Raw genomic sequence first — 57,671 nt, forward strand, 5'->3', positions numbered from 1 at the left:
TGCGGCTGGCCACCAGCAGGCGTGATGTTCGCGAGGGCGGCGAAGCCGGGCGATGGGGGCGCCACCCGCCTGCGGGGGACGGGTCATCACCTTCCGGCCCGCTCAGCTTCCGAACGCCTTCGGTAGCGCTGGGCCGTCGGGAAGCACGCCCGGGTAGGGCAGGGCCAGCGCTTCCCGCTGGGCGGCGAACAGCTTGTCGCAGGCACCCAGTGCCATGTCGAGCAGCTTGTCCAGGGTGGATCGCGGAAAGGTCGCGCCCTCACCGGTGCCCTGCACCTCGACCAGGGTGCCGGTGTCGGTGGCGACGACGTTCATGTCGACCTCGGCGCGCGAGTCCTCCTCATAGGGCAGGTCGACGCGCACCCGGCCGTCGACCACGCCGACGCTGACCGCCGCGATAGCGCAGGACAGTGGTCTGGGGTCGGAGAGCTTGCCGGCCGCCGACAGGTAGGTGACGGCGTCGGCCAGCGCCACGTATGCGCCGGTGATCGCCGCCGTCCGGGTACCGCCGTCGGCCTGCAGCACATCACAGTCGACGGCGATGGTGTTCTCGCCCAGCGCGGCGAGGTCGATGCACGCCCGCAGGGATCGGCCGACGAGTCGGCTGATCTCCTGAGTACGGCCGCCGACGCGGCCTTTGACCGATTCCCGGTCGGAACGGGTGTGGGTGGCCGAGGGCAACATCGCATACTCGGCGGTGAGCCATCCCAACCCGGTTCCCTTGCGCCACCGGGGTACTCCTTCGGTGACGCTGGCCGTGCACATGACCTTCGTGCCGCCGAATTCAATGAGCACCGAACCCGCCGGATGGTCGGTGAATCCCCGGGTGATGGTTACCGGGCGAAGCTCGTCGTCGAGGCGACCGTCTTCTCGTTTGGACACCAGTCAACCCTAGCGGCCCATCGGGCGCTATCGGGCTCGACCGACCTCAATGGTCTCGCCGGGCACCACGGCATGCACGGGTCCGTCGAATTCGGCTTTGGCCTCGCTGATGACGTCCTCGCGCGACGTCCACGGCGGAATATGGGTCAGCAGCAACTCGCGCACCCCGGCGCGCGCGGCCGTCCGCCCCGCCTCGGTGCCGGACAGATGCAGAGCGGGGGGATGCTTCGGCGAGTGCGTCCACGAAGCCTCGCACAGGAAGACATCGGCGCCGCGGGCCAGCTCGACGAGCTGATCACATTCGCCGGTGTCGCCGCTGTACACCAGCGAAACCCCGCTCGGGTCGGTGAACCGCAACCCGAACGACTCGGTCGGGTGCGCCACAACGCGTGGCAGCACGCTCAGCGCGCCGATGGTCACGGCCTCGCCGTCGACCCAGTGGCGCACGTCGAAGATGTCCGAGCAATCGTCGATCTCACCACCGTATGGCGAGGATGCCGCCCCGAGCCGCGACCATGTGTCGCTCGGGCCGTACAGCAGCGCCTTGCCGGTCGGCTTGGCCGTCGGATGATAGCGGCGCCACACGAACAGGCCCGGCACATCCAGGCAGTGGTCAGCGTGCAGATGCGACAGCAACACATGAACCGATCCGGGATCGGCATGCCTTTGCAGCGCGCCCAGCACACCCCCGCCGAAGTCAACGACAAGCGGCGGAGTGTCCGGTGCCCGGAGTAGATAACCCGACGCGGGCGAATCCGGACCCACGACGCTGCCAGAGCATCCGAGCACGGTTAATCGCACGGACACCACTGTGCCATGCCCGTTAACACGATGGGGAAAACATCGCCGCATTGGGCCATCAGAATCGTCGGCATATCACGAGACGTGAGCCCGGGGCGCGGGCCCGACGCCGACCACGGCGGGCCCGAGGAATCGGGACGCGAGCTTGGTGAAGGCTTCGGGGTCTCCGGTGGCCTCGAAGACCCGGGAAGCCGGCGGGGCGTCGTGCGGTCGCAGCAGGTCGCGTTCGGTGAGCACGCGGACCACTTGCTTGGCGGTTTCCTCGGCGCTGGAGACCAGCGTGACGTTCTCCCCCATCACGAGTTGAATCAGTCCCGACAGCAACGGATAGTGCGTGCAGCCCAACACCAGCGTGTCGACTTCCGCGCGCTGCAGCGGCTCCAGATACCCCTCGGCCAAACCCAGCACCTGGCGTCCACTCGTCACGCCGCGCTCGACGAAGTCGACGAACCGGGGACAGGCCACCGCGGTGATCTCGGTGTCGCGGGCTGCCGCGAACGCGTCCTGGTACGCGTGCGAGGTGATGGTGGCCCGCGTGCCGATGACCCCGATGCGGCCGTTGCGGGTGGCGGCCACCGCACGCCGCACGGAAGGCAGGATCACTTCGACGACGGGTACGTCATAGCGTTCGCGCGCGTCCCGCAGGCAGGCGGCCGACGCGGAGTTGCAGGCGATCACCAGGGCCTTGACGCCGCGGCTGACCAGGTCGTCGCCGATGGCCAGCGCATGCGCGCGGATCTCGGAGATGGCCAGCGGCCCGTATGGGCCGTTGCCGGTGTCGCCCACGTAGACGATGTCCTCGTCGGGTAGTTGGTCGATGATCGCCCGCGCGACGGTGAGCCCTCCGACGCCGGAGTCGAAGACTCCGACGGGGGCCAGCGGCGAACTCATGTCTTGAGGTGCGGCGCGCGGAGAGCCTTCTTCCGCTCGCGGGCCCTGCGTTCGGGCGCGGACAACAGATACGCCGCCACCACCCCGGCAATCGCGCCGCACAAGTGGCCCTGCCATGACACGCCGCCGCAGACACCGAGCACAGGTAGGGCGCCGAGCAGCACGCCGCCGTAGGCGAACAGTACGACCAGGCCGATGATGATGTCCCAGATCTGGCGGACGAAGATCCCGAACACCAGCAGGAAGGCCAGCCAGCCGAAGATCAGGCCGGAGGCGCCGATGTGGTCGGTGGGGCCGCAGCTGCTACCGACGTTGCCGATCAGCCAGGTGCCGAAGCCGCCCAGGATCCAGATGATCGCGGTGGCCCAGACGAATCGGGACAACCCGGCCAGCGTCATCAGGAAGCCCAGCACCAGCATCGGCACTGTGTTGGCGATCAGATGCTGCCAGTTGGCGTGCAGCAGCGGCGCTAACGCGATGCCCCACAAGCCGTCGGTGGTCAGCGGCCTGATGCCGTTACGGTCCAGCCGGCCACCGCTGAGCTGGTCGATCAGCTCGACGACATACAGCAGGGCGACGAAGGTGATGACCGTCGTCGCACCGATCACCCATCCCGGCTTCTTGTTCGACTGTGTCGCCGGCGCGCGCTTGGTCATATGCGCCCGCTCCTTCTCGTGCGTTCCTGCCCGAGCGTCCAGGTTACCGGGCTAGGCGCCGGTAGGTGGATTCTGACACCACCCCGGCTACCCGCCCGCCACCGCGGGCAGGATGGTGACCGAGTCGCCGTCGGCGACAGCGGTGTCCAAACCTCCGGAGAACCGCACATCCTCGTCGTTCACATAAATGTTCACGAACCGGTGCAGTCGGCCGTTATCGATGAGGCGGTCGGAGATGCCCGCGTAGTTGGCCTCCAGGTCTTTGATGACCGCTCCCAGCGTGTCCCCGCTGGCACAGACGCGCTTCTCGCCACCGGTGTGCGGTCGCAGGATAGTCGGGATGGACACGGTGACGGTCATGCTGGCCTTTCCGTTGCTCGGCTCAGTACTGCTCGACGATGTCAACAGATTCCTCGCTCGCGACGCCGTTGACAATGCGGTAGCTGCGCATCTCGTGCCGGTGCGGGTCGCGGGTGGACACCAACACGTAGTGGGCGTCCGGCTCGGCCGCCAGCTCGATGTCCGTGCGACTCGGATACGCCTCGGTGTCCGGGTGTGAGTGGTAGATGACGACGGGAACCTCGTCCGCCGCTTCCAAAGCCCGCCACACCCGGAGCTGCTCGCCGGAGTCGAATCGGTAGAACGTCGGCGAGCGTTCGGCATTGACCATCGGGATGTGCCGCTCCGGCCGGTCGGAGCCGTCCGGGCCGGCCAGGAGACCGCAGGCTTCGTCCGGGTGATCGCGGCGGGCGTGGGCGACCATCGCCTCGACCAGGTCGGCGCGGATCACCAGCACGGACACATTTTCATCGCCCGAACGCCGCCGGCAGGACGTCGCGGTAAGCGGGTATCGAGGCCACCGACTCCGCGGCGATCACACCGTCCAGCACGGCGCGGGCCAGGCAGTCGGCCGCGGCGGCGCCCACCGCAGCGACCAGGGCCGTCTCCGGGGACAGCGCCGCCGGGGTGTCGGCCGAAGGTGGCACCTCGACGGCGCCGGTGGCCAAGCCGAATACCGTGTCGCCGTCCAGCGGGGTATGCGCGGGCCGCAGTGCGCGGGCGAGACCGTCGTGCGCGGCGATCGCGAAGCGACGGCACGCCGCCGGGCTCAACGCCGCGTCCGTCGCCACCACGGCGATCGTGGTATTGAGCTGGCTCAGCGGGGACGGCAATTGCGCGAGGGCGTCGATCTGTTCGGGCGGTGGCGGTTGCAGGGTGAACTCGCGGCTCAACTGGGCCATCCACGGCAATCCCGTGCCAGGGTCGACGGCTTCGCCGGCGGCATTCACCACCGCCAGCGCGCCGACTGTCACACCGGAGGGCAAGGTGACCGACGCCGTCCCCACGCCCCCTTTCAGCCCTCCCACCCGGGCCCCGACACCGGCACCCACCGTCCCGACGGCCACCGCCGCCCCGTCACCGGAGCCGTCGGCCGCCACACACGCCGCATAGCCGAATTCGGCCGTCGGCCGGCAATCCCAGCCCCCCACGGGGAGATCGAAGATCACCGCGCCCGGCACAATCGGTACCACGCCGCCACCCATCACCACACCCCGCTGCCGCTCCTCCAGCCAGCGCATGACGCCGTCGGCGGCGGCAAGGCCGAAAGCACTGCCGCCGGCCAACAACACGGCGTCGACGTAGCGCACGCTGTTGACCGGGTCGAGCAGATCGGTCTCCCGGGTGCCCGGCGCGCCGCCACGACAATCGACGGCACCGACCGTCCCCGGCGGCGGCAGCAACACGGTGACCCCGCAGGCCCACCCGGCGCCCAACGACGCGTCGGGATCCAGCCGATGATGGTGGCCGACGCGGATCCCGCCGACGTCGGTAATGGCGTTCATCCCGCCGGCTTCCCTTTTTCGTCGGGGGTCATCGTGGCCCCATCAGCACCAGCACCAGATACTCCTGCAGCACCGTCAGCCACTGATAGACGTCGAAGTGCGCGGCCAGCGGATGGTCGGCGGGCAGCCGTTCGGGGCCCTGCGGGCCGATCTCGAGCATGACGCCCAACGTAAGGCGGAGATCGTTGACGGCCGACACCCAGGCATTGGCGGCCTCCTCGGTCAGCTCGAACCGGCCGCCGTTGGTCGGCAGTGTGTCCAGCAACTGTTGCGCCGCACGACGTTTGGCGTCGATGATGTCCGGCTCGTGCAGACTTCGCAGTGCGGAGTTGAGGGCTTCGGACGCATCGAGGGTCAACGGATCACCATCGTCGCGGCGGTAGAAATCCGGCAACAGACGCCCGAGCGTCGCGTCAGCCGGCCGCTGCGAGTGGCCGGTCTTGATGCCGGTTATCTCTTCGAGTTCGTCCGACGGCGACGTGGACTGGCGCTCGTCCAGCAAGCCGGCCATGGCGCTCACCAGGTTCTTGAGCAGGGCCGACTCATGCGGGGCCAGCGATGACCGAAAACGGGGACCGTTGCGGGTCTCGACGCGCTTCCATTTGCGCACTATCGGGAACTCAGCGGTCCTGCTGCATGGTCGCCCACAATCCGGCGGCATGAAGCTTGGACACGTCGACTTCCATGGATTCCCGGCTGCCCGACGAGACCACGGCCTTTCCTTCGTTGTGCACCTGCAGCATCAACTTGGTGGCGTGCGGCTCGCTGTAACCGAACAGCTTCTGGAACACGTATGTCACGTACGTCATCAAGTTGACCGGGTCGTCCCAGACGATGGTCACCCACGGACTCGTCGTAGCTTCGACCGGAGCGGATTCGCGTTGCCCGGTGCCGCCGGGTTTGGCCGGCGCTATCGCTACAACCATGGCGCCAAGGATACCGAGCCGGCGCCGTATTGCAGCCGGCCGATACCTTTGCGATGTGAACGACTCGGTATTGGCTGGGCTGCTGACCGACAAATACGAGTTGACCATGCTGTCCGCCGCCCTGCGTGACGGCACCGCCCATCGGCGCACCAGCTGGGAAGTGTTCGCCCGCCGGTTGCCCGTGGGCCGCCGCTACGGCGTGGTCGCGGGGACCGGCCGGCTGCTGGAAACGTTGCCGCAGTTCAGATTCGACGACGATGCCTGCGAAATGCTGGCGGGATTCCTCGACGCCGACACCGTCGGCTATCTGCGGGAGTTCCGCTTCCGCGGTGACATCGACGGCTACGCCGAGGGCGAGCTGTACTTTCCGCTTTCGCCGGTGTTGTCGGTGCACGGCAGCTTCGCCGAGTGCGTGCTGATCGAGACGCTGGTGCTGTCGATCTTCAACCACGACACCGCGATCGCGTCCGCCGCCGCACGCATGATCAGCGCCGCCGGCGATCGCCCGGTGATCGATATGGGTTCGCGGCGCACCCATGAACAAGCCGCCGTCGCGGCCGCGCGAGCCGCCTACATCGCAGGTTTCGCCGGCACATCCAACCTCGAGGCGCAGCGCCGGTACGGCGTGCCGACGGTGGGAACCGCCGCGCACGCGTTCACCATGGTGCACACCACCGATGACGGGCCCGACGAGTTGGCGGCGTTCCGCGCCCAGGTCCAGGCGCTGGGTACGGACACCACGCTGCTGGTGGACACCTACGACGTGACCACCGGAGTCCGCAACGCGGTGGCCGCCGCCGGTCCGGGGCTGGGCGCCGTCCGGATCGATTCCGGCGACCTCGCGGTACTGGCCCATCAGGTGCGCGGCCAACTCGACGAGCTGGGCGCGGCGAAAACGCGCATCATGTTGTCCGGCGACCTGGACGAGTTCTCCATCGCCGCCTTGCTCGCTGCACCGGTGGACAGTTACGGGGTCGGTACCTCGTTGGTCACCGGCTCGGGTGCGCCGACGGCGAACATGGTCTACAAGCTGGTGGAGGTGGACGGCATCCCGGTGGAAAAGCGAAGCAGCTTGAAGCAGTCACACGGCAGTCGAAAAGCGGCGCTGCGGATGTCTCGGCCGACAGGCACCGCCACCGAGGAGATCGTGCATCCCTTCGGGCATCCACCGTCGATCGGCGATCCGCATCGGGTGCTGACGATGCCACTGATGCGCGCCGGTGAGATCGTCGTCGAGAACGACCTGCCCGCGGCGCGGGCATTGGTCGCTTCCGGGCTGCGCAGCCTGCCGTGGGAGGGGCTCAGACTGTCGCCGGGCGAGCCGGCGATTCCGACGCAGACCGTTCCGGCCTGACGAGCATCCGCCCGTGACTGAGTCCGTCCCGGCGCTACTCGCCATCGCGGTGGCGGCGCTCGGTGGCAGCGAGCGCCGCGGCCAACTGGAGATGGCCAACGCGGTCGCACATGCCTTCGACACCGGCGAGCACCTGGTCGTGCAGGCGGGGACCGGCACCGGGAAATCGCTGGCGTACCTGATTCCCTCGATTGTCCGGGCGGTCAGTGACGACGGACCGGTCGTGGTCTCGACCGCCACCATCGCGTTGCAGCGCCAACTCGTCGACCGCGATCTGCCGCGGCTGGCCGACTCGCTGGTCGGCGCGCTACCCCGCCGGCCGAATTTCGCGCTGCTCAAAGGTCGTCGAAATTATCTGTGCCTGAACAAGATTCACAACGGCGGCGGAGCCGATGATTCCGATGACCGACCGCAGGAGGAGCTGTTCAACCCGATGGCGGTCACCGCGCTGGGCCGCGATGTGCAACGCCTCACCGAGTGGTCGGCGCAGACCGATACCGGCGACCGTGACGACCTCAAGCCCGGCGTGCCCGACCGGTCCTGGTCCCAGGTCAGCGTTTCCGCGCGCGAATGCATCGGGGTGGCGCGTTGCTCGTTCGGCTCGGAGTGTTTCTCCGAACGGGCCCGCGCGCGTGCCGGCACCGCCGATGTCGTGGTCACCAATCACGCCCTGCTGGCGATCGACGCCGTGTCCGACTCCGCGGTGCTGCCCGAGCACAGCTTGCTGGTGGTCGACGAAGCGCACGAACTGACCGACCGGGTGACGTCGGTGGCCACCGCGGAACTGACGTCGGCGAGTCTCGGGGTCGCCGCACGGCGGATCGCCCGACTGGTGAGCCCCGAACTGGTCGATCGGCTGGAAGCGGCCTCGGCCACCTTCTCCTCGGCTATCCATGACGCCCAGCCCGGCCGTATCGACCACCTCGATGACGACCTGGCGACATACCTCACCGCGTTGCGCGACGCCGCCAATGCGGCCCGGTCGGCGATCGAGGGCACCAGCGACGCGCGGGCCGCGGCGACGCGAGCGGAAGCGGCCGCGGCATTGATCGAAATTTCCGACACGGCGGCGCGGGTGCTGGATTCGTTCGGGCCTGCCCTTACTGATCGCACCGACATCGTCTGGCTGGACCACGAGGAAAATCGCGGTTCACCGCGCGCCGTGCTGCGCGTGGCGCCGCTGTCGGTGGCCGGGCTTCTGGCCGCCAAGGTGTTCTCCCGCGCCACGACGGTGCTGACGTCGGCGACGTTGACCATCGGCGGGACCTTCGATGCGATGGCCGAGGCGTGGGGCCTGACCGGCTCCGAAACCCCCTGGCGAGGAGTCGATGTGGGGTCGCCGTTCAGCCACGCCAAGTCTGGAATCCTCTACGTTGCAGCCCATTTGCCGCCACCCGGTCGAGACGGCACCGGTTCGGCGGAGCAACTCGCCGAGATCGCCGAACTGATCACCGCCGCCGGCGGGCGCACGCTGGGCCTCTTCTCGTCGATGCGCGCGGCCCGGGCAGCCGCCGAGGCCATGCGCGAGCGCCTGTCCACCCCGGTGTTGTGTCAAGGCGACGACAGCACCTCGGCGCTGGTCGAGCAGTTCGCCGACGATCCCGAGACCTCGTTGTTCGGGACGCTGTCGCTGTGGCAGGGCGTCGACGTGCCGGGGCCCTCTCTGTCGTTGGTGATCATTGACCGCATCCCGTTCCCCCGCCCCGATGATCCGCTGCTGAGCGCGCGACAGCGGGCGGTGGCCGCCCGCGGCGGCAACGGGTTCATGTCCGTCGCGGCCGGCCACGCGGCGCTGTTGCTGGCACAGGGGTCGGGTCGGCTGCTGCGTCGCGTCACCGACCGCGGCGTGGTGGCGGTGCTGGACTCGCGGATGGTGACGGCACGGTACGGCGACTACCTGCGCGCCTCGCTGCCGCCGTTCTGGCAGACCACCGACACCGAGCAGGTCCGCGCCGCACTGGCGCGATTGCGCGACTCCCCTCCTCTGCGCGAGCAGTCGTGAAATCGCACGATTCTCCTTGAAATCGTGCGATTTCACGACTGCTCGCGCAGGAAAGACTCAGGCCAGCGTGACGAGGCCGAGTTCGTTGCTGTCAGCCAGCATCGGATGGCGCGGCAGCACCCGCACCGTGTATCCCAGCGCCCCGGCCAGCGGCAGCGGCGTCGTCGTCGAGAAGACCTGGCTGCCTCCCTCAGCGCTGCCGGTATAGGTCATCTCGACGGTCTGCGGGTCCAGCAGCTCGTCGCCGCTGTCCACTCTGCCCAGCACCGCCTGCACCGTCACCTCCTCGGGGGCCAGCCCGGCCAGCTGCACGGTCGCGGTCAAGGTCAGCTTCGACCCGAGTAACGGCGTGTCCGGCAGCCCGGTGCTGTCGACGTCGGTCACGACGATCCTGGGCCAGGCTAGTTCGGCGCGCCGCCGGTACGCGGCCAGTTCGCGAGCCGGTTCGAACGCGCCGCCGGCCACGGTGCTGCGCAGTGACTGCGCCGCCGGGGTGTAGTACCGCTCGACGTAGTTGGTGACCATCCGGGAGGCCAGCACTTTGGGCCCGAGCGTCTGCAGGGTGTGCCGCACCATCTCAATCCACCGCGAGGGCACCCCGTGCTCATCGCGTTCGTAGAAATTGGGCGCCACGGCCTGCTCCAGCAGGTTGTAGAGTGCGTTGGCCTCCAGATCGTCGCGCCGCACCTCGTCGGCGACGCCGTCGGCAGACGGTATTTCCCAGCCGTTTGCACCGTCGTACCACTCATCCCACCAACCGTCGCGAATCGAGAGGTTCAGCCCACCGTTGAGCGCGCTCTTCATCCCCGAGGTGCCGCAGGCCTCCAGCGGGCGCAGGGGATTGTTCAGCCACACGTCGCAACCCCAATAGAGCAGCCGCGCCATCGACATGTCGTAGTTGGGCAGGAAGGCGATCCGGTGCCGCACCTCCGGCCGGTCGGCGAACCGCACCACCTGCTGGATCAGCGCCTTGCCGCCGTCGTCGGCGGGGTGTGACTTACCGGCGACGATCAACTGAATCGGCCGTTCCTGGTCGAGCAGCAGGCGTTCCAGCCGCTCGGGATCGCGCAGCATCAGGGTCAGCCGCTTGTAGGTCGGAACCCGCCGGGCGAATCCGATGGTAAGCACATTCGGGTCGAAAGCCTTTGCTATCCAACCTAATTCGGCTTCGGATGCGCCGCGCTCGAGCCAGGATTGACGCAGCCTGGCCCGTACGTCCTCGACCAGCAGCGCGCGCAGCTGGGAGCGGATCCCCCACAGGTGGCCGGCGTCGACCTGTTGCAGCCGCAGCCACACGGCAGGTTCGCTGAACGAGTCGGATCCGGCCAGCTCGCGGCCCAGTTGCAGCCACTGGGGAGCCGCCCAGGTGCGCGCGTGCACGCCGTTGGTGATCGACCCGATGGGTACCTCACCGGGGTCGAACCCGGGCCAGAGCTCGTTGAACATCACCCGGCTCACCTGGCCGTGCAGCAACGAGACACCGTTGGCCCGCTGCGCCAACCGCAGCCCCATATGGGCCATGTTGAACTTGGCCGGGTCGTCTTCGGCGCCCAGGGCGAGGATCCGCTGAGTGGGCACACCCGGCAACAGGGTGGTCACGCTGTTGCCGGCATCGTCGAAATAGCGCTGCACCATCTCCACCGGGAACCGGTCGATGCCGGCGGGTACCGGGGTGTGGGTGGTGAAGACGGTGCTGGACCGCACCACCGTCAACGCGGTGTCAAAGTCCAGTCCTGGGCCCGAATCCGTCCCGGTGACCAACTCACGGATGCGTTCGGCGCCCAGGAACCCGGCGTGACCCTCGTTCATGTGGAACACCTCGGGCGCGGGCAGTCCCTCGACGGCGGTGAAGGCGCGTATCGCCCGGACGCCGCCGATGCCGGCCAGGATCTCCTGTTTGATGCGATGTTCCTGGTCGCCGCCATACAGGCGATCGGTGACGCTGCGCAGCTCGTGCTCGTTCTCCGGCACGTCGGAATCGAGCAACAGCAGCGGCACCCGACCGACCTGGGCCACCCACACCCGCGCCCGCAGCCGCGCAGCGTCCGGCATCGCCAACTCGACCAGCACCGGAGCACCGGCACCGTCGGTGAGCAAACGCAATGGCAGTCCCTGCGGATCCAGCGACGGATAGGTTTCCTGCTGCCAGCCGTCGGCGGTCAATGACTGCCGGAAGTAGCCCGAGCGGTAGTACAGGCCCACGGCTATCAGCGGCAGCCCCAGATCAGACGCCGCCTTCAAATGATCACCGGCCAGGATCCCGAGGCCACCGGAGTAGTTGGGCAACACCTCGGCGACGCCGAATTCCATCGAGAAGTAGGCGATTCCGGCCGGCATCTTTACGCCGGCGGCTTCCTGCTGCTGATACCACAGCGGACGGCTGAGGTAATCGTTCAAATCGGCCGCGAGCTCGTCCAGCCGGAGCAGGAATTCCTCATCTGCCGCCAGTTGGTCCAGCCGTGCGGGCTTGACCGCACCAAGCAGCGCGACCGGATCCTTTCCGCACTTGGACCACAACTGCGGGTCGATGGTCGCAAACAGGTCCTGAGTGGGCTTCTCCCACGACCAGCGCAGGTTGGTGGAGAGCTGGTCCAGCGCGGCCAGACGGTCGGGGAGGTGGGCACGGACGGTAAAGCGGCGGAGGGCTTTCACGCATCACAACCTTAGTGCGGTTTTCGCTGCGTGCAGCGATCCACAGCGACCACTTATGGAGTGTGCTTCAGCACCCGTCGGTGTAGCCGGACACTAGGGTGGGTATGGGGCGCAAAGAGGCGACAGACATCGAGCTGACGAATGACACCCCGACGCCGACCGGTGCGGCCGCCCGGGGTGAGGAATCCGGAACGCCCCGGCGACGGTGCGGCGCAACGAAGGGCCGAGCGGAAGCCGGGCAATCGAATGGAGTGATTGGTGCCCGGTCGTATCGAGATCGACGACGTTCAGCCCGTGGTCTCGTGTGGTACGTATCCCGCCAAGGCAGTAGTCGGTGAGGTGATACCGGTCAGCGCCGCGGTATGGCGCGAGGGGCACGAGGCCGTAGCGGCGACATTGGTCGTGCGGTACCTGGGTACGCGGTACCCACAGGTCGCCGAGGTCCGCGGAACGAAGGCGGGGCTGACCACCGAGCAGGAAGCGGCGGTCGCCGAACGGGTGAAACCGCGGCACTTCCCGATGGCCACCGGGCTGGAGCCGTTTGTGTTCCACGGACAATTCGCACCCGATCGGGTGGGATTGTGGACTTTCCGGGTAGACGGGTGGGGTGACCCGATCCATTCCTGGCGTCATGGCCTGGTCGCCAAACTCGATGCGGGCCAGGGCGAGAAGGAACTCAACAACGACCTGCTGGTGGGCGCCGCGCTTTTCGAGCGCGCCGCCACCGGCGTGCCACGCCAGCAGCGTCGCCCGTTGCTCGACGCCGCCGCCGCCTTGCGTGAGCCCGGCGATCCGTTGACCCGCACCGCGTTGGCTCTAGCGCCCGAAATCGAAGAACTGCTGGATCAGTTCCCGTTGCGCGAACTCGTGACGCGCGGCCAGCAGCACGGCGTCTGGGTGGACCGGCCGTTGGCCCGCTTCGGCTCGTGGTACGAGTTCTTTCCTCGTTCCACCGGCGGCTGGGACGCCGACGGCCACCCGGTGCACGGCACCTTTGCCACCGCCGCGAAGACACTCCCCCGGATCGCCCAGATGGGCTTCGACGTGGTGTACCTGCCGCCCATCCACCCGATCGGCAAGGTGCACCGCAAAGGCCGCAACAACAACCCCACCGCGACGCCCGGCGATGTGGGTTCGCCGTGGGCAATCGGCAGCGACGAGGGCGGCCATGATGCCGTCCATCCCGCGCTGGGCACGATCGATGACTTCGATGACTTCGTCTCGGCAACAAAAGAATTAGGCATGGAAGTGGCGCTGGACCTGGCGTTGCAGTGCGCCCCGGACCATCCTTGGGCACGTGCGCACCGGCACTGGTTCACCGAGCTGCCCGACGGCACCATCGCCTATGCGGAGAATCCGCCGAAGAAGTACCAGGACATCTACCCGCTCAACTTCGACAACGATCCCGCCGGGCTCTACAACGAGGTACTGCGCGTAGTCCGGCATTGGATTGACCACGGCGTCAAGGTTTTTCGGGTCGACAACCCGCACACCAAGCCGCCGGACTTCTGGGCCTGGCTGATCGGCCAGGTCAAGGCCGCCGACCCGGATGTGTTGTTCCTGTCCGAGGCTTTCACCCCGCCGGCCCGCCAGTACGGACTGGCGAAGCTCGGCTTCACCCAGTCCTACAGTTACTTCACCTGGCGCACGGCGAAGTGGGAGCTGACCGAGTTCGGCAACGACATCGCCAGACTCGCCGACTTCCGCACTCCCAACCTGTTCGTGAACACCCCGGACATCCTGCACGAGGTGCTCCAGCACCACGGCCCGGGCATGTTCGCCATCCGCGCAGTGCTGGCGGCGACGATGAGTCCGGCCTGGGGGGTGTACTCAGGTTACGAGCTTTTCGAGCACCGGGCGGTGCGGGAAGGCAGCGAGGAATACCTGGACTCGGAGAAGTACGAACTGCGCCCCCGCGACTTCGCGGGCGCGCTGGCCGAAGGTCGGTCACTGGAGCCGTTCATCACTCGGCTCAACGAAATTCGCCGGCTGCATCCGGCGCTGCAGCAGTTGCGCACCATCCACTTCCACACCATCGAGAACGACGCACTGCTGGCCTACAGCAAGTTCGACGCGCAGACCGGTGACTGCGTCTTGGTGGTGGTGACGCTCAATGCGTTCGGGCCGGAGGAAGCGACGTTGTGGTTGGACATGGCGGCGTTGGGCATGGAGCCCTACGACCGGTTCTGGGTGCGCGACGAGGTCACCGGCGAGGAATACCAATGGGGGCAATCCAATTACATCCGCATCGACCCGGGCCGAGCAGTCGCCCACATCATCAACATGCCGCTCATACCCGAAGAATCCCGAATCACGCTGCTGCGCAGGAGGTGAGCGCAAGTGAATCGCACCGATGAACTCGCTGGAACGCATCTGGCACCCGATCCTGCCGAACTGGCCAGCCTGACGGCGGGTACGCAGCACAACCCGCACGGCCTCCTGGGCGCCCACGAATACGGTGACCACACCGTCGTCAGGGCCTTCCGCCCACACGCGGTCAGCGTCGTCGCACTGGTCGGCGAGAACCGATTCCCGCTGCAGCACATCGACTCCGGCCTGTTCGCCGTCGTGTTGCCGTTCGCCGACCTCATCGACTACCGACTCGAAGTGACCTACGACGGGTCCGAACCCCACACCGTCGCCGACGCCTACCGGTTTCTGCCGACGCTGGGCGAAGTCGACCTGCACCTGTTCGCCGAGGGACGCCACGAGCGCCTCTGGGAGGTGCTCGGGGCCCACCCCCGGGTTTTCACCACGCCCGACGGTGTGGTTTCCGGGGTCTCGTTTGCGGTGTGGGCCCCGAACGCCAAGGGCGTCAGCCTGATCGGTGACTTCAACGGCTGGACCGGTAACGACGCACCGATGCGGGTGCTGGGTTCCTCCGGGGTCTGGGAATTGTTCTGGCCCGACTTTCCGGTCGGCGGGCTCTACAAGTTCCGCGTACACGGCGCCGACGGTGTGGTTTCCGATCGTGCCGATCCGTTCGCCTTCGGTACCGAAGTGCCGCCGCAGACCGCGTCGCGGGTGACGGTCAGCGACTACACCTGGAACGACGAGGAATGGCTCGAGCGGCGCGCCCAACTCAACCCGGTGTTCGCGCCGATGAGCACCTACGAGGTGCACCTCGGATCGTGGCGTCCCGGGCTCAGCTACCGGCAGCTCGCCGAACAACTGACCGAATACGTTGTGGAACACGGTTTCACGCACGTCGAGTTGCTGCCCGCCGCCGAGCATCCCTTCGGCGGATCGTGGGGCTATCAGGTCACGTCGTACTATGCGCCCTCGTCCCGCTTCGGCACCCCCGACGAATTCCGGGCACTGGTCGACGCGCTGCACCAGGCCGGCATCGGCGTAATCGTGGACTGGGTACCGGCACACTTCCCCAAGGACGCCTGGGCGTTGGGGCGGTTCGACGGGACTCCGCTCTACGAACACTCCGACCCCAAGCGCGGTGAGCAATTGGACTGGGGCACCTACGTTTTCGATTTCGGTCGCCCAGAAGTGCGTAACTTCCTGGTGGCCAACGCGTTGTACTGGCTGCAGGAGTTTCACATGGACGGCCTGCGGGTGGACGCCGTCGCATCGATGCTCTACCTCGACTACTCGCGCCCGGAGGGCGGCTGGACCCCCAACATCTACGGTGGACGAGAAAACCTCGAAGCGGTGCAATTCCTGCAGGAGATGAACGCCACCGCGCATAAAGCGGCACCCGGGATCGTCACCATCGCCGAGGAGTCCACCTCGTGGCCCGGTGTCACTCGGCCGACCAGCCTTGGTGGCCTTGGCTTTTCGATGAAGTGGAACATGGGCTGGATGCACGACACGCTCGACTACTTCAGCCGCGACCCGATCCATCGCGCCTATCACCACCATGAGATGACGTTCTCGATGCTCTACGCGTTCAGCGAGAACTATGTACTGCCGCTCAGTCACGACGAGGTGGTGCACGGCAAGGGCACGCTGTGGGGGCGAATGCCGGGCGACAACCACGCCAAGGCGGCCGGGCTGCGCAGCCTGCTGGCGTATCAGTGGGCGCACCCGGGCAAACAACTGCTGTTCATGGGCCAGGAATTCGGCCAGCGCGCCGAATGGTCCGAGGAGCGTGGCCTGGACTGGTGGCAGCTCGACGAGCAAGGTTTCTCCAACGGCGTCCTGCGTCTGGTGCGCGACATCAACGGGATCTACTCGAGTCACCCGGCGCTGTGGAGCCGGGACACGGTGCCCGAGGGCTATTCGTGGATCGATGCCAACGACTCGGCCAACAACGTGCTCAGCTTCCTGCGCTATGGCAGCGACGGCTCGGTGCTGGCCTGTGTATTCAACTTCTCCGGCGCCGAGCACAGCAATTACCGGTTAGGCCTGCCCCTGGACGGCCGGTGGCGGGAGGTACTGAACACCGACGCCACCGTCTACAACGGCTCGGGCAAGGGAAACCTCGGCGGCGTGGACGCCACTGACGATCCCTGGCATGGGCGCCCGGCGTCCGCGGTGCTGGTGTTGCCGCCCACCTCGGCGATCTGGCTGGAACCCGCCTGAACCGGGCCCGTCGCCCAGGGCTCGCTAGTACAAGGCGTTGGCGAGGTTGCGGCGCCCGGCGATGACTTCGGGGTCGGCGGGGTCGAAGAGTTCGAACAACTCGATGAGCCGGGTACGCACCTTGCTGCGGTCGTCACCGGATGTCCGGCGCACCAGCGCGATCAGGCGATCGAACGCCCCGGCCGCATCCTGATTGAGAATCTGGGTGTCGGCGGCGGCGAAGGCGGCCTCGATGTCGTCAGGTGCCGCGTCGGCTACCGCAATGGAATCGTGCGGCTGTGCAGTGGCTCGAGTGAGGAATTCGATCTGGCGGATGGCCGCCTTCGCTTCGACGTTGGCCGGGTTGGCGTCCAGAACCGCCTGGTAGGACTGTTGGGCCGCATCGAAGTCACCGGCCTCGAGTTGCCGGCGCGCTTGGGCAACGACGGGATCGACTTCCTCCGGTTGCCCGGAGCCGGACGGACCTTTGAGTTTGCCGGCCGTGGCGTCGACCAGCGAGTCGATCCAGCGCCGCAACTGATCGGCGGGCTGTGGACCCTGGAAACTTGAAACCGGCTGCGCCGCAGCCAGTGCCACCACGGTCGGGACGGCCTGCACGCCGAAGATCCGCGCGATACCGGGTGCGGCGTCGACGTTCGCGGCCGCCAGCGCCCAGGTGCCGTTGTCGTCAGCGGCCAGGCCGGACAGCGTCTCGAGCAGGTCGACGCACACCTCGCTGCGGGGCGACCACAGCAACACCACCACGGGAATCTCGTCGGACCGGTTGATCACCTCGTCCTCGAAATTGGCCTCGGTGACCTGGATGATCTCCGGGCCACCCGGACCACCGGGGCCACCGCGCTCGCCCGCAGATCCCTGCGGCGGCGCACTGGCCTTCTGCTGGGCGCGCTGTTTGAGACCGGACAGGTCGACCGCACCGGCCAACGCAGGCCCGATCGAGGGTCGGGGTCGTGTCACGCCGTCAAGTCTGTCACGCCGGTGCGATCCGCCTGCGGCCACCTCCTAAGCCGGGAAAGAGTGACCGGAATTCATCCGGGCCGGCCGGTGAGCGCCCGATATGACCAATCTCACAGTAAGCCCGACAGTAGGCGTCTCGGCGCCCGTCAGCAAATTCGCCGGCGCTCCCGCCGCGGTGACCGGTTATCCGGCGCGCAGGATCAGCGCGTCGCCCTGTCCGCCGGCCCCGCACAGCGCCGCCACCCCGTAGCCCGACCCGCGCCGCGCCAGCTCCAGCGCCACGTGCAGCGTGATGCGTGCGCCCGACATTCCGATCGGATGCCCGACGGCGATCGCACCGCCGTTGACGTTGACGATCTCCGGATTGACGCCGAGTTCTCTGGTAGAGGCCAGAGCCACCGCCGCAAAGGCTTCGTTGATCTCCACGACATCGAGCTGGTCGACCGAAATGCCTTCGCGGCCGAGCGCCTTCTTGATGGCATTGGCGGGCTGGGACTGCAGCGTGGAGTCCGGCCCGGCCACCACGCCGTGCGCACCGATCTCGACCAGCCAGGTCAGGCCCAGCTCCTGGGCCTTCTCCTTGTTCATGACGACCACCGCGGCCGCGCCGTCGGAGATCTGCGACGCCGAGCCGGCCGTGATGGTGCCGTCCTTGCGGAAAGCGGGCTTGAGGCCGGCCAGCGAGTCGGCGGTGGTGTTGGCCCGGATGCCTTCGTCCTCGCTGAACTGCAATGGGTCGCCCTTGCGCTGCGGGATCTCCACCGGAACCACCTCGTCTGCGAACACGCCGTCTTTCCATGCGGCAGCGGCCTTTTGGTGCGACTGCGCCGCGTATTCGTCCTGCTCCCGGCGGGTGAACATGTCGACGTCGTTACGCTGTTCGGTCAGGGCGCCCATCGGCTGGTCGGTGAAAACGTCGTGCAGACCGTCGTAGGCCATGTGGTCGAGCACCGTGACGTCGCCGTACTTGTAACCGGCCCTGCTGTCCATCAGCAGGTGCGGCGCCTTCGTCATCGACTCCTGGCCGCCGGCGACCACCACGTCGAACTCACCGGCGCGAATCAGCTGGTCGGCCAGGGCGATGGAGTCAATTCCGGACAGACACATCTTGTTGATGGTCAGGGCCGGGACGTCCCAGCCGATCCCGGCTCCCACGGCGGACTGGCGCGCCGGCATCTGCCCCGCGCCCGCGGTCAGCACCTGCCCCATGATCACGTACTCGACCAGCGAAACCGGCAGGTTGGCCTTCTCCAGGGCGGCCCTGATCGCGATGGCACCGAGGTCGCTGGCACTGAAGTCCTTCAGCGAACCCATCAACTTGCCGATGGGCGTCCGAGCCCCAGCAACGATCACCGACGTCGTCATGAAACCTCCTAAGCGGCACGGGAACGGCTGATCGGGCCAACCCGGGGAAGCGGATTCTTCCCTATGAGGTTACCGTTGTGTAATGACGACCGATCAAGTTGACGCCCGTCCCACGTTGGCTACGTCACTGGTGACCGGACTCGATCACGTCGGCATCGCGGTCACCGACCTGGATGCGGCAATCGCGTGGTACAACGACCACCTCGGCATGATCCTGGTGCACGAAGAGATCAACGACGACCAGGGCATTCGCGAAGCCATGCTGACGGTCCCGGGCACCAGCGCACAGATTCAGCTGATGGCGCCGCTCGACGAGGACTCGGTGATCGCCAAGTTCATCGACAAGCGCGGACCGGGCATCCAGCAGCTCGCCTGCCGGATCAGGGACCTGGATGCGATGTGCGAGCAGTTGCGCTCCCAGGGCGTGCGGCTGGTCTACGAGACCGCCCGGCGCGGGACCGCGAACTCCCGCATCAACTTCATCCACCCCAAGGACGCCGGCGGGGTGCTGATCGAGCTGGTCGAGCCGGCCCACTAGGCCGATCGGTCCATCAGGACCATTTTCGGGTGGGGCCACGGTTGGCGCGGTTGGCCCAACACGGCGTGTGCCAGTGCCGTCGGTCCTCCATCGCCTCCGGTATGCCCACTCGCCAAGCCACCACATGCGCAGTGCCGGCACGGATTTCGTGGTCACACCCCGGACAGCGATAGGTCTTGACGGCACGAGCGCCCGGAATCCGCCGGACCTCGTAGTCATAGCCGTCCGCTCCGGCTTCGACGCGACTCGGTAGCCGCAACGAATCCCGGGGTGGCTGTTTCCGACGCCGAGACATTTCAGAACAGCCGGTACTCGTCGCTGTCCATTCCCCGCATCTTGTCGTAATCCAATATCAGACAACGGATTCCACGATCAGTTGCCAGAGTGCGAGCCTGCGGCTTGATCTGCTGCGCGGCGAATACACCCTTGACGGGCGCCAGTACGGTGTCCCGATTGAGCAACTCCAGATAGCGGGTGAGCTGCTCGACGCCGTCGATCTCGCCTCGGCGCTTGATCTCCACGGCAACCGAGCCGCCCTTCTCGTCGCGGCACAACAGATCGACCGGCCCGATCGCGGTCATGTACTCGCGGCGCACCAGCGTGTATCCCTCGCCGAGCAGTTGAACGTGCTCGGCGAGCAACGCCTGCAGGTGGGCCTCGACCCCATCCTTGACCAGACCCGGATCCACGCCCAGATCGTGGCTGGAGTCGTGCTCGACAGCCTCCACAGTGATGCGCAGCTCTTCCCCGGCCCTGTTCTCGACCACCCACACCGGGCCCGGCTCCTCGGTGACCCGGCACGGTGGGCTCATCCAGTTCAGCGGCTTGTACGCCCGGTCGTCGGCGTGGACGCTGACCGAACCGTCCGCCTTGAACAACAGCAGGCGACGCGCGGACGGCAGATGCGCGGTGAGCCTGCCGACGTAGTCGACCGTGCACTGGGCGATGACTAGACGCACCCGATCACCTTAAAGCGTGCCTTCGGCGGTGCAGGCCCCGACTTTGTGCCGCAGATGCTGTCTTGCTACGCAGGTGAAGAACTAGGCTGACGCCACCATGTCGGACGAAGAGGTCCCAACGACGAGCACCGCGCAGCGCCTGGGCCGGGTCCTGGAAAGACTGACCCGGCAGAGCGGCCGTCCGGACACCCCCGCCTACGGTTCCTGGTTGCTCGGGCCTGTCTCCGAGAGCCAGTCCCGCCGGCGGCTGCGCATGAAGCTGATCGTCAACATCTACAACCTCCTGGCGAATGTGACCGGCATCGGGGTCACCGCGTTGATCCTGAGCTTCGGTTTTCCCACCCCCAACATCTACCGGGATGCACCGCGGTGGGTGACCTTCGGAGTCGTACCGACATACAACGTGCTTGCGCTTACGCTCGGCACGTTCTGGATCAGCAGCCGAATCATCACCGTATCCACCCGGTGGGCGATCGAGGATCGCGAACCCAGTGTGGCCGACGCACGCAACGTCTTGATGGCCCCGTTCCGGGTGTCGTTGGTGCACATCGCTTTGTGGGATCTGGGCGCGATTGTGATGGCTGCCCTGTACGGGATGTCCAACCGGTTGTTCATCCCGATAATCCTGGTCACTGTCACCATCTGTGGCGTGATGGTGGCCACGAACAGTTACCTGTTCACCGAATTCGCCCTGCGTCCCGTGGCCGCGCAAGCCCTTCGGGCCGGTCGCGCGTCGCGACGCTCCGCACCGGGAGTCATGGGCCGGACGATGACGGTCTGGACGCTGGGCTCCGGCGCCCCGCTCGCCGGGATCGCGTTGCTGGCGCTGTTCGCCTTGCTGGTCCGGGATCTGACGGAGACCCAGCTCGGCGTGGCGGTCCTGATCGTTTCCGTGCTCTCGCTGGTCTTCGGTTTCCTGGTGATGTGGATCATGTCGTGGCTGACCGCCACCCCCCTGCGGACGGTACGCGCGGCGCTCAAGCGGGTCGAGGAAGGTGACCTGCGCGGCGATCTGGTGGTGTTCGACGGGACCGAGCTCGGCGAGCTGCAGCGCGGTTTCAATGCCATGGTGAGCGGGCTGCGGGAGCGCGAACGGCTACGGGACCTCTTCGGTCGCCACGTGGGGCGCGAGGTCGCGGCCGCCGCCGAACGTGAGCGGCCCAAACTTGGGGGTGAGGAACGCCACGTCGCCGTCGTCTTCATCGACATCGTCGGCTCCACCCAGCTGGTCCGCAGCAGGCCGCCCGCCGAGGTCGTCCACCTGCTGAACCGGTTCTTCACGATTGTCGTCGCCGAGGTCGACCGAAATCACGGGCTGGTCAACAAGTTCGAGGGAGACGCGTCGTTGGCGATCTTCGGGGCCCCCAATCGGCTCGAGTGTCCGGAGGACGCCGCGCTGGCCGCCGCGCGGGCCATCTCGGCGCGGCTGGCAAACGAAATGCCCGAGTGCAAGGCCGGAATAGGCGTGGCCGCCGGGAAGGTCGTGGCGGGCAATGTCGGCGCCAACGAGCGCTTCGAGTACACCGTGATCGGCGAGCCCGTCAACGAGGCGGCCCGGTTGTGCGAACTGGCGAAGTCACGGCCCGGCAAGTTGCTGACCAACTCGACAACAGTGCAGAGCGCAAGCGAAACAGAGCGTGGCCGTTGGTGTTTGGGCGAGACGGTGACGCTGCGCAGCCACGATGAACCGATCCGGCTGGCGCAGCCCTGCTGAAGCGGTGCCCGTCCGGGGCGGCCGGGCACACCCAACTCAGCGCAATCCCGATCCGACGAATTAGGCTGACGCCACCATGTCGCCAAACAAGGCCCCCAGGAAAAGCGTCGCGCAGCGTCTGGGCCGAGTCCTCGAGCGGGTCACCCGCCAGAGCGGTCGGCTGCCGGATACCCCCGCGTACGGTTCCTGGCTCCTGGGGCGCGTAGCCGAAGACCAACACCGCCGGCGGGTCCGCATCCAGGTCATCATGACCGTGCTCATCGTGACGGCGAACCTGATCGGCATCGCGGTCGCCGTGCTGTTGGTGACGGTCGCGGTTCCGGTCCCCAGCGTGTTCGACGACGCCCCCCTGTGGGTCTCGTTCATCGCGGTCCCCGCCTACATCGTGGTCGCGTTGGTGGTCGGTGCCTACACGATCACCCGGGGCACGGTCGAAGGGCTGCGCTGGGCCATCGAGGAACGCAGGCCGACCGATCGGGATGAACGCAACACCTTCATGGCCCCCTGGCGGGTCGCGATCGGCAACCTCGTGCTGTGGGGAATCGGGGCGGTGCTGCTCACCGTGCTCTACGGCATGGCCGACACATTGTTCATCCCTCGCTTTCTGGTCTCGGTGAGTTTCTGCGGCCTGCTGGTGTCCACCGGCAGCTACCTGCTCACGGAGTTCGCCCTGCGGCCGGTGGCCGCCCAGGCGCTGGAAGCCGGTCCGCCGCCACGACGACTGGCACCGGGAATCATGGGCCGGACGATGATGGTGTGGCTGCTCGGTTCGGGCGTGCCCGTCGTCGGCATCGGCCTGCTGGCCATCTTCGAGATGGCGTTGAAGAACCTGACCCAGACCCAGTTCGCGGTCGGGGTGCTGATCATCTCGGCGGCAACGCTGATCTTCGGATTCATCCTGTTGTGGATCCTGGCCTGGTTGACTGCAACGCCGGTTCGGGTGGTTCGTGCGGCGCTCAAGCGGGTCGAGCAGGGTGACCTGCGTGGCGATCTGGTGGTCTTCGACGGAACTGAACTCGGGGAATTGCAAAGGGGTTTCAACGCCATGGTCGACGGGTTGCGCGAGCGCGAACGCGTCCGCGACCTTTTCGGCCGGCACGTCGGTCGCGACGTGGCCCTGGCCGCCGAACGCGAGAAGCCCAAGCTCGGCGGCGAGGAACGCCACGTCGCCGTCATCTTCATCGACATCGTCGGCTCGACGAAGCTGGTGACCAGCCGGCCGCCGGCGGAGGTAGTCGCCCTGCTCAACCGGTTCTTCACCATCGTCGTCGAGGAGGTCGACCGCCACCACGGCCTGGTCAACAAATTCGAGGGAGACGCGTCGCTGGCGATCTTCGGCGCACCCAATCACCTGGACTCCCCGGAAGACGAGGCGCTGGGCGCCGCACGGGCCATTGCCGACCGTCTGGCCGACGAGATGCCCGAACTGCAGGCAGGAATCGGGGTGGCGGCCGGAACCGTCGTCGCCGGCAATGTGGGCGCGAAAGAGAGGTTCGAGTACACGGTGATCGGCGAGCCGGTCAACGAGGCCGCCCGGCTGTGCGAACTGGCGAAATCCCGGCCCGGCAAGTTGTTGACCTCGGCGCCGACCCTGGAAGGGGCTGGCGACGACGAGAAGGCAAGATGGTCGTTGGGCAGATACGTGAAGCTTCGAGGACACGACCAGCGCACGCGGCTGGCCTCACCAGTCGAACCTGCCACCCTGCGTAAATAGCCTCGCCAACCGGGAATGGCTGGCACAAAGCGTCGCAGCAAAGTGTTTTTCGACTCCCCCGGGCGCGGTCATCCCACCGCTAGAGTGGCGAACCGGAGGCCTACGCGCGGCCATCGCAGCTTCGTGTGCGGCCAAGCCGCGTTGGGCCCGCCATAACGATGACTCAGTCCTCGCCGTCAATGTCTTCGCGCCGCTGGCCGCGCAGGCTGTCCCTGTCGCTGGCCGTCGATATCCAAATCGATTACCGGACAGCTAGTTTCGGCCAGGTTGGTGTCTGTCGGGCGTACTTTCGGAGAAATCGGCACGCAGTTGACCGGGTCAGCATCATCGGCTCTGCCGGGCTGGGCAGCAGGCGTTTTTCGGGTGCGCGCGCCGGCGAGGCGACGCGGCCCCGGATACCCGGCGCGCGGCGTTGCGCAGCGGGCATACGCCGACCTCGCCTCAGGCACCTACCGGTCCGCTGAGCACCCTTCCACTATCTACAGCGGATAATTCCGGGGCGAGGCCACCATTTCATCGCCGGCGACCTAGTTGGCGGGCAGCCGCATTGGACTGCCTGGCCCCCTACCATCGACGGGTGGCGGCCTGTTGGGAGTTTGGCTTGCCGTCGGAGTGCCAGGTGCGGATCGCCCGCCGCACATTGATGTCGGTTTTCCGCCAGTGTTGTCGGCGCGAGGGTGTAACTGTGGAAGCGTGCACGAGGATTTCGAACGCTGTTACCGGGCGGTCCAGGCCAAGGACGCCCGGTTCGACGGCTGGTTCGTGATCGCGGTCCTGACCACCCGGATCTATTGCCGGCCCAGTTGTCCGGTGCGGCCGCCGTTCGCCCGTAACGTGCGATTCCTCCCGACCGCCGCGGCGGCGCAGCGGGCAGGTTTCCGGGCCTGCAAGAGGTGCCGCCCCGACGCTTCGCCGGGCTCTCCGGAGTGGAACGTGCGCGGCGACGTCGTTGCGCGGGCGATGCGCCTGATCGCCGACGGCACGGTGGACCGCGAAGGGGTGACCGGCCTGGCGACACATCTCGGATACACGGCCCGCCAGCTGGAGCGGTTGCTGCACGCTGAGGTCGGTGCCGGGCCGCTCGCGCTGGCCCGCGCTCAGCGGATGCAGGCCGCCCGGGTGTTGATCGAGACCACCGACCTGCCGTTCGGCGATGTGGCATTCGCCGCCGGGTTTTCCAGCATCCGACAGTTCAACGACACCGTTCGAGCGGTGTGCGACAGCACCCCGTCGCTGTTGCGCAAGAAGGCGGCCGCCCGATTCGGCCCTGTCACGTCGGCGGGAGTGCTGTCACTCCGGCTGCCGGTCCGCACGCCGTTCGCCTACGAAGGCGTGTTCGGCCACCTCGCTGCCACTGCCGTGCCGGGCTGTGAGGAGGTCCGCGACGGTGCTTATCGGCGTACGCTGCGGCTGGCCTGGGGCAATGGCCTGGTCTCCCTGAGTCCGGCACCCGACCACGTGCGGTGTGTGCTGGTCCTGGACGACTTCCGCGACCTGGCCACCGCGACCGCGCGCTGTCGGCGTCTGCTGGACCTCGACGCGGACCCCGAAGCGGTGGTCGAGGCGCTCAGCGCCGACCCGGAGTTGGGACCGGTCGTCACCAAGGCGCCGGGCCAGCGCATTCCGCGCACGGTCGACGAAGCCGAACTGGCCGTGCGGGCGGTTCTCGGGCAGCAGGTTTCGACCAAGGCCGCCCGCACCCACGCCGGCCGGCTCGTTGCGGCGTATGGGCGGCCGGTGCACGACGGCGTCGGCACGCTGACCCATACCTTCCCGTCCGTCGAGGAACTCGCCGACATCGATCGGGTTCACCTCGCCGTCCCCCGGTCGCGACAGCGCACGGTGAGCGCGTTGATCGACGCACTAGCCGACGACAGACTTACCCTGGACACCGGCTGCGACTGGACCCGGGCGCGTCGGCAACTGCTGGAACTGCCGGGGATAGGGCCGTGGACGGCGGAAGTGATCGCTATGCGCGGCCTGGGGGACCCCGACGCGTTTCCGGCCAGCGATCTCGGTCTCAGGCTCGCCGCAAAGCAACTCGGACTGCCCACCCACGAACGGACGCTGGTCGAGCGCAGCGCCCGGTGGCGGCCCTGGCGGTCCTATGCCACCCAGCATCTCTGGGCCACCCTCGAGCACCCGGTCAACCAATGGCCACCCCAGGAGGTCGCATGATTTACTACCGCACTATCGACAGCCCGATCGGTCCGCTGACCCTGGCCGGGCGAAATGGAATCCTGACCAATCTGCGGATGGTCGATCAAACCTACGAACCGAGTCGTGCCGGCTGGGTGCTGGACGACGACGCGTTTCCCGAGGCGGCGCAACAGCTCGATGCGTATTTCGCCGGGGATCTGTGGGAATTCGATGTCGAACTCGATTTGCGCGGCACGGAATTTCAGCGACGAGTATGGCAGGCACTGCTTACCATTCCCTACGGCGAAACCCGTTCTTACGGACAAATCGCCGACCAGATCGGTGCTACCGGTGCCGCGCGCGCCGTCGGACTGGCCAACGGGCACAACCCGGTCGCCATTATCGTGCCGTGCCATCGCGTCATCGGGGCGGCCGGAAAGTTGACCGGATATGGCGGCGGCCTCGATCGCAAACAGACTCTGCTGAATTTGGAGCGGCGGCGGGCGCCGGCAGACCTGACATTGTTTGACTAGGGCCGGGCGGGCGCAATGCGGGTAGGCCCGGAATGCAAAAACACCCCCAAATTAATGGGGGTGTTTTTGTGTATGTTCGGCGGTGTCCTACTTTTCCACCCGAAGAGGGCAGTATCATCGGCGCTGACAGGCTTAGCTTCCGGGTTCGGGATGGGACCGGGCGTTTCCCTGTCGCTGTGGCCGCCGTAACTCTATTTAAATTTGTGTTTGGTGGCGGGATGCGGTGTAACTCGACCGTTGGTCGAGGAACGAATAGTGGTTGCGATTGGTTGTGTTGGTAAGTTTTCGGCCGGTTAGTGCCAGTTCCCTGCACCCATTACTGAGCTTCCAGGTCTGGCCTATCAATCCAGTGTTCTGCTGGGGGCCTTATCCCTCCTAGAGGGTGAGAAACCTGATCTTGGAGAAGGTTTCCCGCTTAGATGCTTTCAGCGGTTATCCTGTCCGAACGTAGCTATCCAGCGGTGCCCCTGGTGGGACAACTGGTGCACTAGAGGTTCGTCCGTCCCGGTCCTCTCGTACTAGGGACAGGTTTCCTCAAGTTTCTGACGCGCGCGGCGGATAGAGACCGAACTGTCTCACGACGTTCTAAACCCAGCTCGCGTGCCGCTTTAATGGGCGAACAGCCCAACCCTTGGGACCTGCTCCAGCCCCAGGATGCGACGAGCCGACATCGAGGTGCCAAACCATCCCGTCGATATGGACTCTTGGGGAAGATCAGCCTGTTATCCCCGGGGTACCTTTTATCCGTTGAGCGACACCCCTTCCACTCAGAGGTGCCGGATCACTAATCCCGACTTTCGTCCCTGCTTGACTTGTAGGTCTCGCAGTCAAGCTCCCTTGTGCATTTACACTCAACACCTGATTGCCGTCCAGGTTGAGGGAACCTTTGGGCGCCTCCGTTACATTTTAGGAGGCAACCGCCCCAGTTAAACTACCCACCAGGCACTGTCCGTGAACCGGATATACGGTTCGACGTTAGGAGTCCAATACGATCAGAGTGGTATTTCAACAACGACTCCACCTCAACTAGCGTCGAAGCTTCACAGTCTCCCACCTATCCTACACAAACCGTACCGAACACCAATACCAAGCTATAGTGAAGGTCCCGGGGTCTTTTCGTCCTGCCGCGCGTAACGAGCATCTTTACTCGTAGTGCAATTTCGCCGAGTCTATGGTTGAGACAGTTGAGAAGTCGTTACGCCATTCGTGCAGGTCGGAACTTACCCGACAAGGAATTTCGCTACCTTAGGATGGTTATAGTTACCACCGCCGTTTACTGGGGCTTAAATTCTCCGCTTCACCCTTACGAGTTAACGGGTCCTCTTAACCTTCCAGCACCGGGCAGGCGTCAGTCCGTATACATCGTCTTGCGACTTCGCACGGACCTGTGTTTTTAGTAAACAGTCGCTTCTCACTGGTTTCTGCGACCGGCTTCCGCTCCCACCGAAAAGGTGTTCACGATGTGCCGGCCCCCCTTCTCCCGAAGTTACGGGGGTATTTTGCCGAGTTCCTTAACCATAGTTATCTCGTACGCCTTGGTATTCTCTACCTGACCACCTGTGTTGGTTTGGGGTACGGGCCGTGTGTGAACTCGCTAGAGGCTTTTCTTGGCAGCAGAGGATCACCGAATTCGCCTCAATCGGCTATGCGTCACCTCTCAGGATTAATGAGCGACGGATTTGCCTATCGCTCTCCCTACGGGCTTGCCCCAGTATTACCACTGACTGGTACGGCTACCTTCCTGCGTCACCCCGTCGCTTGACTACTACCAACCGGGGTCCCACGCAGCCGGTCACCGTCGCACCCCGAAGGGATTGATCAGCGACCATTTGGGTGGTTAGCACAATTGATTCATCACGGGCGCGCACACACGGGTACGGGAATATCAACCCGTTGTCCATCGACTACGCCTGTCGGCCTCGCCTTAGGTCCCGACTCACCCTGGGCGGACTGGCCTGGCCCAGGAACCCTTGGTCTTTCGGCGGGCAAGGTTCTCACTTGCCTATTCGCTACTCATGCCTGCATTCTCACTCCCCCACCCTCCACCATCCATTACCAGATGGCTTCGCTGAATGAGGGACGCTCCCCTACCCACACCTACTTACGTAGATGTGCCGCGGCTTCGGCGGTGTGCTTGAGCCCCGCTACATTATCGGCGCACAATCACTTGACCAGTGAGCTATTACGCACTCTTTCAAGGGTGGCTGCTTCTAAGCCAACCTCCTGGTTGTCTCTGCGACTGCACATCCTTTTCCACTTAGCACACGCTTTGGGGCCTTAGCCGGCGATCTGGGCTGTTTCCCTTTCGACGTACGGAGCTTATCCCCCGCCGTCTCACTGCCACGCTTGACACCACGGCATTCGGAGTTTGGCTGACGTCAGTAACCTAGTAGGGCCCATCGGCCATCCAGTAGCTCTACCTCCGTGGTGAACCACGCAACGCTGCACCTAAATGCATTTCGGGGAGAACCAGCTATCACGGAGTTTGATTGGCCTTTCACCCCTACCCACAGCTCATCCCCTCAGTCTTCAACCTAAGTGGGTTCGGGCCTCCACGCGGTCTTACCCGCGCTTCACCCTGGCCATGGGTAGATCACTCCGCTTCGGGTCCAGAACATGCCACTACACCCCTTACGGGGATACGCCCTATTCAGACTCGCTTTCGCTGCGGCTACCCCACACGGGTTAACCTCGCGACATGTCCCTGACTCGCAGGCTCATTCTTCAAAAGGCACGCCATCACCCCACGAGGAGGCTCTGACGGATTGTAGGCGCACGGTTTCAGGTACTCTTTCACTCCCCTCCCGGGGTACTTTTCACCATTCCCTCACGGTACTAATCCGCTATCGGTCATCGAGAAGTATTTAGGCTTACCGGGTGGTCCCGGCAGATTCACAGCAAATTCCACGGGCTCGCTGCTACTCGGGAGATTGATCAAGGCAGGTGTCGAGTTTTCGCGTACCGGGCTCTCACCGTCTGCGGCAGACCGTCCCAGGCCACTTCCGCTAACTACGACACTTTTTTACTGCCTCCCAGCCAGGTAGAGCTGAGAAGATCATTCCCACAACCCCGCACACACAACCCCTACCCGGTATCACATGCATGCGGTTTAGCCTTTTCCGCGTTCGCTCGCCACTACTAGCGGAATCACAATTGTTTTCTCTTCCTACGGGTACTGAGATGTTTCACTTCCCCGCGTTACCTCCCGCACCCTATATATTCAGATACGGGTAACACGACATAACTCGTGCTGGGTTTCCCCATTCGGAAATCCTCGGATCAACGCTCGGTTGACAGCTCCCCGAGGCATATCGCAGCCTCCCACGTCCTTCATCGGCTCTCGATGCCAAGGCATCCACCATGCGCCCTTAGACACTTACAAACACTACAAAAACCAAAGAATAAAATTGCACAAAAAGAACACGTTGCCGCGGACGACAACGCATACATTTTGATGCTCGCAACCACTATCCAATTCTCAAACACCACACCCCACCACCAAGATGGAGGGACAGCACCCGAGGGTGTTGCCTCAGGACCCAATAGTGTGTCTGGCTCGCTTGTTGTCGTGCACCCGGTCTTCGTCCACTACAGACGATGACCCCTCACGGCTTGCACCCCACCAATTGGGATGCTTCTCGTGGTGCTCCTTAGAAAGGAGGTGATCCAGCCGCACCTTCCGGTACGGCTACCTTGTTACGACTTCGTCCCAATCGCCGATCCCACCTTCGACAGCTCCCTCCCAAAGGGTTAGGCCACTGGCTTCGGGTGTTACCGACTTTCATGACGTGACGGGCGGTGTGTACAAGGCCCGGGAACGTATTCACCGCAGCGTTGCTGATCTGCGATTACTAGCGACTCCGACTTCACGGGGTCGAGTTGCAGACCCCGATCCGAACTGAGACCGGCTTTAAAAGGATTCGCTTAACCTCGCGGCATCGCAGCCCTTTGTACCGGCCATTGTAGCATGTGTGAAGCCCTGGACATAAGGGGCATGATGACTTGACGTCATCCCCACCTTCCTCCGAGTTGACCCCGGCAGTCTCTCACGAGTCCCCGGCATTACCCGCTGGCAACATGAGACAAGGGTTGCGCTCGTTGCGGGACTTAACCCAACATCTCACGACACGAGCTGACGACAGCCATGCACCACCTGCACACAGGCCACAAGGGAACCGACATCTCTGCCGGCGTCCTGTGCATGTCAAACCCAGGTAAGGTTCTTCGCGTTGCATCGAATTAATCCACATGCTCCGCCGCTTGTGCGGGCCCCCGTCAATTTCTTTGAGTTTTAGCCTTGCGGCCGTACTCCCCAGGCGGGGTACTTAATGCGTTAGCTACGGCACGGATCCCAAGGAAGGAAACCCACACCTAGTACCCACCGTTTACGGCGTGGACTACCAGGGTATCTAATCCTGTTCGCTCCCCACGCTTTCGCTCCTCAGCGTCAGTTACTGCCCAGAGACCCGCCTTCGCCACCGGTGTTCCTCCTGATATCTGCGCATTCCACCGCTACACCAGGAATTCCAGTCTCCCCTGCAGTACTCAAGTCTGCCCGTATCGCCCGCACGCTCACAGTTAAGCCGTGAGATTTCACGAACAACGCGACAAACCACCTACGAGCTCTTTACGCCCAGTAATTCCGGACAACGCTCGCACCCTACGTATTACCGCGGCTGCTGGCACGTAGTTGGCCGGTGCTTCTTCTCCACCTACCGTCAATCCGAGAAAACCCGGACCTTCGTCGATGGTGAAAGAGGTTTACAACCCGAAGGCCGTCATCCCCCACGCGGCGTCGCTGCATCAGGCTTTCGCCCATTGTGCAATATTCCCCACTGCTGCCTCCCGTAGGAGTCTGGGCCGTATCTCAGTCCCAGTGTGGCCGGACACCCTCTCAGGCCGGCTACCCGTCGTCGCCTTGGTAGGCCATCACCCCACCAACAAGCTGATAGGCCGCGGGCCCATCCCACACCGCAAAAGCTTTCCACCACAGGACATGTGTTCTGTGGTCCTATTCGGTATTAGACCCAGTTTCCCAGGCTTATCCCGATGTGCAGGGCAGATTACCCACGTGTTACTCACCCGTTCGCCACTCGTGTACCCCGAAGGGCCTTACCGTTCGACTTGCATGTGTTAAGCACGCCGCCAGCGTTCGTCCTGAGCCAGAATCAAACTCTCCAAACAAAAACCCCTCGCGAACGAGGTGAATTCACTATCAGAGAAAATCTGATCTAACAAAACGACACCAAAACTGGCATCAATAAATTGCGACCACACCCTCCACACGGGGGGTGTCAGGTGTAGTCAAAAAAACAACAACAAAACAATTCACCAAACACACTATTGAGTTCTCAAACAACACTTCTCGCTATGTTTTCGCCCGTTTCGGGGCAACCCTGCCAGCTTAATACAGATCCGGCAGGAGAGTCAAGCCCTGGTTTCGATCAACTTCTTGGGGAGGTGATCGCGCCGATCGGGCGTGACTCCGTTACTGTACCCGCTCGATCTCGGCTCCCAAAATCGCCAGGTTCTCCACGAAGAGCGGGTAGCCGCGGTCGATGTGGAAAACGTCGTGGACCTCGGTGTCTCCGTCGGCGACCAGACCCGCGAGGACCAGGCCGGCGCCGGCCCGGATGTCCGAGCACCACACCGGCGCGCTGGACAGCTGAGGCAGACCGCGCACCACGGCATGGTGTCCGTCGGTGCGGGCGTCCGCGCCCAACCGGATCATCTCCTCGACGAACCGGAAGCGAGCCTCGAAGACGTTCTCGGTGATCATCGAGGTGCCGTCGGCGATCGAGGCGAGCGCAATCGCCATGGGCTGCAGGTCCGTGGGGAATCCGGGGAACGGCAACGTCGCGACGTTGACGGCTTTCGGCCGCTCGTACTGGACGACCCGGAAGCTGTCGTCGGTCTGAGTGACGGTGGCCCCCGCGTCATGCAGCTTGTGCAGCACCAACTGCAGATGCGACGGGTCTATTCCCGTGACCGTGATGTCGCCGCGGGTCATCGCCGCGGCGATACCCCAGGTAGCGGCCACGATGCGATCGCCGATGACGCGGTGCTCGGTCGGGTGCAGCCGTGGCACACCGGTGATGGTCATGGTGGGCGAGCCGGCGCCTTCGACCTGCGCGCCCATCTGGTTCAGCATCGTGCACAGGTCGACCACATCCGGTTCGCGCGCCGCGTTGTGGATGGTGGTCACGCCCTCGGCCACCACCGCGGCCATCAAGATGTTCTCGGTGGCCCCCACGGACGGGAATTCCAGCTGAATCTCGGCTCCGCGCAACGCATCTGCCTGCGCAACCACACAGCCGTGCTCGATGTTGCACTGTGCGCCGAGCTGCCGCAGGCCCGCTTGATGCATGTCCAGGGGGCGCGATCCGATCGCGTCTCCGCCCGGCAGGGCCACCCTGGCCTTCTTGCATCGACCGACCAGCGGCCCGAGCACACACACCGAGGCCCGGAACTGGCGCACCGCGGCGAAGTCGGCGTCGTACTTGGGTTCATCCGGTGAGGTGATGCGGGCGACATCGCCGTCGAGTTCGACGGTCGCGCCCAGGCCCCGCAAGACCTCGGCCATCAGCGGTACATCGAGGATGTCGGGACAGTTGGTGATGGTGCTGGTTCCCTCGGCCAGCAGCGTCGCGGCCATGAGTTTGAGCACGCTGTTCTTGGCGCCCCCAACAGCGACTCTGCCTGACAACCGGTTACCACCAGTCACCACGAATCGCTCCGCCACCCGGGTCAGTCTAGTGAAGCCGCATCGCCTTGTCAGTCAGCCGAGCCGCATCGGGGTGGTGGATGCCGGGTACCGTTTGCCCATGGCAGTCCATCTGACCCGCATCTATACCCGTACCGGCGACGACGGCACGACGGGGTTGAGCGATTTCTCACGAGTGGCCAAGACCGACGCGCGACTGGTGGCCTACGCGGACTGCGACGAAGCCAACTCGGCGATCGGCGTCGCCGTCGCGCTGGGCTCGCCCACCGACCAGATCGCTGACGTGTTGCGGCAGATCCAGAACGACCTCTTCGACGCCGGGGCGGACCTGTCGACCCCGGTGATTGAAAACCCCGAGCATCCGGCGCTACGCATCACCCAGGCCTACATCGATCGGCTCGAGCGCTGGTGCGACACTTACAATGAAGCCCTGCCGGCGCTGAATTCCTTTGTGCTGCCTGGCGGTTCGCCACTTTCGGCACTCTTGCACGTGGCCCGCACCGTGGTCCGGCGAGCGGAGCGAGCGGCGTGGGCCGCCGTCGAGGCCTATCCCGACACGGTCAGTGCACTGCCCGCGAAGTACCTGAATCGCCTTTCGGATCTACTGTTCATCCTGTCGCGGGTGGCCAATCCGGACGGCGACGTGTTGTGGCGCCCGGGTGGCGGCGCCGCTACCTGAGATTCACACGCTGCGGCGACGGGCGCGCGGCGACGGCCGCGACTCCAGCCAGGACTGGAAGGCGGTCAAAGCGCCTCGGTCTAAGGCGATTTCGTATCCCAACCGGCGCTCCTGGGTGTTGTCACGCAGTTCCAGCACCACGATCTCGTCGGTCATGATGTCGAATTCGTCGCCGCGCGGCGCCCGCCTCGCGACGACCTCCACCCCGCGGCGGCTCAGCCGGCGATCCGGCCACAGTCGCAGGCTGGACAGGCGGTAATACGCCGCCTCACCACCTCGATAGCGGATCACACCGTGACGCCAGCCGTGACCGCCCACCGCGGGTATGTCGCGCATGATCGCGGCCGTTCCGCCCCGGCGCAGTTTCCACAACCGGAAACTCAGGGCGAGGACGGCGGCTCCCAGCAGGACAACGAGCACGACCATGCCGACCATGGACGCGCTCATCGGCGAATCAGTCGAGCGCGCCGACGGCGCGCAACCTAGCGCGCCCCCGGGCGGCGACTTGGGGATCGTCCGACTCGGAATCCTGTCTGGCAGCGCTCTCGTCGATGTCCTTCTCGAACTCCGCGGATTCGGCGAGAACGCTGACACCCTCTTCGGTCACGGTCAGAAAGCCGCCATCGACCGCGATCCGTAGATCGTCTTCGCCTTCCCGCTCGACCCGCACCATGGCATCGTCGACCAGCTGAGCGACCAGCGGGATGTGATGGGGCAGAATGCCGATCTCCCCGGACGTGGTGCGGGTGAAGAGGAATGTTGCTTCGCCCGACCAGATCTCACGGTCGACGGCAACGATCTGAACATTCAATTCAGCCATGCCACACCACCTTTCGACTCAGCCGGAACTCTCTCGTCATAGCTTGACGTCGTAGCTCTCGGCCTTCTTGGCCAAGTCGTCGAGTCCACCGATGAGGAAGAAGGCCTGTTCGGGCACGTGGTCGAAGTCACCCTTGGTCAACCTGTCGAACGCCTCGATCGTCTCCTTGACCGGGACCGTCGACCCCGGCTGACCGGTGAACTGCTCGGCCGCCATCATGTTCTGCGACAGGAACCGCTCGATCCGCCGCGCCCGGTTGACGAGCTGCTTGTCCTCCTCGGACAGCTCGTCGATACCGAGAATGGCGATGATGTCCTGAAGGTCCTTGTAGCGCTGCAGGATTCGGATGACTTCCTGCGCCACCCGGTAGTGCTCGTCACCGACCACGCTGGGGTCGAGGATGGTCGAGCTGGAGGCCAGCGGGTCCACCGCGGGGAAGATGCCCTTGGAGAAGACGTTACGGGACAGCTCCGTGGTGGCGTCCAGGTGCGCGAACGTCGTCGCCGGCGCCGGGTCGGTGTAGTCGTCGGCCGGCACGTAGACGGCTTGCATGGACGTAATCGACTTGCCCCGCGTCGAGGTGATGCGCTCCTGCAGCTCGCCCATCTCGTCGGCCAGCGTCGGCTGGTAACCCACCGCCGAAGGCATACGACCGAGCAGCGTCGACACCTCCGAGCCGGCCTGGGTGAACCGGAAGATGTTGTCGATGAACAGCAGCACGTCCTGGCCGGCCTCGTCGCGGAACCACTCGGCCATCGTCAGCGCGGACAGCGCCACCCGCATACGGGTGCCGGGCGGCTCGTCCATCTGCCCGAACACCAGGGCGGTGTCCTTGAGCACGTCGGCTTCCTTCAGCTCCACCCACAGGTCGTTGCCCTCACGGGTGCGCTCCCCCACACCGGCGAACACCGAAGTACCACCGAAGTTGCGGGCAATACGGTTGATCATCTCCTGAATCAGCACGGTCTTGCCCACGCCGGCACCACCGAACAGCGCGATCTTGCCGCCACGCACATAGGGAGTAAGCAGGTCGACCACCTTGAGGCCCGTCTCGAGCATCTCGGTGCGCGGCTCCAGGTCTTCGAAGGCCGGCGGCTTGCGGTGAATCGACCAGTGGTCGAAGTCTTCTCCGTAGCCTGGGTCGTCCAGGCAGTAGCCCAGCGCGTTGAAGACGTGTCCCTTGACCTTCTCGCCCACCGGTACCGAGATCGACGCGCCCGTATCGGTGACCTCGGTGCCGCGCACCAGTCCGTCAGTGGGCTGCATCGAGATGGTGCGCACCAGGTTGTCACCGAGGTGCTGCGCCACCTCCAGCGTCAGTGTCTTCTTCATCGCCTCGAAGGGGATCTCGGCGTGCAGAGCGTTGAACAACTCCGGAATCGAACCCCGCGGAAACTCGACGTCGACTACGGGGCCGGTGATCCGAACCACCCGGCCGTTGGAGTCGGACTTTTGGTCAGTCTTCGCCGTCTTTTCCGATGCAGTAGTAGTCATATTTTCGCTTCCTCGTGGGGCCTACTTGGAGGCGTCGGCGAGCGCGTTTGCGCCACCGACGATTTCGCTGATCTCTTGGGTGATCTGGGCCTGCCGCTCCCGGTTGGCTTGCAGCGTCAGGTCCTTGATGAGGTCGTCGGCGTTGTCGGTTGCCGATTTCATCGCACGCTGGCGCGAAGCCAGCTCAGAAGCCGCCGATTCGAGCAGCGCCGCGTACACGCGGGTGGTCAGGTACCGCGGCAACAGCGCGTCGAACAGGGTTGTCGCGTCCGGCTCGAAGGAGTACAGCGTGTGCGGCCCGGTGTCTTCCTCCACGTACTCCACCACCAACGGCGCAATGCGGTGGGCGACGGCAGCCTGGGACATCATCGACTTGAACTCGGAGAACACGATGTGCAGTTCGTCGACACCCTGTCCGTCGTCATTCTCCTCGTCGCCGGTGCCGGCCATGAAAGCGTCGACCAGGGTCTCAGCGATCTCGGTGGCTTTTTCGACCTGAGGCTGCTCGGAGAAGCCGGTCCAGGATTCCTTGATGTCCCAGTTCCGGAACGAGAAGTAGTTCAAGGCTTTTCGCCCCACGGTGTACAGCACCGGGTCCTTGCCTTCTTCTCGTAGGAGGGAGAAGAGCTCCTCGGAACGACGAAAGATGCTCGAGTTGTATGCCCCACACAGACCGCGGTCGGAAGACACCACGAGCACACCGGCCCGCTTAGGGTCCTCCCGCTCGACGAGCAGCGGATGGTCCAGAGCGGCTTCGGCGGACAGGGTGGTGAGCATTGCGGTGATCTGAAAGGCGTACGGCCTGGCCGCTTGCAGCCGAGCCTGTGCCTTGCCGATGCGCGATGTGGCGATCAGTTCCTGAGCCTTGGTGATCTTCTTGATCGACCCAGCCGACTTGATCCGCCCGCGTAGTTCGCGAAGTGTGGCAGCCATTGTTAGCTACTTCTTGTCCTTCTTGGAGTCCTTCTTGGGCTTCTCCTTTTTGACCTTCACCGATTCCTTGCCGAGCTCGTCTTCGTCCATGGCCTCGACATGCTCGTCGGGTACCACCGATTCCCCAGAGCTGGCTGCGAAGCCCTTCTTGAATTTGTTGATGATCTCGACGAGCTTCTCTTCTTCTTCCTCGCCGAGCTTCTGACTCGTGCGGATGCCTTCGAGGAACTTCTCCTCTGATGCCCGCATGTGGTCCAGCAGTTCGGCTTCGAACCGCTTGACGTCCTCTACCGGCACGGAGTCCAGGTGACCGCCGGTGCCGAGGAAGATCGAAACCACTTGCTCTTCAACGGGCAACGGCGCAAATTGCGGTTGCTTGAGCAACTCGACCAGACGTTCACCACGCGCAAGCTGCTTCTTCGACGTCTCATCCAGGTCGGAGGCGAATGCGGCGAAGGATTCCAGTTCGCGGTACTGCGACAGGTCCAGCCGCAGCGAGCCGGCCACCTCTTTCATCGCCTTGATCTGGGCCGCGCCGCCGACACGGGACACTGACACACCGACGTTGATGGCGGGCCGGACGCCCTGGTTGAACAGGTCGCTCTCCAGGAAGCACTGCCCGTCGGTGATCGAGATGACGTTGGTGGGGATGTAGGCCGAGATGTCGTTGGCCTTGGTCTCGATGATCGGCAAGCCGGTCAGCGAGCCGCCACCGAGCTCGTCGGACAGCTTGGCGCAACGCTCGAGCAGCCGCGAGTGCAGGTAGAAGACGTCACCCGGGTAGGCCTCGCGACCGGGCGGGCGACGCAGCAGCAGCGAGATCGCACGGTATGCCTCGGCCTGCTTGGTCAAGTCGTCGAAGACGATCAGAACATGCTTGCCCTCATACATCCAGTGCTGGGCAATGGCCGAACCAGTGTAGGGCGCAAGCCATTTGAAGCCGGCGGCGTCGGATGCGGGGGCGGCGACGATGGTGGTGTAGTCCATCGCGCCACCTTCGTCGAGCGCGCGCCGCACCGAGGCGATCGTGGTGCCCTTCTGCCCGATCGCGACGTAGACGCAGCGAACCTGCTTCTTCTCGTCGCCGGTCTCCCAGTTCTGCCGCTGGTTGAGGATGGTGTCGACGCAGACGGCGGTCTTGCCGGTCTTGCGGTCGCCGATGATCAACTGACGCTGACCACGTCCGATCGGGGTCATCGCGTCGATGGCCTTGATCCCGGTCTGCAGTGGCTCTTTCACGCTCTGGCGCTGCACCACTGACGGCGCCTGCAGCTCCAGCGCGCGGCGGGTGTCGGTCTCGATGTCACCGCCCCCGTCGATCGGCTGGCCGAGCGGGTTGACCACCCGGCCCAGGAAGGCGTCACCGACCGGCACCGACAAGACGTCTCCGGTCCGCTTCACCTGCTGGCCCTGTTCGATCTTCTCGAAGTCACCGAGGATCACCGCGCCGACGCTGTGCTCGTCCAGGTTGAGGGCGACGCCGAGGACTCCGCCGGCGAACTCGAGCAGTTCCTGCGTCATCACCGACGGCAGGCCCTCGACGTGGGCGATGCCGTCTCCGGCGTCCACCACGGTGCCGACTTCCTCCCGCGAGGTGTCGGCGGTGAAGGACTCTACGTATTCCTCGATGGCGCTCTGGATGGCATCAGCGGAGATTGTCAACTCGGCCATGGCTTTTCGTCTTCCTACTTCGTTGTGATGACTAGGTCGGATTTCCGTCGGGGTTGCGGTTAGTCGGGTAACTGGGCTTCGGCAGCGGCCAACCGGGACTTGAGGGTGCCGTCGATCACCTCGTCGCCCACCGAGATCAGCAGGCCGCCGAGCAAGTCGGGATCGATCTGCAGCTGAACCGCCACCGGATGACCGTAGATGCGGCCCAACACCTCACTGAGCCGAGTTCGCTGAGCGTCGCTGAGCTCTGCCGCGGCACTGACCTGCGCCACCACCTCGCCGCGGCGGGCCACCGCCACTTCGGCAAGTAGGAGCACGGCGTCTTCGGCCGGCGTGCCCCGCAACATCTCGACCGTCTGGGACAGCAGCGCGAGAGCGACGGGATTCACGTCGGTGCCCGAGCTCTCGAGAACGTTGCGCAGCAACCTGATCCGCCCTTCGGCGGGTGTCGTGTAATCACCCAACAGGATGCCGAGTCGTGGCTGAGAGTCGAGGATGCGCGAGACGCGGAACAACTGGTCTTCGACTTCGTCGACCTTGCCGTCCTGCTCGGCGACCTCCAGCAAGGCCTGGCGCGAGACGTGTTCGATGGCATCGACCAAGTCGCCGGTGGCCGACCAGCGCTCCGAAACCGCGGTACGGAGCACGTCAAGGGTGGGATCGCCGACCTTGCCGTCCAGCAGTCGTTCGATCAGCTTGACCCGCGGCGCCGCGTCCTCGGCCGAGACGGTGAGGTACCGGGTGACCACGATCTCCTGGTCCAACATCTTGGCCACCGATGCCAACTCGTCGGCGAGGGTGGTCAGACCCTGCTTGTCGAGATCCTTGGCGAGGGTGTCGAACCGGTCCACCAGGTTGCCCACCGCCGTGCGACTCGCCGAGCGCATTTTGGCCAACAACGGGTAGGTGACCTCGACCGCTTCAGGCGCCATGTCGTCGAGTTCATCGAGGAAGCGATCGACGGTGGATGCCTGCTGCTCGGCGTCGGCCACGTAGCTGCGCACCAATTCGCTTGCCTGGCGGACGGATTCGTGGCCGAGCTCCATCCGGAGCTGCCGGGTCATCTGCGCCCGCAGCAGGTCGGATTGGCGAGCGCCCTGCGCCTTGATGCGTTCGGCCTCGCTTTCGGCCTGGGCCCGCATCTGTTCCTCGATGCGTTCGGAGTCAGCCTTGGCCTCCTCGACCAGTTGCTCGGCCTCTTCCTTCGCGGCTTCCACCGCCTTGCTGTGCGCAGTGGTCGACTCGGTGAGGCGCTTCGCCGCCTCCTCGGAGTCTTTCAGCTGCTGACGCACGGTCTCCTGGCGTGCGGTCATCAGTTTGCGTACCGGCGGCACGACATACCGCCAGACCAGCAGCACGATGGCCGCGAACCCGATCAGCTGTCCGATGAATGTCGACATGTGATGGCTACCTTGTGGCTTCGGAGGTCGCAGCGGCGGGGGCGATTTCGACGCCGAGCACTCGCGAAGCCAGCGTCGCCGACATGGCACCGACATTGGCACGCAGATTCAATTCCACGGCGTCGCGCTCCCGCTTCAATTGTTCGTTGGCATCGGCCAACATCTCTGCGACCACTTGTTCGGCACGACCTCGCGCCTCGTCGACGGCCTTGCGGCCCTCGTTGCGGGCATTGTCGCGGTAGGAGCCCGCTTCCACCCGGGCTTCCTTCAATGCCTTTTCATAGTCGGCATCCGCGGCGGCGAACTGCTCGGCTGACTTTTTGTTGTCGGCCTGACTCTTGGCGACCATCGCGTCGCGTTCCTTGAGCACCTTCAGGATCGGCGGCACGACGAACGTGCCGATGACTCCGAGCACCACCAGGAAGATGGCCAGCACGAAGAAGAAGGTGCCGTTGGGAACGAGGAAGTTGCTTTGGCCGCCTTCCTCCGCCGCAAAGTTCACAGCCGAAGCCAGAGAGGTCGGGTCACCCATCACAGCGAATTACTTGACAGGCGTGGCGAAGACGAACAAGGCCATGAACGCCAGGTTGATGAAGTAGGCGGCCTCGACCAGACCGACCGTGATGAAGAACGGGGTGAAGAGCCGTCCCTGCGCCTCCGGCTGGCGGGCGACACCGGAGATCAGCGCATTACCGGCGACACCGTCACCGATACCGGCGCCGATGGCGCCACCGGCCATGATCAGTCCACCGCCGATGAGGGCGCCGGCTGCGATAGTGGGGTCCATTCCTATCCTCCTTGATAACTCTGGTAGCGGTTTACCAGGATTTTTTTAGTGGTGGTCCTCTTCTAGTTCCATCGCCTGGCTGAAGTACAGGATCGTCAACAGCGCGAAGATGAAGGCCTGGATGGCGCCCACGAACAAGTCGAACGACTTCCAGATTGCATTCGGCAGCCACAAAACGTAGGGCGGGAAGAGCGCGATCAGCGCGACCAGGATGCCGCCGGCGAAGATGTTGCCGAAAAGTCGGAGTGACAACGAAATGGGCTTGGCGAGTTCTTCGACGAGGTTGATCGGCGCGAGGATCGCCACGTGCCCCTTGAGCACCTTGACGGGGTGCCCGATGATGCCCCGGCGCCAGATTCCCGCAGCGTGGTAGCAGACGAACACGAACAGGGCCAGCGCCAGCACGTAATTGATGTCGGCCGCCGCTGACGAAAGCAGTTCGGTGGTCTTGCCTTCTTTGTCCTTGTACTGCAGCGGCAGCACCGACAGCCAGTTGGAGATCAGGATGAACACGAAGATGGTCACCGCGAGCGGAAGCACGAACGGCGCGATCCGCATCCCGATGGCGGCCTCGACCTGACTGCGCATCTGAATGGTGATCGCCTCGAAGAAGAGCTGCACGCCGCCGGGCACCTCGGTCGAGGTGACCTTGGACTTCAGGTAGAAGGCCAGCGCGATCACGATCAGCGCGGCGAGCGCAGTAGACGTGATGGTGTCGATGTTGACCGTCAGACCAAACCAGGTTGCGGTGTCGTGATGGCCGACCTCAATTGAGCTCTCGGCCAGGATCGACTCAGTCATCGCCGGCGCTCCTCCCTTCCGTCCCTTCCGATCCGGTCAGTACCCCGCCCGTTGGGTTCTCAAGCTGGGCGTCGGCGTCCCCGGTGCGCAGCTTCTTCCAGACCGGCAGAGCGGTGGATGCCACCAGTAGCACCTGGAAGAGCGCCAGGCCGAACACCACGCCCAAACCTTCGGGCCGGAATATGAAGGCGATGATCAGCGCCAGGATGGTGATGATCGCGACGCGGGAGGCAGAGTTGATGGCCATCGACCTCTTCAGCGGGTGATCGCGCGCGGTGATCGACTCAACCGAACGCCGCACCATCAGGGCGTTGAGCAAACCCAGCAGCAACCCGATCCCGAAGAATGCCCCGACTATCGGATGACCGACGTAGCCCGCGACCAATGTCGCTACCGCGGTCACCCCCATGCTGATGAGGAACAACCGAACGGGTCGGAAAGCAACAGCGGGAAACACCAACGGCGCGTCCTGCGCTGGTGTCGTCACTGCAGCACCTCAATCCCAGGTTGATGGAGCGGAAACCACCTGACCGACCGATCCGTGGCCCGCCGAGCGTATCGCAAGGGTCGCGCTGGATTTACCCAAGGGGTAGCTCCCTGTGTCGGTCTTCATTCGGCGCCGCCGGACAGGCGTCCGACAGGCCGGGCGGCCGGCATCCCGCGAGGTTTATTTCGGGGCTCTACCTGCACCTTACCATAAGGCAGAGCGTACTACTACTGGTCGTCGTAGTAGTCTTCGCCGCGGCGCAGCAGTGGAATCACGGTCGCTACGCCCGCCACGGCGATGGCACCCAACATCACCGCCGCCGTGTGGCGCGGGTCGAAAAAGATGGTGCTCGCCGCACCAAAGGCGACGATGCCGACCCACAAGTAGATGAGCAGAACCACCCGGCGATGCGAATGACCGATCTGCAGCAACCGGTGGTGCAAGTGCATCTTGTCGGGAGTGAACGCGCTGCGCCCCGCCCGGGTGCGACGCACGATGGCCAGCAGCAGGTCGAGCATCGGGACGAACATGACGGCCACCACCAGCAGGAACGGCGACAGCAGAGCAAACACGTCGCGGGCGCCGTAAGCGTTCTGCGAGATCGGTCCGGCCGCTGTCGTAGAGGCCGCGGCGAGCATCAGGCCGATCAGCATGGAGCCCGAGTCACCCATGAAGATTCGGGCGCGGTGGAAATTGTGCGGCAGGAAACCCAGGCAAGCACCCGCGAGGACCACCGAGATGACTGCGGGCGGGTAGTAGAGCACGTCGCCGCCGTGGTCACGCAACAGACCGACCGAGAACATGCAGATGGCCAGCGCGGTGATCAGGCCCAGTCCGGCGGCCAGGCCGTCAAGGCCGTCGACGAAGTTCATCGCGTTGACGATCGACACGGTCAGCGCCAGCGTGAGCAGAATCGAAGAAGCCTGGTCCAGCACGATCGTGCCGACGCCCCCCACCGGGATGTACAGGACACTCCATGCGACCCCCATGGTGACCAGCACACTGGCCGCGGTGATCTGACCTGCGAACTTGGTCAGCGCGTCCAGCCCCCAGCGGTCATCGATCAGGCCGATCCCCATGATTACCGCGCCGGCGACCAGCACCGCGGGCATGCCGGTGGAGTAGACGAAACCGCGGGTGAGAGCCGGGAGCTGCGAGGCCAGGAAGACGGCCGACCCGACGCCGACGAACATCGCCAATCCACCCATGCGGGGAGTCGGCGTCACGTGCACGTCGCGTTCGCGCGGATAAGCGACGGCGCCCAGGCGGGTGGCCAGGACGCGCACCGGCCCGGTCGCGAAGTAGGTGATGATTGCGGCGGTCAGCCCGACCAGAGCAAGCTCACGCAACGGGACACCGGCGCTGCGATCGGACAGAGCGAGCAAACCACCGGCAAGGCTGGCCACATCGCTGGACACCTCGAGACCGTACTTCACCAACCTGAGACGGGTGCGCCCGCCTTTGGCCGTCTTTCCTCGCGTTATCGCCCAACGTGAAGCCAGGGCGAGATCCGGGCCGGATTTTCGCCGTCAGCTCACGTTCGGCGACGGGGCTAGGTGAGCAGGGCGGCCGGGTCGACTCCGAGCACTTCGGCGACGCGGGCCGTGCTCACCGGCCCCTCCCGCAGTATGCGGGGAGCGTTTCCGCTCAGGTCGACGATCGTGGAGGCGGCCTGCTGCGCGGCGGTCCCGCCGTCGAGATAGACATCGACGCGGGCGCCCAATTGGCGCTGAGCCTCTTCGACGTCTACGGCGGCGGGCTGGCCGGACACGTTGGCGCTGGATACCGCCATCGGTCCGACCTCGCGCAGCAACTCGATAGCCACCGGGTGCAACGGCATTCGCAGCATCACGGTGCCATGCGCATCGCCGAGATCCCACTGCAGGGACGGAGCCTGCAACACGACCAGGCTGAGCGCGCCGGGCCAGAACGCGCGGATCAGATCACGCGCCCCCTCGGGCATGCCGTACACCAAACCCTCGATCGTGTGCCAGGAACCGACCAGCACACCGACCGGCATGTCGCGGCCGCGGCCCTTGGCCGCCAGCAGCGCGTCTACCGCGGTCCTGTCGAAAGCATCGGCACCTAAGCCGTAGACCGTGTCGGTCGGCATCACGACCAGGCGGCCGGCCTTGAGTGCCCCTACCGCAGCGGTGATTCCGCGCGCCCGCTGGTCCGGGTCCGCGCAGTCGTAGACGTCAGTCAATTCGGTCGCTCTTCCGTCGGGCCGTCACGAATCGTGGCCGTCCGGCCAGATCGCGTCGAGCCATGATCTCAACGAAACAGTTCATCCCGGCCAGGACCCCTACGGTCGCGGCCGACGTGGTGTCGTCATGTTCGACGGCGAACAGCCCACCGGGCCGCAGCCACCGCGCGGCCTGCGCCGCGACAGCCGGTATCACCGCCATCCCGTCCGGTCCGCCGAACACGGCATGCGCCGGGTCATGTTGTGCCACTTCGGGCTCCAGCACTGAATCGTCGGGCACATAGGGCGGATTCGCGACGCAGAGGTCTACCTGAGCGTCGAGTTCGGGCAGCAGGCCCGGCGTGCCGATATCGGCGCGCACCAGTTCCACCTGGGTGCTCCGGGCGTTGCGCCGCGCATAATCCAGTGCCGCCTCGGAGTCGTCGATGCCGACGATCCGGGCGTCGGGCCAACGGTGGGCCAGTGCCACCGCCAGCGCACCCGATCCCGTGCACGCATCGACGATTACGGGCGGCCTCGGAAATTGTTGCGCCGCAGCCCATTCGAATATCGATTCGGTCTCGGGCCGGGGTATGAAAACCCCGGGGCCGACCTGCAGCAGCACCGGCCCGAACGCCACCGTCCCGATGAGGTGCTGCAATGGCACTCGCGCCGATCGCGCCGCGACGGCCTGGGAAAACCGGCCGAAGAACTCCGCACCGGGTGGGTCGAGAAAAGGCAGCCGGCCCCGGTCGGTGCCGGCCACGTGGGCGGCCAACTGTTCGGCGTCGCAGCGCGCGGAGTCGATCCCCGCCGCAGCCAGTTGCGACGCAGCGGAGTCGATCGCCTGCCGCAGGCCGTGCTCGATTGTCATCTCGCCTGTTGCAGCCGAGCCTGTTTGTCGGCTTCGCTCAGCGCATCAAAGAGCGCGTCCAGGTCGCCGTCGAGCACCTGGTCCAGATTGTGGGACTTGAAGCCGATCCGATGGTCGGTGATCCGGTTCTCCGGGAAGTTGTAGGTGCGGATGCGTTCGCTGCGGTCGACGGTGCGAATCTGGCTGGCGCGGTCGGCCGAGGCGTCGGCGAGCGCCTGTTCCTCGGCGAGCACCTGCAGTCGCGCGGCCAGGACCTGCAGTGCGCGGGTCTTGTTCTGCAGCTGTGAGCGTTCGTTCTGGCAGGTGACGACGATCCCGGTGGGCAGGTGGGTGATCCGCACCGCCGAGTCGGTGGTGTTCACCCCCTGTCCGCCCTTCCCCGACGACCGGTAGACGTCGATTCGCAGGTCCGACTCGTCGATCTGCACCTCGCCGACTTCCTCGGGCTCCGGATAGACCAGCACGCCGGCGGCCGAAGTGTGGACCCGTCCCTGCGATTCCGTTACCGGAACCCGCTGCACGCGGTGCACGCCGCCCTCGAACTTCATCCGCGACCACACCCCGTCGATACTGTCGCCCTTGCTGGCGATGGCCAGGGTCGCATCCTTGTAGCCGCCCAGATCCGAGGTGGTTTCGCCCAGCACCGTGACCGTCCATCCGTGCCGCTCGGCGTAGCGGATGTACATTCTGGCCAGGTCGGCGGCGAACAACGCCGACTCCTCGCCCCCCTCACCGGATTTCACCTCGAGGACGATGTCGTCGGCGTCGTGCGGGTCACGAGGCGCCAGCATGTCGGTGAGCTGGGTGTCCAGTTCGGCGACCCGGGCCTCGAGTTCGGGGACCTCTTCGGCGAACGAGGCGTCGTCGGCGGCCAGTTCGCGGGCCGTGTCCAGATCTTCGCGCGCCGACACCAACTTGCGGTGAGTCGCGACGATCGGTGCCAGCCGCGCGAAGCGACGTCCCGCTTTGCGCGCTTCGTCGGGCTTGCTGTGCAGTTCGGGATCGGCCAGCGCCTGCTCGAGCGCTGCGTGCTCGGCGAGCAGGACGTCGATCGTCTGCACCGGCTGCGTCATGTCACCTTCCTACTGCGAACTTTGCCCCGAACGCGAACCGACGCCCGGCCTGTGCTCTTTATCGCACAGTTCGGGCGTCGGAAAGCCAGCTATTTGTCGGCCGCAGCTTTGTCCGCGTTGCGCTTGCCGTAGCGCTTCTCGAAGCGCGCCACCCGGCCGCCGCTGTCGAGAATCTTCTGCTTGCCCGTGTAGAAGGGATGGCACTGCGAGCAGACCTCGGCCACGATGCGCCCACCAGACTTGGTGCTGCGCGTGGTGAAGGAGTTCCCGCAACCGCAGACCACGGTGGTCTCTTCGTAGGCGGGGTGGATGTCAGTTTTCATGCTGTCCTCTTCGATCGTTGAGCGCCCATTATGCCAGGTCAACTGCTGTCAACCCAAAACACCGGGCTGCGCGCGAACATTCCCGGCCAGCTCGCGCCGAAATTGAAACCGGGCACACGTCCGTCGGCGCGTCGTGTGCACGGCTGCAGTGTCGCGTTTCGCCGGTTGGCGAGCTAGTCGTTGTCCATGTTGCCCGGTGTCGTCTTGGACACCTGCACCAGGAATTCGTAGTTGGTCTTCGTCTTGCGCAGCTGCGACATCAGCAGGTCGATGGCCTGGTGCGAGTCCAGTCCCGACAGCACCCGGCGCAGCTTGTGCACGATGCCGAACTCGTCGGGTGACAGCAGCAACTCGTCCTTGCGGGTACCCGACGGATTCACGTCGACCGCGGGGAAAACCCGCCGTTCGGAGATCTTGCGGTCCAGCTTGAGCTCGGCGTTTCCGGTGCCCTTGAACTCCTCGAAGATCACCGTGTCACCGGTCGATCCCGTCTCCACCATCGCGGTGGCGATGATGGTCAGCGAGCCGCCTTCTTCGATGTTGCGGGCGGCGCCCAGGAAACGCTTGGGCGGATACAGCGCCGTCGAGTCGACACCACCGGAGAGGATGCGGCCCGACGCCGGCGACGCGTTGTTGTACGCGCGGCCCAGCCGGGTGATCGAGTCCAACAGCACCACCACGTCCTTGCCCTGTTCAACCAGACGCTTGGCGCGCTCGATGGCCAGTTCGGCGACTGCCGTGTGGTCCGTAGGCGGCCGGTCGAACGTCGAGGCGATGACCTCGCCCTTGACCGAGCGCGTCATGTCGGTGACCTCCTCCGGCCGCTCGTCGACGAGCACGACCATCAGGTGGCATTCCGGGTTGTTGCGGGTGATCGCGTTGGCGATGTCCTGCAAGATGGTCGTCTTTCCGGCCTTGGGCGGGGAGACGATCAGCGCGCGCTGGCCCTTGCCGATGGGCATGATCAGGTCGATCACCCGGGTGGTCAGCCGATCGGGCGTGGTTTCCAGCCGAAGCCGCTGGTTGGGATACAACGGCGTCAGTTTGCTGAAGTCCGGCCGCTTCTTCGCGTCCTCGATCGAGCCGCCGTTGATGCTGTCCAACCGCACCAGCGGGTTGAACTTCTGCCGCTGGTTGGGCTGTTCGCCGTCTTTGGGCACCCGGACGGCACCGGTGACCGCATCGCCGCGGCGCAGGCCGTTCTTGCGAACCATGTTCATCGACACGTAGACGTCGTGCGGGCCGGCCAGATAACCGGAAGTGCGCACGAAAGCGTAGTTGTCAAGGACGTCGAGGATTCCGGCCACCGGTTGTACGACGTCGTCCTCGCGCAGTTCGGCCTCGCCGGCCTCGCCGGTACGCTCGCCGCGGCGCCTGCGGTCGCGAAAGCGGCGTCCCCGCCGGCCCTGACGTCCGTCGCCGTCGTCGTCGCCGCCTCCCCGCTGCTGCCCGCCGCCTTGCTGGTCACCGCTCTGATCGGTGCCCGAGTCCGCGGCGCGCTCTTCGGTCTTGGCTTCTTTCTGTCGGTCGGCCTTGTCCTGACCCCGCTCCTTGGCGGTGTCGTCGGCGCCGTCACCCTTAGTGGCGGTTCCGGACTGACGAGAGGCGCCACGACGTTCCCGCCGCGGCGTCTCGCCGGCGGTCTGCGTTTCTGCGGGAGACGCCTCGGGGGCCTGGACGGCCGCGACTTCGGCCGCGGTGTCGTTTTGGGCGGGTGCCTCGGCTTTGGCCGATTCCTGCGGCTCGGCGTTACCCGACGACGTGCCGTTCGCCTGTCCCCTGCTCTGCTGGATGGCGGCGATCAGTTCGTTCTTACGCATACCCGACGTGCCCTTCACGCCGACTTTATTGGCCAGGGCGCGCAGTTCGGGCAGCACCATGGTGGCCAGCGAGCTGGACGGCGCATTGGATTTGACGTCCGAGACATCGGAGGCGTCTGAGGTCACGGGGTTCGACACCGTGTCGGCATCGGTGCTTTCGCCAGCCGTGATGAGGTCCGTATCAGTCACGGAGTTCCTTTCTTGCCCCGCTGATCACGTCAAACGGGGATTCCTGCATCAGGTCAAGCATTCAGGCAAATTGCTGAGTGCGCCCAATAATCGACTCTGAAACGGTGATCGCCAGGATCGGCGACGAAACAGCGAACCGCGCTCAGGAGAAGAATTGGTGTTTGTCCCAGCGTCAAGGCAGTTTGTGCAGAGCAGATGCTGCAATTGCTGGACGGGTCCGAGGATAGCCCGCTTCCTGGCCGGAAGCAAGCAAACCCCGCCGCCACGCTGTGGATCAACCGGCGACCGTAACCCCCGGTTTCCAGCGAACTCCATCGCCGACCGTCATCTTCTTGATCATGAATCCATTCGCGGCTCCGTACCCGACCGCTTCGGCAGGCAACTCCGGCTCGGTGCTCAGCGCGATCAGCGAGGGACCGGCCCCGGAAAGCGTTGCTGCAACCTTATGACGCCGCAGCAGACGCAAATATTCCGCGGACGACGGCATCGCCGGTGCACGTTGGGGTTGATGAAGCACGTCCTCGGTGGCGGCCATCAGCAGATCGGGCCGCTGGGTCATCGCGACCACCAGCAGCGCAACCCGGCTGACGTTGAACCGCGCGTCCTCATGACTGACGTAGTCGGGCAGCAATACCCGCGTTTCCGCGGTCGACGAACGTTCCTCGGGTATGGCAGCGAACAGGTGGATGTCGGGATGCAGACGCAGCGGAACGGCGGAGTAGTCGGGGCGCCCACTGCTGTGGTCCGCCCAGGACACCACCGCGCCGCCCAGCACGGCGGCCGAGGCGTTGTCCGGGTGACCTTCGAACTCGGACGCCAGCTGGATCAGCGCGGCTTCGCTGAGCGGAGCCGAATCCGTTTGCGAAACAAGACCATTGACCGCGGCCAGGCCGCTCACCACGGCCGCCGCAGAGGAGCCGAGTCCGCGCGAGTGCGGAATGTCGTTGCGGCAGCGCACCACCAAACCGGCGGCGCTGACCCCGGCGGCCTGTAGGCCGCGCTGAATTGCCCGCACCACGAGGTGCTCGGCGTCCAGCGGTACCTGGCCGGCGCCTTCCCCCTCGACCGTCACGACCAGGCCGGATTCCATTGTCTCGACCACGATCTCGTCACACAGGTTCAAGGCCAGACCCAGGCTGTCGAAACCGGGCCCGAGGTTGGCGCTGGATGCCGACACCACGGCACTGGCCACCAGCCCCGCAGGCAAAACCGTGCCCGCCGAACCCGGTTTCATCACCCCAGCCCCAGCTGTTCGACGACCAGGACCGGGTCGACGGGCAGCGGAGACACCCGCGGCATGTCCTTGAGCGCGGTGTCGGGATCCTTCAGGCCATTGCCGGTGACGGTGCAGACCACGGTCGAACCGCGTGGCACCCATCCGTCGTCGACGGACTTGAGCAGTCCGGCGATGCTCGCCGCCGACGCCGGTTCGACGAAGACGCCCTCGGTGCTGGCGACCAGGTGGTATGCCTGCAGGATTTCTTCGTCGGTGGCGGCCAGGAAGCGTCCGTCGGACTGCTGCTGCGCTTCCACTGCCGACGTCCACGACGCCGGGGCGCCGATGCGGATTGCGGTCGCGATGGTTTCGGGATGGGGTACCGGCTCACCGAGCACCAGCGGCGCCGCGCCGGCCGCCTGGGTGCCCAACATGCGGGGCAGCTTGTCGATGAGGCCATCGCGGTGGTACTCGGTGTAACCCCGCCAATACGCGGTGATGTTGCCGGCGTTGCCGACCGGAAGCGCGTGGATGTCGGGTGCGTAGCCCAGCGCGTCGACGATCTCGAACGCCGCTGTCTTCTGGCCTTCAATGCGCACCGGATTCACCGAGTTGACCAGGGCGATCGTCGGGAAATCGTTGGTCATCTTGCGGGCCAGCTCCAGACAATCGTCGAAATTGCCGTCGATCTGGATGATCTTGGCGCCGTGCATGACCGCTTGCGCCAGTTTGCCCATCGCGATCTTGCCCTGCGGAATGAGCACCGCGCAGGTGATGCCGGCGCGGGCGGCGTAGGCCGCCGCCGATGCCGAGGTGTTTCCGGTCGAGGCGCACAACACCGCTTGCTGACCGCGGGCCAGCGCGTCGGTGACGGCCATCGTCATGCCGCGGTCCTTGAAGGATCCGGTGGGGTTGAGGCCCTCGACTTTGAGATGGATTGTGCAGCCGGTCTTCTCGGACAGCCGCGGCGCCGGGATCAGCGGGGTGCCACCCTCGAACAGCGTGACCGGGGTCCAGTCGTCCCCCACCGGCAACCTGTCCCGGTACGCGGCTATCAGGCCGGGCCAGGGCCGGTGCACGGCTGTCTTCGGGACGGTCATTCGTCGGTCCCTTCCAGGCGCAGCACGCTCGCCACACTCTGGACGACGTCCAGATCGGCCAGTGCCTCAACGGTTTCCGACAGCGCGGCGTCGGTGGCCCGGTGGGTGACCACCACGATCCGGGCGCCCACCCGTTGACCGCCTTCGTCCACGACGCCTTCCTGACGCACTTCGGCGATGCTCACCTCGCGTTTACCGAATTCGGCCGCCACCGCCGACAACACGCCGGGCTTGTCCGCGACATTCATGCTGACGTAGTAACGAGTTTCGATGAATCCCATTGGTGCCACCGGAAGTTGAGCGTACCTGGACTCGCGCGGGCCCCGGCTGCCGAGCACCCGGTTACGTGCCGCCATCACCAGGTCACCGGTGACCGCCGACGCGGTGGGCGCACCGCCGGCACCCTGGCCGTAGAACATCAGCCGCCCCGCCGCCTCAGCCTCGACAACCACCGCGTTGAACGCACCGTTGACCGATGCCAGTGGATGCGAGAGCGGCACCAGGGCGGGATAGACACGAGCCGAAACCCGTTGCTGCCCTTCGTCGGTGGTGATTCTCTCGCAGATCGACAGCAGCTTGATGGTGCAGCCCAGGGATTTGGCGGACTCGAAGTCGTCCGGGGTGATCTTGGTGATGCCCTCGCGGTAGACGTCGTCGGCGGTGACCCGGGTGTGGAAGGCGATGGATGCCAGGATCGCCGCCTTGGCCGCGGCGTCGTAACCCTCGACGTCGGCGGTGGGGTCGGCTTCGGCGTACCCGAGCGCACTGGCGTCGGCCAGGGCCTGCTGATAGTCGGCCCCGGTACTGCCCATCTCCGAGAGGATGTAGTTCGTGGTGCCGTTGACGATGCCGGCGACCCGCAGCACGGTGTCCCCGGCCAGCGACTGGGTCAGCGGACGAATGACGGGGATCGCTCCGGCGACCGCCGCCTCGAAGTAGAGGTCGACCGCCTCGCGTTCGGCGGCGGCCGCCAGTTCACCGCTGGCGATGGACATCAACGCCTTGTTCGCCGTCACGACGGACTTGCCGTGCTCGAGGGCGGCCAGGATCGCCTTGCGCGCCGGCTCCACCGGACCCATCACTTCCACCACGATGTCGACGTCGTCACGGCAGACGAGCTCGTCGATGTCGTCGGTGAGAAGTTCGATCGGCACCCCACGGTCCGCCGCGACGCGGCGGACTCCGACCCCGCGCAGCACCAGCGGCGCACCGATGCGGCCGGCCAGGTCGTCGGCACTATCGTTGATGATGCGCACGACTTCGCTGCCGACCACCCCCAACCCGAGTACCGCTACGCCGACGGCCTTTTCGTCTTTGTCGTGATCGGGCACGGTCACCTCACTTCCAGACTCAGCAGATCGTCGACCGTTTCGCGACGCAGGATCAAGCGGGACTCCCCCGCTCGCACCGCGACCACCGCGGGACGACAGATCATGTTGTAACGACTCGACAGGGAATAGCAGTAGGCGCCGGTGGCGGCCACGGCGACCAGGTCACCCGGGCCCACGTCGTCGGGCACCCACGTGTCGCGCACCAGGATGTCGCCGGTCTCGCAATGCTTTCCGACCAGGCGGGCCGCGGTGGCGGGCGCATCGCTGAGCCGCGAGACCAGCCGCACGTCGTACTGGGCGTCGTACAGGGCGGTGCGGATGTTGTCGCTCATGCCGCCGTCGACGCTGACATAGCGCCGGTGTGCACTCGCGCTCACGTCGACGTCCTTGACCGTGCCGACCTCGTAAAGCGTGATGGTGCCCGGACCGGCGATGGCACGTCCGGGTTCCACGACCAGCCTGGGCGTGGGAAGCCCGACGGCCGCCGACTCGTTGTGGACGATGGCGCTCAGCTTGTCGGCAAGCTCGGCGATCGGCGGCGGATCATCCGGCGCCAGGTACGAGATCCCCAGGCCGCCACCGAGATCCACCGTCGATATCTGCGCGGTCTTGTCGACGCCGAATTCGGCGACGATGTCGCGCAGCAGCCCGATCACCCGGTGTGCGGCGATCTCGAAGCCGGCGACATCGAAGATCTGTGAACCGATATGGCTGTGCAGGCCGACCAGCCGGAGGTGATCGGCGGCGAACACCCGCCGCACCGCCGCCATCGCCGCGCCGCTGGCCACCGAAAGCCCGAACTTCTGGTCTTCGTGTGCGGTGGAGATGAACTCGTGGGTGTGCGCCTCCACGCCGACGGTGAGCCGGACCAGGACATCCTGGACGATGCCCGCCTCACCGGCGACCGCGTCGAGTCGCTCGATCTCGATCATCGAGTCCAGGACAACATGGCCGACACCGGCTTTCACCGCGGCGGTCAGCTCGGCTACCGATTTGTTGTTGCCGTGCAATGTGATTCGTTCCGGCGGGAAGCCCGCGTTGAGGGCGACGGCCAGCTCACCGCCCGAGCACACGTCCAGGGACAAGCCTTCCTGTTCGATCCAGCGGGCGATTTCGCTGCACAGGAACGCTTTTGCGGCGTAGTGCACATTGGCGCCCCCACCGAACGCGACGGCGGTCTCTTGGCAGCGGGACCGGAAGTCGTCCTCGTCGATGACGAACAACGGCGTCCCGTACTGCTGGGCGAGGTCGGTGAGTTTGACACCGGCAACCGAGGCAATGCCGTCTTCATCGCGAACGGTGTTGCGCGGCCATACATTCGGCGCCAGCCGCAACAGCTCTTCGGCCGACTGCGGGCGCGGTGGGCTGCTGGCGGGCCGGGTGTCCTCGGCGTGCCGGGGTCCGGCGGGATGAACGTTCACATTCTCTCCGGGGCGCTGACTCCGAGGATGGCCAATCCGTTGGCGACGACCTGGCGGGTCGCCTGGCACAGCGCCAGTCGCGCGGTGTTCAGGTCGGTGGGTTGTTCGTCGCCCTGCGGCAGGATCCGGCACGCGTCGTAGAACCGGTGGTAGTCACCGGCCAGGTCTTCCAGGTAGCGGCAGATGCGGTGCGGTTCACGCAGGGCCGCCGCGGTGTTGAGCACCCGCGGGAACTCGCCGATGGTGCGCAGCAGGGTGCCTTCTTTCTCGTGGCTCAACAGGTCGAGATGCGAGGTGTCCGCGGCGAGGCCGAGTTCGGCGGCGTTGCGGGCCAGTGCGGAGAGCCGGGCGTGCGCGTATTGCACGTAGTAGACCGGGTTTTCGTTGGATGCCGAGGACCACAGTGCCAGGTCGATGTCGATCGGGGTGTCCACCGAGGAGCGGATCAGGCTGTACCGGGCGGCGTCGACGCCGATGGCCTCGACCAGGTCGTCGAGGGTGATCACGGTGCCCGCCCGCTTGCTCATCTTCACCGGTTGGCCCTCGCGGACCAGGTTGACCATCTGCCCGATCAGTACCTCGACGGTGGCCGGGTCCTCGCCGAAGGCGGCCGCAGCGGCCTTGAGGCGGGCGATGTAGCCGTGGTGGTCGGCGCCGAGCATGTAGATGCACAGGTCGAATCCGCGCTGCCGCTTGTCCAGGTAGTAGGCCAGATCGCCGGCGATGTAGGCGGGGATACCGTCGCTCTTGATCACCACGCGGTCTTTGTCGTCACCGAAAGCGCTGGTACGCAACCAGGTTGCGCCGTCTTTCTCGTAGATGTTGCCGGTGTCCCGGAGTTTCGCGATGGCCTGGTCCACCCGGCCGCTGGTGTGCATCGAGTCTTCGTGGGTGTACACGTCGAAATCGGTGCCGAACTCGTGCAGCGACTCCTTGATGTGGGCGAACATCAGGTCGACACCGATCTGGCGAAAGGTCTCGTGCATCTCGGCGTCGGGCAGGCTCAGCGCCTCGGGCGCCTTCTGCAGCACCTGCGCGGCGATGTCATTGATATAGGTCCCGGCGTAGCCGTCGGCCGGCGCCGGCTCCCCCTTGGCCGCGGCGACCAGGGAGTTGGCGAACCGGTCGATCTGCGCGCCGTGGTCGTTGAAGTAGTACTCGCGGACCACGTCGGCGCCCTGGGTGGTGAGCAGCCGGCCCAGCGCGTCACCGACGGCCGCCCAGCGGGTGCCGCCGATGTGGATGGGTCCGGTCGGGTTGGCCGAGACGAATTCCAGGTTGATCCGCTGGGCTGTCAGCGTTCCGGAGTGGCCATATCGGTCGCCTGCGTCGATGACGTCGTTGACGATCTTGGCCTGTGCCGAGGCCTCGAGGCGCATGTTGATGAAGCCGGGACCGGCCACCTCCGCCGAGGCTATGCCGTCGGCCTGCGTCAGCGCTTCGGCGAGCCATCCGGCCAGCTCACGCGGGTTGGCGCCGACCTTCTTGGCGAGTTGCAGGGCCAGGTTGGACGCGTAATCGCCGTGTTCGGGATTACGCGGGCGCTCCACGGTGACCGCCTGAGGCAACGCGGACACGTCGAGGTCGTGCTCGTCAAGCACCGCGGTAGCGGTGGTTTTGAGCAGCTCAGCGAGGTCGGCGGGGGTCACGAGCGTCCATCCTATTGGCTGGGGGGCCCGCGCCCCGAATCCATTGCCGGTGCTCGGCCGGTCACCGTGATGCGCTACTCTGGCGGGGCCCAATGGCGCAGCGTTCCGCTAGTGCGCCCCCGTAGCTCAGGGGATAGAGCGTCTGCCTCCGGAGCAGAAGGCCGCAGGTTCGAATCCTGCCGGGGGCACCCTTCAAACACCGTCTGACCTGGTTCTAAGCGAATCGCCTCGACTCGGACACTCTCGAAAACGAGCTCGGTGTCACGACGATGTCACAACCGCGCCCATACTCTGCCCGGCAGCGCGCAGCGCGGCGTACTGGCCCTGGGCGTACAGGCGTGCCGTGATCGAGGCGTCGGCGTGACCGAGCCACTTCGCGATGACCGCCAGCGGCACTCCGCGCAGATGCATCGCGGTTCCGCAGGAATGGCGGGCATCGTGCAGCCGAATCGGGCGCACTCCGGCGGCCTTGGCCAGCTTGAGCCACATCCGCGTGAGCGTGTCAGGTGTGTATAGCTCCCCTATCTCGTTCACCGCGACGTAGCCGCTGTCTCGGTGCGCCGGCCCGAGCGAGAGCCGCGCTGGATACGCCTGAATACGGAAAAACTATTCGCAGGCCAGTTGCAGGCGTTCGAGGCGGCGCACGAGGAGGCTCGGCAGCCACCGCCCAGTGTCAGCCGCATCGATCTTCGACGTGCGGTCAACAAGCTGACCGAGCACGATCTGAGCCTCCAACCGAGCGAGCGTCGCTCCGACGCAGAAGTGCGCGCCCTTGCCGAATGTGATGTGGTTCTTTGCGGCCGGCCGGTCGAGTCGAAATTCGTCGGGATCGTCGAAGTGCGACGGATCGCGGTTGGCCGCCCCCCATAACAGCAGAAGGCGCGAATCCGCCGAGAGGTCCACACCGCACAGTGTGGTGTCTTTGACGACGTGACGATAGTGACCCCGAAACGGCGGCTCGTATCTCAATACCTCTTCAAGAAACGCGCCGAGCAGCTCCGGTTGATCGCGCACACGCGCTTGGATATCAGGGCGAGTCGACAAAATCCAAGCCGCGGAACCGATTAACGACGCTGTGGACTCACCACCCGCACTGAACAAGATGATCATCATCGCCTGCGCGGTGAGCTCTTCCAACTCACCCGATGCGCACGCCACGGCCAAATCGCCGAGCAAGTTGTCCTGCGGGTCGGCAGCTGCCTGTCGAAACTGATCGGTGATGTATGCCGCGAGTTCCATCACGGCGACGCCAGCAGCGGTGAGCTGATCTCGGCTGACAAGACCCTCGACCATCTGGGTCGCCGAATATCCCCAACGCACAAGGTTGTCGATGTCGGCATCCGGGACACCGATGATCCGCCCCACGATCATCATTGGCAGTCGATTCGCCATGGCGCTCATCCATTCGATGCGCCCGTTTCCCATGTTGGCATTCCAGAGCCGCTCGGCTGTTTCAGCGATGAACGGCTCGAAGGCACGGATACGCTTGGCTGCCAGCTGCGGAAGCAACGCTTTCCGGTGCACTGCATGCGCGGGCTCGTCGGCAGTGGCCAGCACATGGCTCTTTCCGCCTAACCCTTCCATCTCGAAAGCGCCCACTTCGCCGCCAGGCTGATAGGTCATCGTCGCGGTCAGATTCGAGGAAAAGTCTTCGGGTCGAGCAACGGCGTCGTTGACAGCATCCCAGCTGCACAACGCATAGAACCCGGAATTGCCAATCTGATGCACCGGCGCTGTGTCCAACATGCGCCGGTAAAGAGGGTAAGGGTCTTGAATGCACTCATCATCAAACAACTCGATGCCGAGTTGGCCCTTGCGTGACGTCATTTCTCCACGCTGATCGGTGTCGCCGGAGCGCGTCAACTAGCTCCGAGAAGTTGAAACCGCTGCGAGATCCGTCGCGTGGCGGCCGTCTCACACTGCACCCTGTAACCTGCATCGACGCTGAAATCTGCTGCTGATTTTGTCTCAACCCTGAGACGATATGAATACTGGTTCGAAAGGAATATATCCGTGGTTCGAGACGATTGGCTGCTGGGTGGCGAGCGGCGTACGGCAGCCGCAGACCGCATCTATGCCGCTGCCACCGACCTCGTTTTACGGGACGGACTGGAAGCCTTGGAGATGGACGCCTTGGCTGCACGAGTGCACTGTTCGCGGGCGACGATCTACCGCTACGCCGGAGGCAAAGCCCAGATCCGCGACGCCGTTCTGCTCCGACTTGCGGCCCG

General features: G+C 65.3%; 50 protein-coding genes, 1 tRNA gene and 3 rRNA genes (2 of these 54 running past the window's edge). 12 read left to right on the forward strand and 42 right to left on the reverse strand.

The genetic code is table 11. The features are described 5' to 3' along the window. The 10 genes from rdgB to clpS all read right to left on the reverse strand — a co-directional run. Positions 1-19 carry the 5' end (the start) of an RdgB/HAM1 family non-canonical purine NTP pyrophosphatase gene (gene rdgB / locus AC5Y7D_RS03265; RefSeq protein ID WP_499921714.1) on the reverse strand. The gene continues 572 nt to the left of window position 1, outside the view, so 19 of the gene's 591 nt are visible here — the first part of the coding sequence; the start codon lies at positions 17-19; its stop codon lies off the left edge, out of view. A gap of 83 nt (positions 20-102) precedes the next feature. Next, entirely contained in the window at positions 103-882 is a 780-nt protein-coding gene (gene rph, locus AC5Y7D_RS03270; protein WP_499921494.1) for a ribonuclease PH, read from the reverse strand. Between the two features lie 27 nt (positions 883-909). Next, complete coding sequence (locus tag AC5Y7D_RS03275) at positions 910-1,689, reverse strand: cyclic nucleotide-degrading phosphodiesterase (protein WP_499921497.1); 780 nt, start codon at positions 1,687-1,689, stop codon at positions 910-912. A gap of 69 nt (positions 1,690-1,758) precedes the next feature. Beyond that, entirely contained in the window at positions 1,759-2,574 is an 816-nt protein-coding gene (murI, locus tag AC5Y7D_RS03280) for a glutamate racemase (RefSeq protein ID WP_499921499.1), read from the reverse strand. Beyond that, on the reverse strand, positions 2,571-3,230 hold the full coding sequence (locus AC5Y7D_RS03285; protein ID WP_499921501.1) for a rhomboid family intramembrane serine protease: 660 nt from the start codon (positions 3,228-3,230) through the stop codon (positions 2,571-2,573). The genes murI and AC5Y7D_RS03285 overlap by 4 nt, the downstream gene beginning before the upstream one ends. A gap of 87 nt (positions 3,231-3,317) precedes the next feature. Then, entirely contained in the window at positions 3,318-3,590 is a 273-nt protein-coding gene (locus AC5Y7D_RS03290) for a MoaD/ThiS family protein (protein WP_499921503.1), read from the reverse strand. A 22-nt stretch (positions 3,591-3,612) separates the two neighbouring features. Further along, positions 3,613-4,026 carry a M67 family metallopeptidase gene (locus tag AC5Y7D_RS03295; RefSeq protein ID WP_499921506.1) on the reverse strand — a complete coding sequence of 138 codons (414 nt, stop codon included), beginning with the start codon at positions 4,024-4,026 and terminating at the stop codon, positions 3,613-3,615. A 10-nt stretch (positions 4,027-4,036) separates the two neighbouring features. Then, the gene (locus tag AC5Y7D_RS03300) at positions 4,037-5,074 is read right to left on the reverse strand and encodes a P1 family peptidase (RefSeq protein WP_499921508.1); all 1,038 of its coding nucleotides are present in this window, start codon (positions 5,072-5,074) and stop codon (positions 4,037-4,039) included. 28 nt (positions 5,075-5,102) lie between these two features. After that, on the reverse strand, positions 5,103-5,684 hold the full coding sequence (gene aosR, locus AC5Y7D_RS03305) for an oxidative stress transcriptional regulator AosR (RefSeq protein ID WP_499921511.1): 582 nt from the start codon (positions 5,682-5,684) through the stop codon (positions 5,103-5,105). A gap of 10 nt (positions 5,685-5,694) precedes the next feature. Continuing rightward, positions 5,695-6,000: an ATP-dependent Clp protease adapter ClpS gene (gene clpS / locus AC5Y7D_RS03310; RefSeq protein ID WP_065136106.1), complete on the reverse strand. Its 306-nt coding sequence runs from the start codon at positions 5,998-6,000 to the stop codon at positions 5,695-5,697. A gap of 55 nt (positions 6,001-6,055) precedes the next feature. Between clpS and AC5Y7D_RS03315 the strand changes: the two genes are divergently transcribed. Both AC5Y7D_RS03315 and AC5Y7D_RS03320 read left to right on the forward strand, forming a co-directional pair. Further along, positions 6,056-7,354, forward strand: a complete 1,299-nt coding sequence (locus AC5Y7D_RS03315) for a nicotinate phosphoribosyltransferase (protein ID WP_499921514.1) — start codon at positions 6,056-6,058, stop codon at positions 7,352-7,354. Positions 7,355-7,367: 13 nt separating this feature from the next. Next, complete coding sequence (locus AC5Y7D_RS03320) at positions 7,368-9,356, forward strand: ATP-dependent DNA helicase (protein ID WP_499921516.1); 1,989 nt, start codon at positions 7,368-7,370, stop codon at positions 9,354-9,356. Positions 9,357-9,413: 57 nt separating this feature from the next. On the opposite strand, the gene glgP is transcribed toward AC5Y7D_RS03320, so the two are convergent. Continuing rightward, entirely contained in the window at positions 9,414-12,008 is a 2,595-nt protein-coding gene (gene glgP / locus AC5Y7D_RS03325; RefSeq protein WP_499921518.1) for an alpha-glucan family phosphorylase, read from the reverse strand. A gap of 258 nt (positions 12,009-12,266) precedes the next feature. Here glgP and AC5Y7D_RS03330 point away from each other — a divergent pair, with 258 nt between their 5' ends. Next, positions 12,267-14,342 carry an alpha-1,4-glucan--maltose-1-phosphate maltosyltransferase gene (locus tag AC5Y7D_RS03330; RefSeq protein ID WP_499921520.1) on the forward strand — a complete coding sequence of 692 codons (2,076 nt, stop codon included), beginning with the start codon at positions 12,267-12,269 and terminating at the stop codon, positions 14,340-14,342. Positions 14,343-14,348: 6 nt separating this feature from the next. Then, complete coding sequence (gene glgB, locus AC5Y7D_RS03335; RefSeq protein WP_499921524.1) at positions 14,349-16,544, forward strand: 1,4-alpha-glucan branching protein GlgB; 2,196 nt, start codon at positions 14,349-14,351, stop codon at positions 16,542-16,544. 24 nt (positions 16,545-16,568) lie between these two features. Here glgB and AC5Y7D_RS03340 read toward each other — a convergent pair whose 3' ends face one another. Continuing rightward, entirely contained in the window at positions 16,569-17,501 is a 933-nt protein-coding gene (locus tag AC5Y7D_RS03340; RefSeq protein ID WP_499921528.1) for a tetratricopeptide repeat protein, read from the reverse strand. A gap of 183 nt (positions 17,502-17,684) precedes the next feature. After that, positions 17,685-18,866 carry an acetyl-CoA C-acetyltransferase gene (locus tag AC5Y7D_RS03345; RefSeq protein WP_499921532.1) on the reverse strand — a complete coding sequence of 394 codons (1,182 nt, stop codon included), beginning with the start codon at positions 18,864-18,866 and terminating at the stop codon, positions 17,685-17,687. Positions 18,867-18,948: 82 nt separating this feature from the next. Here AC5Y7D_RS03345 and mce point away from each other — a divergent pair, with 82 nt between their 5' ends. Then, on the forward strand, positions 18,949-19,404 hold the full coding sequence (gene mce, locus AC5Y7D_RS03350; RefSeq protein ID WP_499921538.1) for a methylmalonyl-CoA epimerase: 456 nt from the start codon (positions 18,949-18,951) through the stop codon (positions 19,402-19,404). Positions 19,405-19,417: 13 nt separating this feature from the next. Here the strand turns inward: mce and AC5Y7D_RS03355 are convergent, their stop codons facing one another. Next, positions 19,418-19,699, reverse strand: coding sequence for an Rv1322 family protein (locus tag AC5Y7D_RS03355; RefSeq protein WP_499921542.1), 282 nt, complete (start codon positions 19,697-19,699; stop codon positions 19,418-19,420). Between the two features lies 1 nt (position 19,700). Then, a complete protein-coding gene (nucS, locus tag AC5Y7D_RS03360) occupies positions 19,701-20,363 on the reverse strand; it encodes an endonuclease NucS (protein ID WP_499921546.1) in 663 nt (220 codons plus the stop codon). A 97-nt stretch (positions 20,364-20,460) separates the two neighbouring features. On the opposite strand from nucS, the gene AC5Y7D_RS03365 reads away from it, so the two are divergent. The 4 genes from AC5Y7D_RS03365 (at position 20,461) to AC5Y7D_RS03380 (ending at position 26,463) form a co-directional block, all read left to right on the forward strand. Then, the gene (locus AC5Y7D_RS03365; RefSeq protein ID WP_499921550.1) at positions 20,461-22,077 is read left to right on the forward strand and encodes an adenylate/guanylate cyclase domain-containing protein; all 1,617 of its coding nucleotides are present in this window, start codon (positions 20,461-20,463) and stop codon (positions 22,075-22,077) included. A 76-nt stretch (positions 22,078-22,153) separates the two neighbouring features. Next, a complete protein-coding gene (locus AC5Y7D_RS03370) occupies positions 22,154-23,791 on the forward strand; it encodes an adenylate/guanylate cyclase domain-containing protein (RefSeq protein ID WP_499921553.1) in 1,638 nt (545 codons plus the stop codon). 693 nt (positions 23,792-24,484) lie between these two features. Continuing rightward, positions 24,485-25,969, forward strand: coding sequence for an AlkA N-terminal domain-containing protein (locus tag AC5Y7D_RS03375; RefSeq protein ID WP_499921555.1), 1,485 nt, complete (start codon positions 24,485-24,487; stop codon positions 25,967-25,969). Next, positions 25,966-26,463: a methylated-DNA--[protein]-cysteine S-methyltransferase gene (locus AC5Y7D_RS03380; protein ID WP_499921557.1), complete on the forward strand. Its 498-nt coding sequence runs from the start codon at positions 25,966-25,968 to the stop codon at positions 26,461-26,463. Before AC5Y7D_RS03375 ends, AC5Y7D_RS03380 begins: the two co-directional genes overlap by 4 nt. Before the next feature lie 74 nt (positions 26,464-26,537). Here the strand turns inward: AC5Y7D_RS03380 and rrf are convergent. The 4 genes from rrf to murA form a co-directional block, all read right to left on the reverse strand. Continuing rightward, positions 26,538-26,651, reverse strand: a 5S ribosomal RNA gene (gene rrf, locus AC5Y7D_RS03385). 85 nt (positions 26,652-26,736) lie between these two features. Next, a 23S ribosomal RNA gene (locus AC5Y7D_RS03390) occupies positions 26,737-29,845 on the reverse strand. Between the two features lie 272 nt (positions 29,846-30,117). Then, positions 30,118-31,647, reverse strand: a 16S ribosomal RNA gene (locus tag AC5Y7D_RS03395). Together the 16S, 23S and 5S rRNA genes form the textbook arrangement of a ribosomal RNA operon. Before the next feature lie 304 nt (positions 31,648-31,951). Further along, positions 31,952-33,205: a UDP-N-acetylglucosamine 1-carboxyvinyltransferase gene (murA, locus tag AC5Y7D_RS03400; RefSeq protein WP_499921560.1), complete on the reverse strand. Its 1,254-nt coding sequence runs from the start codon at positions 33,203-33,205 to the stop codon at positions 31,952-31,954. An 82-nt stretch (positions 33,206-33,287) separates the two neighbouring features. Here murA and AC5Y7D_RS03405 point away from each other — a divergent pair, with 82 nt between their 5' ends. After that, complete coding sequence (locus tag AC5Y7D_RS03405) at positions 33,288-33,866, forward strand: cob(I)yrinic acid a,c-diamide adenosyltransferase (RefSeq protein ID WP_499921565.1); 579 nt, start codon at positions 33,288-33,290, stop codon at positions 33,864-33,866. A gap of 3 nt (positions 33,867-33,869) precedes the next feature. Here the strand turns inward: AC5Y7D_RS03405 and AC5Y7D_RS03410 are convergent, their stop codons facing one another. From AC5Y7D_RS03410 to argS, 21 genes are all read right to left on the reverse strand, one after another. Next, positions 33,870-34,313 (reverse strand): DUF2550 domain-containing protein, encoded by a 444-nt coding sequence (locus AC5Y7D_RS03410; protein WP_499921569.1) that lies wholly within the window; start codon positions 34,311-34,313, stop codon positions 33,870-33,872. Between the two features lie 7 nt (positions 34,314-34,320). Further along, positions 34,321-34,686 (reverse strand): F0F1 ATP synthase subunit epsilon, encoded by a 366-nt coding sequence (locus AC5Y7D_RS03415; RefSeq protein WP_055580738.1) that lies wholly within the window; start codon positions 34,684-34,686, stop codon positions 34,321-34,323. A gap of 36 nt (positions 34,687-34,722) precedes the next feature. Then, positions 34,723-36,180 carry a F0F1 ATP synthase subunit beta gene (gene atpD, locus AC5Y7D_RS03420; protein ID WP_499921573.1) on the reverse strand — a complete coding sequence of 486 codons (1,458 nt, stop codon included), beginning with the start codon at positions 36,178-36,180 and terminating at the stop codon, positions 34,723-34,725. A 21-nt stretch (positions 36,181-36,201) separates the two neighbouring features. Further along, a complete protein-coding gene (locus AC5Y7D_RS03425; protein ID WP_499921577.1) occupies positions 36,202-37,113 on the reverse strand; it encodes a F0F1 ATP synthase subunit gamma in 912 nt (303 codons plus the stop codon). Between the two features lie 6 nt (positions 37,114-37,119). Beyond that, on the reverse strand, positions 37,120-38,784 hold the full coding sequence (gene atpA, locus AC5Y7D_RS03430) for a F0F1 ATP synthase subunit alpha (RefSeq protein WP_499921581.1): 1,665 nt from the start codon (positions 38,782-38,784) through the stop codon (positions 37,120-37,122). 59 nt (positions 38,785-38,843) lie between these two features. After that, entirely contained in the window at positions 38,844-40,184 is a 1,341-nt protein-coding gene (locus AC5Y7D_RS03435) for a F0F1 ATP synthase subunit B/delta (RefSeq protein ID WP_499921584.1), read from the reverse strand. Positions 40,185-40,191: 7 nt separating this feature from the next. Next, positions 40,192-40,716, reverse strand: a complete 525-nt coding sequence (locus AC5Y7D_RS03440; protein WP_499921586.1) for a F0F1 ATP synthase subunit B — start codon at positions 40,714-40,716, stop codon at positions 40,192-40,194. Positions 40,717-40,725: 9 nt separating this feature from the next. Continuing rightward, positions 40,726-40,971 carry a F0F1 ATP synthase subunit C gene (locus AC5Y7D_RS03445; RefSeq protein WP_003406686.1) on the reverse strand — a complete coding sequence of 82 codons (246 nt, stop codon included), beginning with the start codon at positions 40,969-40,971 and terminating at the stop codon, positions 40,726-40,728. 45 nt (positions 40,972-41,016) lie between these two features. Continuing rightward, complete coding sequence (gene atpB, locus AC5Y7D_RS03450; protein WP_499921638.1) at positions 41,017-41,772, reverse strand: F0F1 ATP synthase subunit A; 756 nt, start codon at positions 41,770-41,772, stop codon at positions 41,017-41,019. Next, on the reverse strand, positions 41,765-42,259 hold the full coding sequence (locus AC5Y7D_RS03455; RefSeq protein ID WP_499921640.1) for an ATP synthase subunit I: 495 nt from the start codon (positions 42,257-42,259) through the stop codon (positions 41,765-41,767). Before AC5Y7D_RS03455 ends, atpB begins: the two co-directional genes overlap by 8 nt. 227 nt (positions 42,260-42,486) lie before the next feature. Further along, complete coding sequence (gene rfe, locus AC5Y7D_RS03460; protein WP_499921642.1) at positions 42,487-43,695, reverse strand: UDP-N-acetylglucosamine--decaprenyl-phosphate N-acetylglucosaminephosphotransferase; 1,209 nt, start codon at positions 43,693-43,695, stop codon at positions 42,487-42,489. A gap of 116 nt (positions 43,696-43,811) precedes the next feature. Beyond that, a complete protein-coding gene (locus tag AC5Y7D_RS03465; protein ID WP_499921644.1) occupies positions 43,812-44,465 on the reverse strand; it encodes an L-threonylcarbamoyladenylate synthase in 654 nt (217 codons plus the stop codon). Continuing rightward, the gene (gene prmC, locus AC5Y7D_RS03470) at positions 44,458-45,318 is read right to left on the reverse strand and encodes a peptide chain release factor N(5)-glutamine methyltransferase (RefSeq protein WP_499921646.1); all 861 of its coding nucleotides are present in this window, start codon (positions 45,316-45,318) and stop codon (positions 44,458-44,460) included. Before prmC ends, AC5Y7D_RS03465 begins: the two co-directional genes overlap by 8 nt. Beyond that, a complete protein-coding gene (gene prfA / locus AC5Y7D_RS03475; protein WP_499921648.1) occupies positions 45,315-46,391 on the reverse strand; it encodes a peptide chain release factor 1 in 1,077 nt (358 codons plus the stop codon). The genes prmC and prfA overlap by 4 nt, the downstream gene beginning before the upstream one ends. A gap of 89 nt (positions 46,392-46,480) precedes the next feature. Further along, entirely contained in the window at positions 46,481-46,714 is a 234-nt protein-coding gene (gene rpmE / locus AC5Y7D_RS03480; protein ID WP_499921650.1) for a 50S ribosomal protein L31, read from the reverse strand. Between the two features lie 173 nt (positions 46,715-46,887). Then, positions 46,888-48,672 (reverse strand): transcription termination factor Rho, encoded by a 1,785-nt coding sequence (rho, locus tag AC5Y7D_RS03485; protein ID WP_499921716.1) that lies wholly within the window; start codon positions 48,670-48,672, stop codon positions 46,888-46,890. 325 nt (positions 48,673-48,997) lie between these two features. Continuing rightward, a complete protein-coding gene (thrB, locus tag AC5Y7D_RS03490; protein ID WP_499921652.1) occupies positions 48,998-49,957 on the reverse strand; it encodes a homoserine kinase in 960 nt (319 codons plus the stop codon). Further along, the gene (thrC, locus tag AC5Y7D_RS03495; protein WP_499921654.1) at positions 49,957-51,039 is read right to left on the reverse strand and encodes a threonine synthase; all 1,083 of its coding nucleotides are present in this window, start codon (positions 51,037-51,039) and stop codon (positions 49,957-49,959) included. Before thrC ends, thrB begins: the two co-directional genes overlap by 1 nt. Then, a complete protein-coding gene (locus tag AC5Y7D_RS03500) occupies positions 51,036-52,370 on the reverse strand; it encodes a homoserine dehydrogenase (RefSeq protein ID WP_499921718.1) in 1,335 nt (444 codons plus the stop codon). Before AC5Y7D_RS03500 ends, thrC begins: the two co-directional genes overlap by 4 nt. Before the next feature lie 2 nt (positions 52,371-52,372). Then, positions 52,373-53,707 (reverse strand): diaminopimelate decarboxylase, encoded by a 1,335-nt coding sequence (gene lysA, locus AC5Y7D_RS03505; RefSeq protein WP_499921720.1) that lies wholly within the window; start codon positions 53,705-53,707, stop codon positions 52,373-52,375. An 80-nt stretch (positions 53,708-53,787) separates the two neighbouring features. Then, complete coding sequence (argS, locus tag AC5Y7D_RS03510) at positions 53,788-55,440, reverse strand: arginine--tRNA ligase (RefSeq protein WP_499921657.1); 1,653 nt, start codon at positions 55,438-55,440, stop codon at positions 53,788-53,790. Positions 55,441-55,555: 115 nt separating this feature from the next. Between argS and AC5Y7D_RS03515 the strand changes: the two genes are divergently transcribed. Next, positions 55,556-55,628 (forward strand) — tRNA-Arg (locus AC5Y7D_RS03515). 73 nt (positions 55,629-55,701) lie between these two features. Here AC5Y7D_RS03515 and AC5Y7D_RS03520 read toward each other — a convergent pair. Together AC5Y7D_RS03520 and AC5Y7D_RS03525 are read right to left on the reverse strand one after the other, a co-directional pair. Then, entirely contained in the window at positions 55,702-56,037 is a 336-nt protein-coding gene (locus AC5Y7D_RS03520; RefSeq protein WP_499921722.1) for a tyrosine-type recombinase/integrase, read from the reverse strand. Positions 56,038-56,046: 9 nt separating this feature from the next. Then, positions 56,047-57,267: a cytochrome P450 gene (locus AC5Y7D_RS03525; protein WP_499921660.1), complete on the reverse strand. Its 1,221-nt coding sequence runs from the start codon at positions 57,265-57,267 to the stop codon at positions 56,047-56,049. A gap of 186 nt (positions 57,268-57,453) precedes the next feature. Here AC5Y7D_RS03525 and AC5Y7D_RS03530 point away from each other — a divergent pair, with 186 nt between their 5' ends. Next, positions 57,454-57,671, forward strand: partial view of a TetR/AcrR family transcriptional regulator gene (locus tag AC5Y7D_RS03530; RefSeq protein ID WP_499921664.1) — the start only. Its footprint extends 328 nt past the window's final position; the window shows 218 of its 546 coding nt (coding positions 1-218); it begins with the start codon at positions 57,454-57,456; the stop codon falls past the right edge of the window.

The sequence above is a fragment of the Mycobacterium sp. NGS49 genome (genome assembly GCF_059812565.1).

Bases quoted from the DNA above. Each gene is read 5' to 3' on its own strand.
- murI (WP_499921499.1), bottom strand. From the start codon at position 2,574: ATGAGTTCGCCGCTGGCCCCCGTCGGAGTCTTCGACTCCGGCGTCGGA.
- AC5Y7D_RS03285 (WP_499921501.1), bottom strand. From the start codon at position 3,230: ATGACCAAGCGCGCGCCGGCGACACAGTCGAACAAGAAGCCGGGATGG.
- AC5Y7D_RS03290 (WP_499921503.1), bottom strand. From the start codon at position 3,590: ATGACCGTCACCGTGTCCATCCCGACTATCCTGCGACCGCACACCGGT.
- AC5Y7D_RS03300 (WP_499921508.1), bottom strand. From the start codon at position 5,074: ATGAACGCCATTACCGACGTCGGCGGGATCCGCGTCGGCCACCATCAT.
- clpS (WP_065136106.1), bottom strand. From the start codon at position 6,000: ATGGTTGTAGCGATAGCGCCGGCCAAACCCGGCGGCACCGGGCAACGC.
- AC5Y7D_RS03345 (WP_499921532.1), bottom strand. From the start codon at position 18,866: ATGACGACGTCGGTGATCGTTGCTGGGGCTCGGACGCCCATCGGCAAG.
- mce (WP_499921538.1), top strand. From the start codon at position 18,949: ATGACGACCGATCAAGTTGACGCCCGTCCCACGTTGGCTACGTCACTG.
- AC5Y7D_RS03355 (WP_499921542.1), bottom strand. From the start codon at position 19,699: ATGTCTCGGCGTCGGAAACAGCCACCCCGGGATTCGTTGCGGCTACCG.
- AC5Y7D_RS03365 (WP_499921550.1), top strand. From the start codon at position 20,461: ATGTCGGACGAAGAGGTCCCAACGACGAGCACCGCGCAGCGCCTGGGC.
- AC5Y7D_RS03370 (WP_499921553.1), top strand. From the start codon at position 22,154: ATGTCGCCAAACAAGGCCCCCAGGAAAAGCGTCGCGCAGCGTCTGGGC.
- AC5Y7D_RS03380 (WP_499921557.1), top strand. From the start codon at position 25,966: ATGATTTACTACCGCACTATCGACAGCCCGATCGGTCCGCTGACCCTG.
- AC5Y7D_RS03405 (WP_499921565.1), top strand. From the start codon at position 33,288: ATGGCAGTCCATCTGACCCGCATCTATACCCGTACCGGCGACGACGGC.
- AC5Y7D_RS03410 (WP_499921569.1), bottom strand. From the start codon at position 34,313: ATGAGCGCGTCCATGGTCGGCATGGTCGTGCTCGTTGTCCTGCTGGGA.
- AC5Y7D_RS03415 (WP_055580738.1), bottom strand. From the start codon at position 34,686: ATGGCTGAATTGAATGTTCAGATCGTTGCCGTCGACCGTGAGATCTGG.
- atpD (WP_499921573.1), bottom strand. From the start codon at position 36,180: ATGACTACTACTGCATCGGAAAAGACGGCGAAGACTGACCAAAAGTCC.
- AC5Y7D_RS03425 (WP_499921577.1), bottom strand. From the start codon at position 37,113: ATGGCTGCCACACTTCGCGAACTACGCGGGCGGATCAAGTCGGCTGGG.
- atpA (WP_499921581.1), bottom strand. From the start codon at position 38,784: ATGGCCGAGTTGACAATCTCCGCTGATGCCATCCAGAGCGCCATCGAG.
- AC5Y7D_RS03435 (WP_499921584.1), bottom strand. From the start codon at position 40,184: ATGTCGACATTCATCGGACAGCTGATCGGGTTCGCGGCCATCGTGCTG.
- AC5Y7D_RS03440 (WP_499921586.1), bottom strand. From the start codon at position 40,716: ATGGGTGACCCGACCTCTCTGGCTTCGGCTGTGAACTTTGCGGCGGAG.
- AC5Y7D_RS03445 (WP_003406686.1), bottom strand. From the start codon at position 40,971: ATGGACCCCACTATCGCAGCCGGCGCCCTCATCGGCGGTGGACTGATC.
- atpB (WP_499921638.1), bottom strand. From the start codon at position 41,772: ATGACTGAGTCGATCCTGGCCGAGAGCTCAATTGAGGTCGGCCATCAC.
- prmC (WP_499921646.1), bottom strand. From the start codon at position 45,318: ATGACAATCGAGCACGGCCTGCGGCAGGCGATCGACTCCGCTGCGTCG.
- prfA (WP_499921648.1), bottom strand. From the start codon at position 46,391: ATGACGCAGCCGGTGCAGACGATCGACGTCCTGCTCGCCGAGCACGCA.
- rpmE (WP_499921650.1), bottom strand. From the start codon at position 46,714: ATGAAAACTGACATCCACCCCGCCTACGAAGAGACCACCGTGGTCTGC.
- thrB (WP_499921652.1), bottom strand. From the start codon at position 49,957: ATGAAACCGGGTTCGGCGGGCACGGTTTTGCCTGCGGGGCTGGTGGCC.
- thrC (WP_499921654.1), bottom strand. From the start codon at position 51,039: ATGACCGTCCCGAAGACAGCCGTGCACCGGCCCTGGCCCGGCCTGATA.
- AC5Y7D_RS03525 (WP_499921660.1), bottom strand. From the start codon at position 57,267: ATGACGTCACGCAAGGGCCAACTCGGCATCGAGTTGTTTGATGATGAG.